The 55866-nt window shown below is 75.2% G+C and carries 53 protein-coding genes and 1 pseudogene (1 of these 54 only partly in view); 35 read left to right on the top strand and 19 right to left on the bottom strand.

Going from position 1 to position 55866, the window contains the following annotated elements; genetic code table 11:
- The 4 genes from ACQP60_RS16065 to ACQP60_RS16050 form a co-directional block, all read left to right on the top strand.
- Positions 1-972, top strand: partial view of an ABC transporter substrate-binding protein gene (locus ACQP60_RS16065; RefSeq protein ID WP_429734621.1) — the 3' portion only. The gene continues 354 nt to the left of window position 1, outside the view; the window shows 972 of its 1326 coding nt (coding positions 355-1326); its start codon lies off the left edge, out of view; its stop codon occupies positions 970-972.
- A 104-nt stretch (positions 973-1076) separates the two neighbouring features.
- A complete protein-coding gene (locus ACQP60_RS16060; protein WP_429734619.1) occupies positions 1077-2027 on the top strand; it encodes a carbohydrate ABC transporter permease in 951 nt (316 codons plus the stop codon).
- Positions 2028-2029: 2 nt separating this feature from the next.
- Complete coding sequence (locus ACQP60_RS16055) at positions 2030-2959, top strand: carbohydrate ABC transporter permease (protein WP_429734617.1); 930 nt, start codon at positions 2030-2032, stop codon at positions 2957-2959.
- 47 nt (positions 2960-3006) lie between these two features.
- Positions 3007-4041 carry a LacI family DNA-binding transcriptional regulator gene (locus ACQP60_RS16050; protein WP_429734615.1) on the top strand — a complete coding sequence of 345 codons (1035 nt, stop codon included), beginning with the start codon at positions 3007-3009 and terminating at the stop codon, positions 4039-4041.
- Here ACQP60_RS16050 and ACQP60_RS16045 read toward each other — a convergent pair.
- The 4 genes from ACQP60_RS16045 to ACQP60_RS16030 all read right to left on the bottom strand — a co-directional run bounded on the left by ACQP60_RS16045 (position 3984) and on the right by ACQP60_RS16030 (position 8475).
- Positions 3984-4910 carry a hypothetical protein gene (locus ACQP60_RS16045; protein WP_429734614.1) on the bottom strand — a complete coding sequence of 309 codons (927 nt, stop codon included), beginning with the start codon at positions 4908-4910 and terminating at the stop codon, positions 3984-3986. The two genes, ACQP60_RS16050 and ACQP60_RS16045, sit on opposite strands and share 58 nt — an antisense overlap.
- On the bottom strand, positions 4907-7339 hold the full coding sequence (locus ACQP60_RS16040) for a hypothetical protein (protein WP_429734612.1): 2433 nt from the start codon (positions 7337-7339) through the stop codon (positions 4907-4909). The genes ACQP60_RS16045 and ACQP60_RS16040 overlap by 4 nt, the downstream gene beginning before the upstream one ends.
- Positions 7336-7659: a hypothetical protein gene (locus ACQP60_RS16035; protein ID WP_429734610.1), complete on the bottom strand. Its 324-nt coding sequence runs from the start codon at positions 7657-7659 to the stop codon at positions 7336-7338. Before ACQP60_RS16035 ends, ACQP60_RS16040 begins: the two co-directional genes overlap by 4 nt.
- A 165-nt stretch (positions 7660-7824) precedes the next feature.
- Positions 7825-8475, bottom strand: coding sequence for a hypothetical protein (locus ACQP60_RS16030; RefSeq protein WP_429734608.1), 651 nt, complete (start codon positions 8473-8475; stop codon positions 7825-7827).
- A gap of 246 nt (positions 8476-8721) precedes the next feature.
- Here ACQP60_RS16030 and ACQP60_RS16025 point away from each other — a divergent pair, with 246 nt between their 5' ends.
- Positions 8722-9600: an alpha/beta fold hydrolase gene (locus tag ACQP60_RS16025; protein WP_429734603.1), complete on the top strand. Its 879-nt coding sequence runs from the start codon at positions 8722-8724 to the stop codon at positions 9598-9600.
- A gap of 11 nt (positions 9601-9611) precedes the next feature.
- On the opposite strand, the gene ACQP60_RS16020 is transcribed toward ACQP60_RS16025, so the two are convergent.
- Together ACQP60_RS16020 and ACQP60_RS16015 are read right to left on the bottom strand one after the other, a co-directional pair.
- Positions 9612-11003: a pyridine nucleotide-disulfide oxidoreductase gene (locus ACQP60_RS16020; protein WP_429734600.1), complete on the bottom strand. Its 1392-nt coding sequence runs from the start codon at positions 11001-11003 to the stop codon at positions 9612-9614.
- A 99-nt stretch (positions 11004-11102) separates the two neighbouring features.
- Positions 11103-11726 (bottom strand): PepSY domain-containing protein, encoded by a 624-nt coding sequence (locus ACQP60_RS16015; RefSeq protein ID WP_429734598.1) that lies wholly within the window; start codon positions 11724-11726, stop codon positions 11103-11105.
- A 107-nt stretch (positions 11727-11833) separates the two neighbouring features.
- Between ACQP60_RS16015 and ACQP60_RS16010 the strand changes: the two genes are divergently transcribed.
- Both ACQP60_RS16010 and ACQP60_RS16005 read left to right on the top strand, forming a co-directional pair.
- Positions 11834-12592, top strand: coding sequence for a MerR family transcriptional regulator (locus ACQP60_RS16010; RefSeq protein ID WP_429734596.1), 759 nt, complete (start codon positions 11834-11836; stop codon positions 12590-12592).
- Positions 12593-12745: 153 nt separating this feature from the next.
- The gene (locus ACQP60_RS16005; protein WP_429734594.1) at positions 12746-13171 is read left to right on the top strand and encodes a hypothetical protein; all 426 of its coding nucleotides are present in this window, start codon (positions 12746-12748) and stop codon (positions 13169-13171) included.
- 39 nt (positions 13172-13210) lie between these two features.
- On the opposite strand, the gene ACQP60_RS16000 is transcribed toward ACQP60_RS16005, so the two are convergent.
- Complete coding sequence (locus tag ACQP60_RS16000; protein ID WP_429734592.1) at positions 13211-14203, bottom strand: hypothetical protein; 993 nt, start codon at positions 14201-14203, stop codon at positions 13211-13213.
- A gap of 94 nt (positions 14204-14297) precedes the next feature.
- Between ACQP60_RS16000 and ACQP60_RS15995 the strand changes: the two genes are divergently transcribed.
- Both ACQP60_RS15995 and ACQP60_RS15990 read left to right on the top strand, forming a co-directional pair.
- On the top strand, positions 14298-14783 hold the full coding sequence (locus tag ACQP60_RS15995) for a heme-degrading domain-containing protein (protein ID WP_429734590.1): 486 nt from the start codon (positions 14298-14300) through the stop codon (positions 14781-14783).
- Between the two features lie 39 nt (positions 14784-14822).
- Positions 14823-16361, top strand: coding sequence for an amidohydrolase (locus ACQP60_RS15990; RefSeq protein WP_429734588.1), 1539 nt, complete (start codon positions 14823-14825; stop codon positions 16359-16361).
- A gap of 39 nt (positions 16362-16400) precedes the next feature.
- Here the strand turns inward: ACQP60_RS15990 and ACQP60_RS15985 are convergent, their stop codons facing one another.
- Positions 16401-18068: a glycerophosphodiester phosphodiesterase gene (locus tag ACQP60_RS15985; RefSeq protein WP_429734586.1), complete on the bottom strand. Its 1668-nt coding sequence runs from the start codon at positions 18066-18068 to the stop codon at positions 16401-16403.
- A gap of 145 nt (positions 18069-18213) precedes the next feature.
- Between ACQP60_RS15985 and ACQP60_RS15980 the strand changes: the two genes are divergently transcribed.
- Positions 18214-18558, top strand: coding sequence for a TraR/DksA family transcriptional regulator (locus ACQP60_RS15980; protein ID WP_429734584.1), 345 nt, complete (start codon positions 18214-18216; stop codon positions 18556-18558).
- A gap of 121 nt (positions 18559-18679) precedes the next feature.
- Positions 18680-19303 carry a nucleoside/nucleotide kinase family protein gene (locus ACQP60_RS15975; protein WP_429734582.1) on the top strand — a complete coding sequence of 208 codons (624 nt, stop codon included), beginning with the start codon at positions 18680-18682 and terminating at the stop codon, positions 19301-19303.
- A 16-nt stretch (positions 19304-19319) separates the two neighbouring features.
- On the opposite strand, the gene ACQP60_RS15970 is transcribed toward ACQP60_RS15975, so the two are convergent.
- A complete protein-coding gene (locus ACQP60_RS15970; protein WP_429734579.1) occupies positions 19320-20060 on the bottom strand; it encodes a VOC family protein in 741 nt (246 codons plus the stop codon).
- Positions 20061-20179: 119 nt separating this feature from the next.
- On the opposite strand from ACQP60_RS15970, the gene ACQP60_RS15965 reads away from it, so the two are divergent.
- Together ACQP60_RS15965 and ACQP60_RS15960 are read left to right on the top strand one after the other, a co-directional pair.
- Positions 20180-21598: a class-II fumarase/aspartase family protein gene (locus tag ACQP60_RS15965; protein WP_429734577.1), complete on the top strand. Its 1419-nt coding sequence runs from the start codon at positions 20180-20182 to the stop codon at positions 21596-21598.
- 51 nt (positions 21599-21649) lie between these two features.
- Positions 21650-21994 carry a hypothetical protein gene (locus tag ACQP60_RS15960; protein ID WP_429734575.1) on the top strand — a complete coding sequence of 115 codons (345 nt, stop codon included), beginning with the start codon at positions 21650-21652 and terminating at the stop codon, positions 21992-21994.
- Here the strand turns inward: ACQP60_RS15960 and ACQP60_RS15955 are convergent.
- Positions 21988-23463, bottom strand: coding sequence for an SDR family oxidoreductase (locus ACQP60_RS15955; protein ID WP_429734573.1), 1476 nt, complete (start codon positions 23461-23463; stop codon positions 21988-21990). The two genes, ACQP60_RS15960 and ACQP60_RS15955, sit on opposite strands and share 7 nt — an antisense overlap.
- 135 nt (positions 23464-23598) lie before the next feature.
- Between ACQP60_RS15955 and ACQP60_RS15950 the strand changes: the two genes are divergently transcribed.
- Together ACQP60_RS15950 and idi are read left to right on the top strand one after the other, a co-directional pair.
- Positions 23599-24405 (top strand): tryptophan-rich sensory protein, encoded by an 807-nt coding sequence (locus ACQP60_RS15950; protein WP_429734571.1) that lies wholly within the window; start codon positions 23599-23601, stop codon positions 24403-24405.
- Positions 24402-24965: an isopentenyl-diphosphate Delta-isomerase gene (gene idi / locus ACQP60_RS15945; protein ID WP_429734569.1), complete on the top strand. Its 564-nt coding sequence runs from the start codon at positions 24402-24404 to the stop codon at positions 24963-24965. The genes ACQP60_RS15950 and idi overlap by 4 nt, the downstream gene beginning before the upstream one ends.
- Before the next feature lie 6 nt (positions 24966-24971).
- On the opposite strand, the gene ACQP60_RS15940 is transcribed toward idi, so the two are convergent.
- Entirely contained in the window at positions 24972-25496 is a 525-nt protein-coding gene (locus tag ACQP60_RS15940; protein WP_429734567.1) for a MarR family winged helix-turn-helix transcriptional regulator, read from the bottom strand.
- 52 nt (positions 25497-25548) lie between these two features.
- Here ACQP60_RS15940 and ACQP60_RS15935 point away from each other — a divergent pair, with 52 nt between their 5' ends.
- Genes ACQP60_RS15935 through ACQP60_RS15910 form a run of 6 tightly spaced genes read left to right on the top strand, consistent with a single transcriptional unit; the run spans position 25549 to position 30838 of the window.
- A complete protein-coding gene (locus tag ACQP60_RS15935) occupies positions 25549-26655 on the top strand; it encodes a polyprenyl synthetase family protein (RefSeq protein WP_429734565.1) in 1107 nt (368 codons plus the stop codon).
- Positions 26652-27572, top strand: coding sequence for a phytoene/squalene synthase family protein (locus ACQP60_RS15930; RefSeq protein WP_429734563.1), 921 nt, complete (start codon positions 26652-26654; stop codon positions 27570-27572). Before ACQP60_RS15935 ends, ACQP60_RS15930 begins: the two co-directional genes overlap by 4 nt.
- On the top strand, positions 27569-29224 hold the full coding sequence (crtI, locus tag ACQP60_RS15925; RefSeq protein WP_429734561.1) for a phytoene desaturase family protein: 1656 nt from the start codon (positions 27569-27571) through the stop codon (positions 29222-29224). The genes ACQP60_RS15930 and crtI overlap by 4 nt, the downstream gene beginning before the upstream one ends.
- Positions 29221-29613 carry a lycopene cyclase domain-containing protein gene (locus ACQP60_RS15920; protein WP_429734559.1) on the top strand — a complete coding sequence of 131 codons (393 nt, stop codon included), beginning with the start codon at positions 29221-29223 and terminating at the stop codon, positions 29611-29613. Before crtI ends, ACQP60_RS15920 begins: the two co-directional genes overlap by 4 nt.
- Positions 29610-29927, top strand: a complete 318-nt coding sequence (locus ACQP60_RS15915; RefSeq protein ID WP_429734557.1) for a lycopene cyclase domain-containing protein — start codon at positions 29610-29612, stop codon at positions 29925-29927. Before ACQP60_RS15920 ends, ACQP60_RS15915 begins: the two co-directional genes overlap by 4 nt.
- Positions 29924-30838 carry a prenyltransferase gene (locus tag ACQP60_RS15910; RefSeq protein WP_429734555.1) on the top strand — a complete coding sequence of 305 codons (915 nt, stop codon included), beginning with the start codon at positions 29924-29926 and terminating at the stop codon, positions 30836-30838. Before ACQP60_RS15915 ends, ACQP60_RS15910 begins: the two co-directional genes overlap by 4 nt.
- A 17-nt stretch (positions 30839-30855) precedes the next feature.
- Here ACQP60_RS15910 and ACQP60_RS15905 read toward each other — a convergent pair whose 3' ends face one another.
- Both ACQP60_RS15905 and ACQP60_RS15900 read right to left on the bottom strand, forming a co-directional pair.
- On the bottom strand, positions 30856-31299 hold the full coding sequence (locus ACQP60_RS15905; RefSeq protein WP_429734553.1) for a pyrimidine dimer DNA glycosylase/endonuclease V: 444 nt from the start codon (positions 31297-31299) through the stop codon (positions 30856-30858).
- Positions 31300-31303: 4 nt separating this feature from the next.
- Positions 31304-32569: an APC family permease gene (locus ACQP60_RS15900; RefSeq protein WP_429734551.1), complete on the bottom strand. Its 1266-nt coding sequence runs from the start codon at positions 32567-32569 to the stop codon at positions 31304-31306.
- 252 nt (positions 32570-32821) lie between these two features.
- Here ACQP60_RS15900 and ACQP60_RS15895 point away from each other — a divergent pair, with 252 nt between their 5' ends.
- The 4 genes from ACQP60_RS15895 (at position 32822) to ACQP60_RS15880 (ending at position 37630) form a co-directional block, all read left to right on the top strand.
- Complete coding sequence (locus ACQP60_RS15895; RefSeq protein ID WP_429734549.1) at positions 32822-33508, top strand: TetR/AcrR family transcriptional regulator; 687 nt, start codon at positions 32822-32824, stop codon at positions 33506-33508.
- A complete protein-coding gene (locus ACQP60_RS15890) occupies positions 33505-34497 on the top strand; it encodes an ABC transporter ATP-binding protein (protein ID WP_429734547.1) in 993 nt (330 codons plus the stop codon). Before ACQP60_RS15895 ends, ACQP60_RS15890 begins: the two co-directional genes overlap by 4 nt.
- Positions 34494-36149: an ABC transporter permease gene (locus tag ACQP60_RS15885; protein WP_429734545.1), complete on the top strand. Its 1656-nt coding sequence runs from the start codon at positions 34494-34496 to the stop codon at positions 36147-36149. Before ACQP60_RS15890 ends, ACQP60_RS15885 begins: the two co-directional genes overlap by 4 nt.
- An 89-nt stretch (positions 36150-36238) precedes the next feature.
- Positions 36239-37630, top strand: coding sequence for an amino acid permease (locus ACQP60_RS15880; protein WP_429734543.1), 1392 nt, complete (start codon positions 36239-36241; stop codon positions 37628-37630).
- Here ACQP60_RS15880 and ACQP60_RS15875 read toward each other — a convergent pair.
- On the bottom strand, positions 37602-38933 hold the full coding sequence (locus ACQP60_RS15875) for an NAD(P)/FAD-dependent oxidoreductase (RefSeq protein ID WP_429734541.1): 1332 nt from the start codon (positions 38931-38933) through the stop codon (positions 37602-37604). The genes ACQP60_RS15880 and ACQP60_RS15875 overlap by 29 nt on opposite strands.
- A gap of 92 nt (positions 38934-39025) precedes the next feature.
- Here ACQP60_RS15875 and ACQP60_RS15870 point away from each other — a divergent pair, with 92 nt between their 5' ends.
- Positions 39026-39688, top strand: a complete 663-nt coding sequence (locus ACQP60_RS15870) for an MOSC domain-containing protein (RefSeq protein WP_429734539.1) — start codon at positions 39026-39028, stop codon at positions 39686-39688.
- Here ACQP60_RS15870 and ACQP60_RS15865 read toward each other — a convergent pair.
- Positions 39642-40865, bottom strand: coding sequence for a hypothetical protein (locus ACQP60_RS15865; RefSeq protein WP_429734537.1), 1224 nt, complete (start codon positions 40863-40865; stop codon positions 39642-39644). The two genes, ACQP60_RS15870 and ACQP60_RS15865, sit on opposite strands and share 47 nt — an antisense overlap.
- A 793-nt stretch (positions 40866-41658) precedes the next feature.
- On the opposite strand from ACQP60_RS15865, the gene ACQP60_RS15860 reads away from it, so the two are divergent.
- Positions 41659-43119 (top strand): HNH endonuclease signature motif containing protein, encoded by a 1461-nt coding sequence (locus ACQP60_RS15860; RefSeq protein ID WP_429734535.1) that lies wholly within the window; start codon positions 41659-41661, stop codon positions 43117-43119.
- Between the two features lie 256 nt (positions 43120-43375).
- Complete coding sequence (locus ACQP60_RS15855) at positions 43376-44569, top strand: metallophosphoesterase family protein (protein ID WP_429734533.1); 1194 nt, start codon at positions 43376-43378, stop codon at positions 44567-44569.
- 22 nt (positions 44570-44591) lie between these two features.
- Here ACQP60_RS15855 and ACQP60_RS15850 read toward each other — a convergent pair whose 3' ends face one another.
- Together ACQP60_RS15850 and ACQP60_RS15845 are read right to left on the bottom strand one after the other, a co-directional pair.
- Positions 44592-45125, bottom strand: coding sequence for a PH domain-containing protein (locus ACQP60_RS15850; protein ID WP_429734531.1), 534 nt, complete (start codon positions 45123-45125; stop codon positions 44592-44594).
- 55 nt (positions 45126-45180) lie between these two features.
- Entirely contained in the window at positions 45181-45819 is a 639-nt protein-coding gene (locus tag ACQP60_RS15845) for a histidine phosphatase family protein (protein ID WP_429734529.1), read from the bottom strand.
- A gap of 156 nt (positions 45820-45975) precedes the next feature.
- On the opposite strand from ACQP60_RS15845, the gene ACQP60_RS15840 reads away from it, so the two are divergent.
- The 4 genes from ACQP60_RS15840 to ACQP60_RS15825 all read left to right on the top strand — a co-directional run bounded on the left by ACQP60_RS15840 (position 45976) and on the right by ACQP60_RS15825 (position 49067).
- Entirely contained in the window at positions 45976-46440 is a 465-nt protein-coding gene (locus tag ACQP60_RS15840) for an NfeD family protein (RefSeq protein ID WP_429734527.1), read from the top strand.
- 40 nt (positions 46441-46480) lie between these two features.
- A complete protein-coding gene (locus ACQP60_RS15835; RefSeq protein ID WP_429734525.1) occupies positions 46481-47971 on the top strand; it encodes a flotillin family protein in 1491 nt (496 codons plus the stop codon).
- Positions 47972-48050: 79 nt separating this feature from the next.
- The gene (locus tag ACQP60_RS15830) at positions 48051-48731 is read left to right on the top strand and encodes a DsbA family oxidoreductase (protein WP_429734523.1); all 681 of its coding nucleotides are present in this window, start codon (positions 48051-48053) and stop codon (positions 48729-48731) included.
- Positions 48732-48887: 156 nt separating this feature from the next.
- Entirely contained in the window at positions 48888-49067 is a 180-nt protein-coding gene (locus ACQP60_RS15825; protein WP_429734521.1) for a hypothetical protein, read from the top strand.
- Positions 49068-49088: 21 nt separating this feature from the next.
- On the opposite strand, the gene ACQP60_RS15820 is transcribed toward ACQP60_RS15825, so the two are convergent.
- Together ACQP60_RS15820 and ACQP60_RS15815 are read right to left on the bottom strand one after the other, a co-directional pair.
- Positions 49089-50045 (bottom strand): DNA-3-methyladenine glycosylase family protein, encoded by a 957-nt coding sequence (locus ACQP60_RS15820; RefSeq protein ID WP_429734519.1) that lies wholly within the window; start codon positions 50043-50045, stop codon positions 49089-49091.
- Between the two features lie 4 nt (positions 50046-50049).
- Positions 50050-50664 (bottom strand): ribonuclease H family protein, encoded by a 615-nt coding sequence (locus ACQP60_RS15815; RefSeq protein WP_429734517.1) that lies wholly within the window; start codon positions 50662-50664, stop codon positions 50050-50052.
- 205 nt (positions 50665-50869) lie between these two features.
- On the opposite strand from ACQP60_RS15815, the gene ACQP60_RS15810 reads away from it, so the two are divergent.
- From ACQP60_RS15810 to ACQP60_RS15800, 3 genes and pseudogenes are all read left to right on the top strand, one after another.
- Complete coding sequence (locus tag ACQP60_RS15810; RefSeq protein ID WP_429734515.1) at positions 50870-52015, top strand: VIT1/CCC1 transporter family protein; 1146 nt, start codon at positions 50870-50872, stop codon at positions 52013-52015.
- Between the two features lie 113 nt (positions 52016-52128).
- Positions 52129-53991: a hypothetical protein gene (locus ACQP60_RS15805; protein WP_429734513.1), complete on the top strand. Its 1863-nt coding sequence runs from the start codon at positions 52129-52131 to the stop codon at positions 53989-53991.
- A 107-nt stretch (positions 53992-54098) separates the two neighbouring features.
- A pseudogene (locus tag ACQP60_RS15800) lies at positions 54099-55866 on the top strand (hypothetical protein); the annotation flags it as partial.

Here is a 55866-nt window from a genome sequence, read left to right as displayed (position 1 = left end):
GGCTCGCTGGGCGACGACGTCGCCGAGCACTTCACCGACGGCGTGTGGGACGCCGTCACCCTCGGGTCGGACGCCGTCTACGCCGTGCCGCAGGACTCCGGGCCGATGCAGTTCTACTACCGCGCCGACGTCTTCGAGAAGCTCGGCATCGACGTCCCCACCACGTGGGACGAGTACGCGGACGCGGCGCGGAAGGTGCACGAGGCCGACCCGAAGGCCTACCTCGGCACGTTCTCCGCCAACGACGCGGGCTGGTTCGCCGGCATGACCCAGCAGGCCGGCGCGTCCTGGTACGGGATCGACGGCGACGCGTGGTCGGTGGACATCGACTCCGACGCCACCACCAAGGTCGCCGAGTACTGGGGCGGCCTCGTGGAGGAGGGTGTCATCGACAACAAGCCGATGTACACCCCCGAGTGGAACGCCGGCCTCAACGACGGCACCCAGGTGGGCTGGCTGTCGGCGATCTGGGCGCCCGGCGTCCTGTCGGGCAACGCCGCCGACACCGCGGGCAAGTGGGAGATGGCGCCCATGCCGCAGTGGGACGCCGCCGCGCCCGCCACCGGCGCGTGGGGCGGCTCGGCCACCGCGGTGACCTCGCAGTCCGAGCACCCGGAGCAGGCCGCCGAGTTCATCACCTGGCTCAACACCGACCCGGAGGCCGTGCAGGCGCTCGTGGACGAGACCGGCATCTACCCGGCCGACGTCCCGGCGAGCACCGAGGCGCTCAGCGACCCGCCGGAGTTCTTCTCCAACCAGCCCGACTTCTACGAGGTCGCGGCGCAGACGGCGCAGACGGTGCAGCCGTTCACCTACGGGCCGAACATCAACGTCGCCTACTCCGCGTACAACGACGAGTTCGCCAAGGCGACCAAGGCCAAGAAGGCCAGCGCGTTCGTCGACGCCGTCGGCGCGATGCAGCAGATCACGCTCGACGACCTGAAGAACCAGGGCTTCAACGTCAGCGAGTGACGACGCCGGCCGCCCGGGCCGGGAGATCCCCCCGGGCGGCCCGACGCCGTCGACCACGTTCGTCGTCGACCACGAAGCGCGCCGATCCGAGAGGGACGCCTGAGATGACCACGACCACCGCCGCGCCGCCGGCCCGCGCGACCGGGCCCAGCACGTCCGGACGGCGCCGGCTCGCCCCGTGGGGCTTCCTCGCGCCCGCGATCGTGCTGTTCGTCCTCTTCCTGGCGCTGCCGATCGCGTACGCGGTCTACCTGTCCTTCCGCACGGAGAAGGTGAGCGGGCTGGGCCTCGGCTCGGGCTCGCGCACCGAGGTGTGGGCCGGGCTGTCCAACTACGCGGCCGCGCTCGGTGACCCGGAGTTCCTCGCGTCCGTGGGGCGTGTCGCGCTGTACGGGCTGATCGTCGTGCCGACGATGCTCGGCCTGGCGCTGCTGTTCGCGCTGCTCCTCGACTCGCGGCGGGCGCGGACGCGCACGTTCTCGCGGACGGCGATCTTCCTGCCCTACGCGGTGCCCGCCGTCATCTCGTCCCTGCTGTGGGGCTTCCTCTACCTGCCCGGCGTCAGCCCGTTCTACGACCTGTTCGAGCGGTTCGGCTGGGACGTGCCGTCGCTGTTCGACGGCGACCTCGTGATGCTCGCCGTCGCGAACATCGCCGTCTGGGGTGGCACCGGGTTCAACATGATCGTCATCTACACCGCGCTCAAGGCGGTGCCGTCGGAGCTGTACGAGGCGGCGGAGCTGGACGGCGCCTCGCAGGTGGCGGTGGCCCTGCGCATCAAGATCCCGATCGTCACGCCGTCGATCATCATGACCGCCGTCTTCTCGATGATCGCGACGCTCCAGGTGTTCGCCGAGCCCACCACGCTGCGCCCGCTGAGCAACGCGATCTCGACCACGTGGACCCCGCTGATGAAGGTGTACCGCGACGCGTTCACGCGCGGCGACCTGTACTCGGCCGCCGCGACGTCGGTGATCATCGCCGCGGCGACGTTCGTGCTCTCGTTCGGCTTCCTGCGCCTCGTGCAGGGCCGCGCTTTCGGCCAGGAGAAGTGACCATGACGACGCTGACCAGCCCGCTGCCCGCCGACGCCCCGGCCGCGCGTTCCTCCGTCCGTCGTCCCACCGGGCAAGGACGCCGTACCTGGCGCGGCGCCGGCGAGCGGCCGTCCGCCGTGGCCACCGCCGTCCTGCTGCTGGGCGCCCTGTACTGCCTGCTGCCCGTGGTGTGGGTGGTCGTGGCCTCGACGAAGTCCGGGGCCGAGCTGTTCTCCAGCTTCACGTTCGCGCCGTCCACCCACCTGGCCGACAACGTGGCCGACCTGTCCGCCTACCGCGACGGGCTGTTCTGGCGGTGGATGCTCAACACGGCCCTCTACGCGGGCGTCGGCGCCGCGGCGTCCACGCTCGTGTCCGCCATGGCCGGGTACGGCCTGGCGAAGTACACGTTCGCCGGCAAGAACGCGGTGTTCAACGTGCTGCTCGCGGGCGTGCTGGTGCCCGCCATCGTGCTCGCGATCCCGCAGTACCTGCTGCTGGCCGAGCTCGACCTCACCAACACGTACTGGTCGGTGCTGCTGCCCAGCATCATCAGCCCGTACGGCATCTACCTGGCGCGCATCTACGCGGCCGCCGCCGTGCCGGACGAGGTGGTCGAGGCTGCCCGCACCGACGGCGCGAGCGAGACCCGGACGTTCTTCCAGGTGGCCGTGCCGATGCTGGTGCCCGGCCTGGTGACGGTGTTCCTCTTCCAGTTCGTCGCGATCTGGAACAACTTCATGCTGCCGTACATCATGCTGGGCGACGACAAGCTGTTCCCGATCACGGTGGGCCTGTCCGGCCTGCTCAACCAGGGCGCCAGCCAGCCCGCCATGTACACGCTCGTGATCACCGGCGCGCTGCTGTCGATCGTGCCGCTCGTCGCGCTGTTCTTCGCGCTCCAGCGATTCTGGCAGGTGGACCTCGCCGCGGGCGCGGTGAAGTCGTGACGCGGCCTCGTGCCGGTCAGGTCGCGCGGGTCCCTAGACTCGCGGGCGTGGAAGGTACGGGTGGGCACGGGGCCGACGACGGCCGGGCGAAGCGGCCCACGATCCGCGACGTCGCGGCGGTCGCAGGGGTCTCGCGGGGCACCGTCTCGCGGGTCATCAACGGCGGGCACTGGGTGTCCCCGGACGCGCGCACCGCGGTCGAGGAGGCCATCCGCACCACCGGCTACCGCGCGAACCCGCATGCGCGCTCCCTGGTGACGGGGCGGGCCAACTCCGTCGCGTTCCTCCTCACGGAGGAGCAGCACCTGCTGTTCGAGGACCCCAACTTCTCCCTGCTGCTGCGGGGTGCCACGCACGCCGCCGCCGAGCGGGAGATGCCGATGGTGCTGCTCGTCGCGGGCACGGCGGAGGAGCGGCGCCGGGTGGCGCAGTACCTGGAGGCCGGGCACGTGGACGGGGTGCTGCTCATCAGCTCCCACCGCGGCAACCCGATGATGGGGGAGCTGCTGCGGCACGAGATCCCCACCGTCGCCTGCGGCGTGCCGCTCGGGTACGAGGGCAAGGTCGGGTACGTCGCCGCCGACGACCGGTCCGGCGGCCGCGCGATGACCCAGCACCTGTGGGACACCGGCCGGCGGCGCATCGCCACCATCACCGGCCCGATGGACACCCCGGGCGGCGTGCTGCGCCTCGAGGGGTACCGCGAGGTGCTGGGCGACGCCTACGACCCCGGGCTGGTGGCGCACGGCGACTACTCCCGCGAGAGCGGGCGCCTCGCCATGGCCGAGCTGCTCGGGAGGCGGCCCGACGTCGATGCCGTGTTCGTGCACTCCGACCTCATGGCCGCCGGCGCCCTCGTCGCCCTGCAGGCCGCGGGCCGCAGCGTGCCCGGCGACGTCGCCGTCGGCGGGTTCGACGACTCCGGCGTCGCCGCGCAGCTGCACCCGCCACTGACCACGATGCGGCAGCCCTACGAGCGCATCAGCGCCGAGATGGTGCGGCTGCTGCTGGAGGTCGTGGACGGTCAGGAGCCCGCCGCGATCACCCTGCCCACCTCCCTCGTGGTGCGCGAGTCGGCCTGAGCGACGTCCCGCGTGACCTCCTGCGAGCCGTCCGTCGCGCCCGGAGCGACGGGCGGGTGGGCCCGGAGTCCCTGGAAGAGCCGCTCCAGCAACAGGGCGGGTTCGAGGTCGTCGGAGGGTGTGACGCCCTCGGGCACGACGACACCGACCAGCGCGAGCGAGCCGTCGACCCGCGTGGCGAGGGTCGTGGTCCGCGACGACGTGCCGTCGGAGGTGCGTTCGTCGACCGTCACGCCGAAGTACCCCGGCCCGCCCGGCTCGAAGGGTTCGCCCAGGTGCGACGTCCACCACGCAGGCTCGGTCGGCGCGCCCACGTATCCGACGGACATGAGCTCGGCGTCGCGCTCCTCGGCCCACCGGCGCGGTGCGGGCAGCTGGTACTCCGCGATCCGCGAAGCGTCCCCCTGCAGGCGCCACGCGTGGCTCGAGCCGTCCCCGGTGTCGAAGCCGGGGCCTCGGGGCGTGACGACCCAGCTGTACACCTCCACGTCGTCGACCCGCACCCCGGAGACGCCGGACGTCTCGTCCGGGAACCAGTAGCTCATGGGCCTGGCGAGGTAGAGATGGAACAGCGGCGCGAGTCCCGTGGCCCGTTCCGGCCCGAGGCGCCACCCGGTCTCGTAGTCCTGGACCATCCAGCGCGGCTCGACGGGGATCGTGGCCGCCCGGCGGCCGGGGAAGTCGACGGGCGTGAAGGTCCACGGGTCGGCTGTCCACGTCCGGGCCCGCTCGAGCTCACGGAACGCCTGGCGCTGTTCCACCGCGTCGAGCGCCCGGGGGACGGCCACCATCGCCAGCAGCAGGAGGGCGATCACCACCCCCGGCGTGACCCGAGGGTTGGCGAAGACGCGCCTCAGGAGGGTGCTCATCGATCTCCTTCCTCCGGCTCGGACATGGGCTTGAACGCCGTACGGAACTCGCCCTCGATGTGGAGGGCGGCGTCGTCGTCGGCGGCGACGTCCGTGCTCTCGGCGCGCCGCATCGCCTCGTCGAGCGGGATGCCGGCGTCGAGGTCGTGAGCGAGGTAGAGGTCGTGGATCGTCGTCACGTATCGGGTGTACGTCTGGTCCCGGACGGTGCCGACCTCGGCCCGGGCGTCGGCGATCGGCCCGCTCGTGTCGAGGAACTCCAGGCCCTTGGTGGTCGCCGTGGCGGCCACAGCCTCCGCGCTGCTGCGGCCGAGGGTGCCGAGCCCGAGCGCGTCGCTCGCCAGCGAGATGACCGCCTCGCGGGTCTCCGCCTCGTCGTAGGCGGCGGCGAGCGTCTCGGCCTGCATCGCCCCGGTGACCGCGCCGACCCCGGTCAGCACCTGCTCCGCGAGGTGGTAGCGAGGTTCGGAGTTGACGTCGTAGGCGCCGGACGTCGCGACCTCGATCATCGACGCCGCATAGCGCTCGGTGGTTCCGAGCCAGGCCTGCGCGGCCTCGGGGGAGCGTGACGTCGCGGCGATGACGTCGCGCAGCGCGAACGCGTCGAGCTCCGGCTGGGGGACGTCGGCGCGCAGACCCGTGCCCGCGGCGAGGCTGTCGTCCGGGTCGATCCCGGGCGCCGGGACGGGTTCTGCGGGGCCGTCCTCGGCATCGCGGGCGAAGGTCTGGGCCAAGGTCGCGTCGCCCACCGACGGCAGGTACGGCTCGTACGCCCGCGCGACGTCGGCGCTCGCGCGGTCGTCCAGCGTGGGGCCGGCCGTCAGACCGGTCGCCAGCGCCGGCGTGGCGTGCGAGACGAGGACGGCGGCCCGCCGCTGGTCGGCACGGTGGTGAGAGGTCGTCCCCTCGTCCACGGCGGCGGCATACGCGCCCGCGACGGCCCTCCCGCCGTCGGGCCAACCCCCGCTCGGGGCCCACCCGAACCAACGCCGGACGCTGCCCGCGACCTGGGTGTCCTGCGCCGGGGCGAGCCGGTCGAGCGCGAGCCGGGGGTGCCGGGCGTACCCCGCCAGCACCGCGACGGCGATCGGGGCGGTGATCGTGGCGTCGACGAGGGCGTCGCCCGTGGGGGCACCCGGGGTGCCGGTGGCCGCGGCGGCCTCGTCGGCGCGGCTCCGCCATCTCGCGTCGAGCGCGTCGCCGGCGGCAGCGTGCGCCACGGCGGGGAGCTCGGCGGGCAGGAGAATCGCGGCGAGCCGCGACCGCTCGCTCAGTCCGAGCGGCCAGTCGCCGATGCCGACGACGACGTCCCGACCGAACTCCCGGAGCTCGGGGTCCGACGCGGTGCGTGCCCAGGCCATGACGCCGTCGCCCAGCGCGGTGCGCAGCCGGGCGGGCAGCGGGCGGGCCGGATCGAGCACCGTCGGGCCGAGGGCCAGGTACACGTCCTGCGTCGTGGCGCCGTCCCAGAAGACCGCCCAGAACGCGGGGTCGTCCGCGTGCGCCGTGAGGATCCGCCGGAGCTCCGCGCGCAGCTCGCGCCGCGCCTCCTCCTCCCCGCCGGACGCGGCCCGGGGCAGGAGCGTGACGACCCGCCGCGCCGCCGCCCCGGACGCCTCCAACGTCCGCGGGTCGGCACCCGCGGTGACGACGGCCCGGACCGCCCGGACGTCGGCGAGCGCCGACAGCGCGGCCGCCGCCCGTCGTGACGCGTCGTCCTTTGTGTCCCGCGCGGCACGCCACCGTGCCGCCGCCGCGGCGACGTCCGCGCGCGCTGCGGCGAGCTCCCGCTCGGCGGTGGCGAGCCGGAGGTGCGCCTGGGTCGGATCGCCGGGCACGGCGCACGCGTCGGACCACCCCGTCGGGCGTCCCGCTGTCGACCGTCCCGACGGCGACCACCCCGCCGACGACCGTGCCGCGCCGGACCAGCCGACCGATGGCTCGCCGGCCATCCCACCGCCGGTCACCCCACCGCCGGCCACTCCACCGCCGGCCACTCCGCCGCCGACTACTCCACCGCCGACCGCGACGATGTTCCACGTGGAACGACGCGCCTCGTCCACCTCGGCGTACCACCGCGTTTCCCGGCGGAGGGCCTCCGCGTGCTCGTCGATCGCCCGCTGCGCCGACGCCTGGGCGTCGTGGAGCACAGCGGCGTGGCGGTGCAAGGTGGAGGCCGCCGCCTCGAGCATGCCGCCGCTGGCCCGGGCGTGGTCGGCCGCGGCGGCGACACGCTCGCGCGCCCGCTCGACGGCCGGGCTGCGCTGGGTGTCGAGCGATGCGCCCACCCGCAGCAACCGGGAGCGCGCGTCCGCGAGCCGTGTCGCGGTGCGCGATGCGGACTCGGCGGCGTCGACCAGCGCGGGCGGGCTGCCGGGGAGCGGGCACAGCTCGCCGCACGGCGCCGCCGTCCGCCCGTCCGGCGTCACGCGTGGTCCGCCGAGCGAAACCCGCCCAGCAGCGCGGCGAGGTCCTGCACCGTCCCGTGCTCCGCGCCCTCGAAGACCTCGGCGGCGCGAGAGAGGCCCGCGCCCAGCGACCCGAGCTCGTCCACGACGGCTTCGTGGCTGGTGCGCCACGCTGCCGCGAGGCCCTGCAGCGCGGCCGACAGGCCGGCGTCGCCGCTCGCGCCGGGCGTCGCCGCCGTCGCCAGCAGACCGCCCGACACCTCGGCGAGCGATGACGTGGCATCCCTCAGCTCGGAGGCCGCCGTGGCGAGGGTCGTGGTGTCGAGGTCGAGCTGGGTCATCCCGTCCCTGTCCTGGTCCGTCGTCGGGTCGTCCGTGCCTGCGCCGGGGCGCGTGGACGACGCTAACGACGACGGGTTCGGGGCGGCCGAGGTTATCCACAGGGTCGGTCCGGGTGGTGAGTCGCCCGCTGCGCCGCCACGGCACGCGGCCGGTCCACCGGACGGTCAGTCCCACCAGACGCGGAACCACGGCTCGTCCGCCCCCGAGGACGCACCGGCGTCCGGCCGACGGCCCCGCCACGGCGCGACCTCGTCCGGGGGCGCGTGCATGTCGTCGACACCCAGCTCGCCGAGGGCGCGCAGGACGTCGGTGCTCCCGTCGCCCGGTCCGCGCCGCGGCCCGACGGGCACGTCCCGGCCCGGCCGGAGCAGCACCCCCGTCACGGTGATCCGCTCGTCGCAGCGCAGCGGCCCGACGACGTACCCCTGGGCGCGGACGCGGTCCGGGTGCCGCACGACCGCCCGCAGCACCGCGCCGAGCGACGGGCCGAGGTTCTGCCGCTGGGTGGCCAGCTCCACCTCGTCGAGCCGCTCCAGCAGGCCCGCGGCGATCCGCTCGTCGAGGGCGACGAACGGGTAGAAGCCCGGCGTCGTCGAGCCGGCGAGCACGGGCTCCAGCAGCACGTCGAGCCCGTCGTCGAGCAGCCAGCCGTGCCGACCCGGGCACCCGCCGTCCCGGCCGCCGTGGTGCGGCCGGTCCGCGGCGAGGGCGCGCTCGCGGGTCCAGGCGGTGCGCAGGTCGACGAGATCGGGCGGGACGAACCGTGCCGGATCGGGCGCCGGCGGTGCGGGCGGGGGTGTCGTCGCGACGGGCATGTCGGGCTCCTCGTGGTCCGGGGCGCCGGGGTGGGCGTCCGTGGCCGAGCCTCCCGGGCGTGGGGCGACATGGACGCGCCGCGGACCTCACCTGTGGACGGGCGAGGCCTGGGGGCAGGCTCCCGGGCCCGGCGCGTCGTGGCGCCGTCGTGCCTGGTCACGACCGATGAGTTCAGGGCTGGCGCGGCGTCATCCCCTCAGCACAGGATGAGAACCAAGAACCCCCCACCGGCCGACGGAGAACCGATGAGCGAGCTCACCACCCACACCCTGGACGTGCCCGGCGCCGTCCTCACCTATGACGTCCGCCTGCCGGACGCACCCGGTGGCCACCCGCCGCTGTTCCTCCTCGGCTCGCCGATGGCGGCGTCCGGCTTCACCCAGCTGCTCAAGCACCTCGACGACCGCGCCGTCGTCACGTACGACCCGCGCGGCACGGAGCGGAGCACGCTCGCGCCCGACGGCGAGGTGTCGGTCGCGCTGCACGCGGACGACTTCCACCGCGTGGTGCGGGCGGCGCGCGCGGAGCTCGGCGACGGGCCGGTCGACGTGTTCGCCTCCAGCGGCGGCGCGGTCAACGTGCTGCCGTGGATCGTGGACCACCCCGACGAGCTGGGCACGGTCGTGGCGCACGAGCCGCCGCTGTGGGCGCTCCTCGAGGACCGCGACGTGCAGCGCCAGGTCACCCGCGACATCGTCGAGACGTACCAGCGCGACGGGTTCGGCCCCGCGATGGCGAAGTTCATCCAGGTCTCCATGCAGGACGCGCCGCTCACCGAGGAGTACCTGGCGCAGCCCGCCCCCGACCCGGCGATGTTCGGCCTGCCCACGGAGGACGACGGCTCCCGCGACGACCTGCTGCTCAACGGGAACATGAAGGCGCTGCCCTGGTTCGAGCCCGACCTCGACGCGCTGCGACGCACCACCGTGCGGCTGGTCCCCGCCGTCGGCGAGCAGGGGCCGGGCACGATGCCGCGCCGCGGGGGAGAGGCGCTGGCCGCGGCGCTGGGCCTCGACGTGGCCGTCTTCCCCGGCGACCACGGCGGCTTCGCGGCCAACGAGTGGTCGCCGGGCAACGACCCGGCGGCGTTCGCGGCGCGGCTGCGGGAGGTGCTCGCCGGCTGACGTCGGAGGACTCAGACCCGGACGCCGGCGTCCCGGCCGATCCGTTCCAGCCCGGCGATACCCGCGGGGGCGTACTCGAGGTACCGCGCGACGGCGGCGCGCACCTCGGGCCGTGCGGTCTCCTCGGGCGGGACCCGGGCGGGGTTGAGCAGCACGGAATGGGCCCAGGCGGCGACGTCGGGATCGGCCATGAACGTCGCGGCGGCCCGCGCGCCGCGACCCTGCATGGCCGCCCAGTCGGCGGGCGTGCTCCAGTAGGGCGTCGGCGGGCACAGGGCGTTCTTCTCGGCGTCGGGCCGGTCGTGGCGGGTGCCCTCCACGTGGCCGACCAGGGCGGCGCAGAACGGTGGGAACCCCGCCCGCACCGACTGGAGCGTGATCCGCTCGCCCCAGATCGGCAGCGCCGGGCGTACGTGCAGGCCGTACGCGGCGCAGTGCACGACGACCGCGCCGTGCGGCACCGCGACCTCGCCACTGTCGAGCACCAGCCGGCCGGGCTCGACGCGGCGCAGGTGCCCGTCGCGGACGACGCGCGTCACCGACCGCAGCAGCTCGAGCTCCCAGCGCCCCAGCGTCGGCGTGCGGGCCATGGTCGGCATCACCGCGGGGTCGATGCGCGTCATGACGCCGGCGTCCTCGAGACGCAGGAACAGGTCGTCGGGAGACGAGGCGTCGCAGGCCGCGGCCATGAGGATCCCCGCCATGCCGAGGAACACCGCCGGGTCCGGCTGCACGGCGGCGCGGTCGAGCATCCACGGGTCCCGCGGCCGCACCCACAGGATCGCGTCCGGGTCCGTGCCCCGCCCGAGCAGCCACACCACGGCGTCGGTCGCCGTCTTCCCCGACCCGACGACGACGAAGGCGGGGGCCTCCCCGACGTCCGGCAGCGCGCCCGCGGGGACGACCGAGGCGCCGTCGTCGACGTCGAACGGTGGCGGGGTCACGGCCGGGATGGACGGCGCGAGGTACCGGGCGTCGACCACCCGCCGTCGGACGCGCGGCTCGACGACGGCCCCCGACGCGAGGTCGACGAGCAGGCCGTCGCGGTACTCGTGCCCGCCGAGCAGCTCCACGCGGCCGGTCGGCAGCAGCCGCTCGGCGAGCACGGCGGCGTAGTACGCGGTGATCTCGGGGCCGGTGGCGCGCTCGTGCATCCCGCGCTCCGGCCCCGCCTCCTGGACGCGCCCGGAGCCGAGGCGGGTGGACGCGACGCCGTAGAACTGGGACGCCTGGTGCAGGCGGACGAACGGGTACGCGTCCAGCCAGTGCCCGCCCGGCGCGGCACGCCGGTCGACGAGCGTCGCGTGCGCGGTCGGGTCGTGGTCGACGAGCGCGTCGACGAACGCCATCCCGGCCGCCCCGGCGCCGACGACCAGGTAGTCGGTGTCGACCGAGCGGGCCATACCTCCAGTGACCCACCGGCGTCAGTAGCCGGTCAACGGGCGCGGGGGGTGATTGAGCGTGCCCCGGGCGACGCCGGGGCGGGCCGTCGGGGCTGCGCGTCAGTCGTCGCCGCGCTCCTGGACGACCTTCCCGTCCTGGGTGCCGACCCGGTAGTCGGTCTCCGCGCCGTCCACCAGCACCGTGACCGACCAGTGGTAGCGGCCGTCGTCCTCGTCGAGCTCGGCGTCCTCGAGGGCGCCGCCGGACTTCGCGACCGTCCGCTCGACGGCCTGGGTGATCGAGACGGTCGCGTCCGGCAGCGCGCGGCGGTCGTCGGCGTCGAGGTCGTCCTCCTGGGTGCGGACCACCTCGGTGCCGTCCGCGCTGACCTCGACCTCGACGCTGATCGTGCCGGTCGCGACGTCGACCTCCCAGGTGTTGTCACGGTCCGGGTCGTCGATGGCGTAGGCGGTGCCGCCGGCCTTCTTCTCGGCGGTGGCGATCGCCAGCAGCCCGGCGGCCGTGCGGTGCTCCGGCGCCATGGGCCCGCTCGGCGAGGTGGTGTCGGTGGCGTCGTCGGTGGCGGTGTCGTCGGCGGCGGTGTCCTCCCCGGACGACGTGGCGGTCTCCTCGGCGGGCGCTCCGCCGTCGCCGGCACCGTCGGCGCAGGCGGTGAGGGCCAGGCCGAGCGTCAGGGCGAGGGCGGCGGGGACGGCGATGCGGCGTGCGGTGCGGTCGCTCATGACGACGATCCTCCGGGCGCTCCGTGGCCCCCGCATGAGGTGCGGATGGGAAGTTCCTCATCTGGCGCCTTGCGGTTGACGCGGCGTCAACCTCTACCGTCGGTGTCATGACCCGTTCCATCCAGGACGTCGCCCGGCTCGCCGGGGTGAGCAGCCGCACGCTGCGGCACTACGACCAGATCGGTCTGCTGCCGCCGTCGGGCACCGGGCCCGGCGGTCTGCGGCACTACGACGACGCGGCGATCCGGCGCCTGCAGCGCATCCTGCTGCTGCGCGACCTGGGGCTGCCGCTGACCGACATCGGCCGGGTGCTCGACGAACAGGCGGACGAGGCCGGCGCGCTGCGCCGCCACCTCGACCAGCTGCGCGCCGAGCAGGACCGGCTGACGCGACGGATCGCCTCGGTGGAACGGACCGTGACCGCGATCGAGAAGGGAGAACAGCTCATGGCCGAGGACATGCTCGACGGCTTCGACCACACGCAGTACGAGGAGGAGGTGACCGAGCGCTGGGGCGCCGACGCGTACGCGAGGAGCGACGCGTGGTGGCGCGGGCTCGGGCCCGAGAAGCAGAAGGAGTTCCAGGCGCGGACGAAGGAGCTCGGCGACGCCTGGGCCGACGCCGCACGCCGCGGCGTCGACCCGACGTCCGACGAGGCGCAGGAGCTCGCCGCCCGGCACGCCGCCTGGCTGGGCGGCATCCCCGGCACGCCGGGGTCCGAGCGCGGGCGGCCGACGAAGGAGTACGTCGTCGGCCTGGCCGAGATGTACGTGGCCGACCCGCGGTTCGCGAAGAACTACGGCGGCACCGAGGGCGCGACGTTCGTGCGCGACGCCCTCGTCGCCTACGCCGAGCGCGAGCTCTGACCCGCCCCGCGAGTTGCCAGAGCGACACGGGGGCCATGCACCCACGTAGCTCTGACAACTCGCAGCGCAGGGGAGTTGTCAGAGCCAGGAAGGCCCATACCCCGACCTGGCTCTGACAACTCGGGGCCCGTGGCGGGGTGGGAGGATGCCCGGGTGAGCGACGACTGGGCGGCGCAGCGCACGGAGGCGGCACGCGTGCAGGAGGAGCGGCTGCGCGCGCGGCAGGACGCCGAGCACACGGAGGCGGAGGCGCTGCTGCGCGACTTCGTCCGGGCCGCGGCGGACGCCGGGCTGGAGCCCGGGCCGCTGGAGGTCAAGGGGTACGGCGGCCGCGGGACGGCGCGCACGTCGCTGCGCGGCTGGTACCTGCGGCACGACCGCACGGCGGCCGTCACGACCGACGGCGCGTTCTACGTCCTCACCGCGCCGCTGACGCTGCTCGACCGGGTGCGCGGCGCGCGCGTCGAGCCGCAGCGGCCGCCGATGATCCTCGGCGCGGGCGGCAAGGACGGCAGCTCGATCGACCTCGTCGACGCGCTCGAGCGCGTGCTGCCCGGCTGGCGCGACGCCGCGACGTAGCGGTCCCTCATCGTCCCGGACGGTGACGGCGAGCGAGCGCTACGTCAGCGCCTCGCCGACGGGCCCGGCGACCTCCGGCAGCGCGAGGTAGCCCGCCCAGGAACCGTCGTCGAGCGGGTACGCCGCGGCGTGGAAGCCCGGCGCCCGGTTCGTCACGCGCAGGGCCTCGATCGACGGCGACCCGTCCGGCAGCGGGAAGACGTCGGGCGTGAGGTCGCGCAGCGCGAGCAGGTCGCGCGGGTCGCGGGGGCTCACCCACCGGCCCACGCGCGCGGGGTACGCCAGCGGCGCGCGGGCACGGAGCGCGTCGCGGATCGCCCGGATGCCGAGCGGTGACCCGGGCGTGAGCAGCAGCGGCACGTCCGGCCCGCCGGACCGACCCGGGAGCCGAGCCGAGAGCCGATCCGAGAGCACCGAGTACGCCACGACGCTGCCGAGCGAGTGCGCGACGACGACCGCGGGCCCGCCGCCCGACGTCGCGTCCGCCAGCGCGTCGGCGAGCCCCGCGTCGATCACCCGCCGGACGGCGTCGTCGTGCAGGTAGGCGTACACGTCGCGGGTGAGCGTGAGCAGCACGGCGGCGCTGACCCACGGCACGTACCGGGCCACGAGCGCCAGCGCGCCGACGACGGCCTCGACCAGCGCGTCGCCGACCGCGCCCTGTGCCTCGACCGGCGGCGGGGCGACCGACGGCGCCTCGTCGTCGGGCCGTCGTCGGGCGGCGGCGAGCACCTCGCGCACGACGTCGAGCACGAACCGCAGCTCGCCGTCCGGCAGCGCGCCCACGAGCCGGGGGAGGGCGGCCGGGTCGGCGGCCAGCGCGTGCACGGTCACCGGGGGCGGGGCGCCGCCGTCGACGAGCCGCTCCAGCGCGTCGCCGTAGTAGACGAACGACGCGTCGTCGTCCGTGGGCCGCAGCGTCGAGCCGGCTGCCGCGAGGCCCGCCCCGAGCGCGCCGAGCCACTGCGCCTCCAGCGCCTCCGGGTCGCGTCCGTCGAGGTCACGGCCGTGGACGAGCACCAGTCGGGTCACGCGGGCACGGTACCGACCCCGGTGCGGCGCGCCGCGCGGACGCGCCGCGGACCGGTTGGCGGGCGCTGGGCGGCGGGCGTGGGACGCTGGCCCCATGGGGAACACGGAGGACGTCGCAGCCCTGGTCGCCGAGGTGGAGCAGCAGGAGCGCGAGCTCGTGCTCACCCGGTTCACCCACGACGACGCGTGGCAGCTCGGCTGCCTGCTGGTCGAGCTCGCCACGGATCGTGGCCTGGCCGTGACGGTCGACGTCCGCAAGGGACCCCAGCAGGTGTTCCACGCGGCGCGCGAGGGCACGACGCCGGACAACGACTCGTGGGTGCAGCGCAAGGTGCGCGTCGTGGAGCGGTTCGGCGCGTCGTCGTACCTCACCGGCCTGCGGGCCCGGGCCAGGGGCGACGACTTCAACGCCAAGCACCAGCTGCCGCTGCAGGAGTACGCCGCGCACGGGGGCGCGTTCCCCGTACGGGTCGAGGGCGTGGGGATCGTGGGCGTCGTCACCGTGTCCGGGCTGGCGCAGGCCGACGACCACGCCCTGGTCGTCGAGGCGCTGCGCGTGCAGGCCGCCGTCGGCGCCTGACCGGCGCGCGTCGCGCCACCCGCCGTCTACGGTGGCCCCGTGCCCGCGCTGCTCCTGACGAACGCCCGCCTCGCCGGCCGGCCCGGCCGGCCCGTCGACCTCCTGCTCGACGGCGGCCGCATCGCCGCGGTGACGCCGACGGGCGCCCCGGCCCCGGTGCCGGTCTCGACCCTCCCGGAGCAGGTCGACGTCGACGGCCGCACCGTGGTGCCCGGCCTGTGGGACGCGCACACGCACCTCACGCAGTGGGCGATGGTGCGCCAGCGCCTCGACGTGTCCGCGGCGACGAGCGCGGCGCACGCCGCCGCCCTGGTGCGCGACCGGCTGGACCTGGCCGCACCGCCCACCGGCGGCACGCCGCTCGTCGGGTACGGGTTCCGGTGGGCCACCTGGCCGGACACCCCCACCGCCGCGGTGCTCGACGCGGCGGTGCGAGACGCCGGCATGGGCGACGTCCCCGTGGTGCTCCTGTCCGGCGACCTGCACAGCGCGTGGGCGTCGACGGCCGGCCTGCGCTTCCTCGGCATCGCGGAGCACCCCACCGGGCTGCTGCGCGAGGAGGAGTGGATGCCCGCCAGCCCGCGCATCGTCACGGTGGACGACGCCGTGGCGGACGCCCTGGTGGTGGACGCGGCCCGCGCGGCCGCCGCGCGGGGCGTCGTCGGCGTCGTCGACTTCGAGGTGGCGGACAACCTCACCGCGTGGCGCCGCCGGGTGGCCGGCGGCTGGGACGGCCTGCGCGTGCGGGCCGGGGTGTGGGAGCAGCACCTGGACGCGGTGCTCGACGCCGGGCTGCGGCACGGCGACCCGCTCGGCGACCCGCAGGGGTCGGACCTGGTCACGCAGGGGCCGCTCAAGGTGATCAGCGACGGGTCGCTCAACACGCTCACGGCGTTCTGCTTCGACGCGTACGAGGGCGTCGTCGGGCCGGACGCGCACGGCATCCTCAACATCGCGACCGACCAGCTCGCGCCCCTCATGGCCCGCGCGCACGCCGCCGGGCTGCGGTGCGCGATCCACGCCATCGGCGACCGCGCCAACGCCCTCGCCCTCGACGCGTTCGAGGCGTCCGGGGCCCGCGGGTCGGTCGAGCACGCGCAGCTGCTGCGCCCCGACGACGTGGCCCGGTTCGCCGCGCTCGGCATCACGGCGAGCGTGCAGCCCGAGCACGCGATGGACGACCGGGACGTCACCGAGCGGCTGTGGCCGGGACGGGACGGCCGGGCGTTCCCGCTGGCCGAGCTGCGGGCGGCGGGCGTGCCGCTGACCCTCGGGTCCGACGCCCCCGTCGCGCCCCTCGACCCGTGGGTGGCGATCGCCTCCGCGGTCACCCGGTCGCGGGACGGGCGCGAGCCCTGGCACCCCGAGCAGCGCATCGACGTGCGCGCCGCGCTCGAGGCGTCCGTCGACGGCCGGCCCCTCGGCCTCGCCGTCGGCGGCCCCGCCGACCTCGCCGTGCTCGACGTCGACCCGCTCGCGCTCCCGGACGACGACCCGGTCGCGCTCGCCGACGCGCTGCGCGGCACCACCGTCGCCGGCACGCTCGTCGCGGGCCGCTGGACGCACCACGCCCTCTGACCCCGACGGGCCAGAGGGCGTGGGCGGTGCGAGGACCGGTCAGCCGCGGAGCTCGGCGACCTCCGCGAGCAGGGCGTCGCGCTGCTCGGGGTCGTCGACGTGCTTCCTCACGACGCGCTCCAGCCGGTCCCAGTCCTCGTGGGCGAGGGCGGAGAACAGCTGCTGCGCCTGCCCGGTGGACAGGTCGAGCGCGGTGAGCCGGGCGAGCAGGCCGGGGCCGGGCTCAGGCTCCGGGCCGGCCTGCTCCTGCGCCGCCTTCCACCCGACGAACGCTCCGGGCCGGTTGGTGATCATGCCCTCGACGCCGAGGTCGGTGAACCGGGTCCAGTCGGCGGCGGAGTCGACGGTCCACACGAAGACGCCGACGCCCGCGGCGTTGAGCTCCTCGACGACGGACGGCCGGGTGGCCAGCGCCGAGCCCGACGGGTTGTAGTACGTGGCGTGCAGGCGCTCCGCGGTGGCGACCGGGTCGGCGTCGAGGGTGCCGCGCAGCAGCCCGAGCGGGATCTGCGGTGCCCGGTCGTACGCGTACTCCAGCGCCTTCTCGTCGAACGACTGCAGCACCACGCGGTCCTCCAGCCCGGCGTCGAGGATCATGTCGACGGTCCGGTTCACCTCCTCCCGCGTCTCGGGGCCCTTGATCTCGAGCAGCAGGTCGGAGCCGCCGGTGCCCATGAGGTCGAGCACCTGCGCGAACGTGGGCACCTTCTCCCCGGTGAACGCCGGGCTGAACCAGGAGCCGGCGTCGAGCGACCCGACGTACGGCGACCGCAGGAACTCGACATCGCCGGTCCCGTCCGTGGTGCGGTCGACGGTCTGGTCGTGCAGGACGACGGGCACGCCGTCGGCGGTCGTGTGCACGTCGATCTCGACGTACTCGGCGCCGGCCTTCATCGCCGCGGCGTACGCGGCGAGCGTGTTCTCCGGGTTCACGGCCGAGTAGCCGCGGTGCGCGGCGGTGACGGGCAGGTCCCCGGGCTCGTTCACCACGGGCTTCGGCTCGATCTCGGTGACGACGACGTCGTCGATGCTCACGCGTGCGCCGTCGGCGGAGAAGCCGAGCACGCCGTCGTCCGTGCGGCCGATGCGACCCTCCAGCACCTCCTGGCCGTCGTAGACCCAGGTGGCGTGGTTGCCCTGCACTTCGATGGCGATCCGCACGTCCTTACCCACGCCGGCGTCGGACGGCGCGGCCGCCGTGGACGGCACGTTCCACGCGTTCCCCGCCGTGCGCTCGGCCAGCTCGAGGCCGTTGCTCGCCGTCGTGGTGGAGCGCATGGCGGCCTGCCACCACGGCACGCCCCCCTCGGGTGCGATGTCGAGGATCGGGGCGAGCCAGCGCGACGCGTTGTTGACGGCCTCGAAGCGCACCGTCGCCTCGAGGCGATAGTTCTCCAGGTGCGGGCCGAACGTGACGCGCCCGATCGTCGCCGGCTCGCCCACGAGCCGGCCGTCCTGGACGGCCCACGCACCCGCCCCGACCTGCCACCCGTCCGGCAGGGCGCCGTCCGTGACGTCGTCGAAGTCCTGGGCGTAGACGACGTCGCCGGGCTCGGCGGCGAGCGGCGCGGCGGTCGCGACGGGCGGCGCGACGACCGTCGCCCCGAACGAGGCGACGGACACCCCCGCGGCGACGGCGAACGCGAGCGTGGCGGGGACGGTGCGCGTCCCCGGTGGGGCGAGCAGGGTGCGGCGTCGTGCGGTCATGGTGGTCCTCCTGGCGGGGTTCCTGGCGGGGTTCCTGGCGGGTCGCCGGGGACGCTAGGAGGGCCGGGTGTCCGGACGGGGGGCGGCCGCGTGGCCCGTCGATGACGGTCAGGAGAACTTCCCGTGCCGGTGCGAGACTGCCGGGATGACCGACCGTGCGGATGCCGAGGGCCGCCTGCGGGCGCGCCTCGCGGAGGTGGAGGAGCGCCTGGCGGCGCAGCGCCGCGCCGTCGACGGCATCGTCGAGTCGGCGCGCGACTCCAACGCCGACGACGAGCACGACCCCGAGGGCGCCACGCTCGCGTGGGAGCGGCAGCAGGCGGCGGCGCTGGCGGCCGAGGCCGAGCGCGAGCGCGACCAGCTCCTCGCCGCGCTCGACCGCGTCGCCGCCGGCACGTACGGCGTCTGCGAGGTGTGCGGCCGGCCCATCCCCGCCGCGCGGCTGGAGGCGCGGCCCGCCGCCACCCGCTGCGTCGAGCACGCGCGCTGAGCGGCGACGGTCGACGCTCGGCGCGGCACTTCCGGCTCACGGTGGCAGTCCGAACTGCCGCGCCGGGCACGAACTGCCGCGCCGAGCATCAGACCATGGCTCGACCTGGCAGCATGACGGCGTGCGCGTGGAGCCCGTGACCCCGGACGGCGTGCTGACGCACGTCGTCGGGCGGGTCCTCGCCCGCGACGACGCCCGGCCGGTGCGGCTGCTGGTGGACGGGCACCCGTCCACCCACCCGGAGGCGCTGGCGGACGCGCTGGTCGAGCCGCTGCGGGCGGCAGGACGGCCGGTCGCCCGCGTGCGCGTCCGGGACTTCCTGCGCGCCCGGTCGCTCCGCCTCGAGCGCGGCCGCCGGGACGCCGACGCGCTGCTGGACGAGTGGATCGACGTCGAGGGCCTCAACCGCGAGGTGCTGCGGTCGGTCGTGACGCGGGGCCGCTGGCTGCCGAGCCTGCGCGACCCGGACACGGGGCGCTCCACCCGCGCGGGGTACGAGGAGGCGCCGCCGGGCACCGTCGTCGTGCTGGACGGGTCGCTCGCGCTGGGCCGGGGGCTCGACGTCGACCTCGCCGTCCACCTGGCGCTGCGACCGGCGACGGAGACGCGGAACACGCCGCTCGACGACGCGTGGACCCTCGCCGCGTACGGGCGGTACCGCCGCGAGGTGCAGCCCGAGCGGCGCGCGGACGTCGTCGTGCGGGTGGACCACCCCGACCGCCCCGCGCTGCTGCTGCCGGGATGATTCCCCGGACCGCCGGTCAGCCCGCGCAGAGGCAGAACGGGTGCCCGGCGGGGTCGGCGAACACGCGGAACGTGTCCTCGCCGCCGGGCAGCCGCCGCGCCCCGACGGCGAGGGCGGCAGCCTCGGCCTCGTCCAGGCTCTGCGGGCCGACCTGCAGGTCGAGGTGCAGCTGCTGCGGGTACGCCGGGTCGGGCCATCGCGGCGCCGAGTAGCCCTCCACCTGCTGGAAGAGCAGGGCCCGGTCCCCGCCGAGCATCGCCATCCCCTCGGCGTCGTAGACGACGGGGTCGCCGAGGATCCCGGACCAGAACGCGGCCGCGGCGGACGCGTCCGGCACGTCGAAGGTGAGGCCCATGATCGTCAGGCCGTCGTTGTCGGGCGCGTGGCACAGGTCGAACGGGTGCCCGGCCGGGTCGGCCAGGGTGGTCCACTCCGGGTTCTCGCGCAGCACGACGGCGCCCAGGCCCACCGCCCGCTCGACGGCGGCCGCGACGTCGGGCACGCGCAGGTCCAGGTGCAGCTGCTGCGGGTGCTCCTGGCCCGGCCACCGCGGCGGCACCAGGGCGGGGGCGGGCTGGAAGGCGAGCGACCAGCCGTCGGGGGTGTTCAGCGTGATCCAGTCCTCGCCGTACCCCTGCTGCTCGACCTCCGCACCCGTGAGCCGCTGCCAGAAGTCGGCCGCGACCTGCGGGTCGGGGACGTCGAAGACCACGGCGTCCAGGGCCGCGACGCGCGGCGTCGTCGTCTCGTCGCTCATGCCGCCCAGACTGCCGCGCTCCACCGACACCCGCACCGCGGGGGCGCGGGAGGCCTGTACAGGCGGGCCGGGCGGGGGCGATCATCGTGCCCACCGCCGTCGGACGCCCTGGGGGCCGCATGATCGTCGCACCGTTCGGACGCTTCACCGAGGGCCGGGTGCCGGACCCGGGGATCGCGCGGCTGTTCACGCGGGAGAACCGCTGGCAGGCGCGGCTCGACGTCGAGGCGGCGCTCGCGCTCGCGGAGGCCGACGCCGGCCTGATCCCGGCGGAGTCGGCCCGCGCCATCGCGCTCACGGCGCGCATCGAGAAGCTCGACGTGAAGCGGGTGCTCGCCGCGACCGCGGAGGCCAGCCACCCGCTGGTGCCGCTCATCGAGGAGTTCGCGCGCGCCGTCGGCTCCAAGCACGGCGGCTGGGTGCACTGGGGCGCGACGACGCAGAACATCACCCAGACCGCGGACGTGCTGGTGCTGCGCGACGCGCACCGCGCGATCCTGCGCCAGCTCGGCCGGGTGCTGCGCTCGGCGGGCCGGCTCGCGAAGTCGTCCGCGGCGCTGCCGATGGCGGGCCGCACGCACAGCCAGCACGCGGTGCCGGTGACGTTCGGCTTCAAGGTGGCGGTGTGGATCGACCAGCTCGCGGCGCACGCCGACCGGTTGGAGCGGCTCGACGAGCGGCTGTTCTGCGTGCTCATGGGCGGCGCGGCGGGCACGTTCGCGTCGTTCGGGGGCTCGGGCCGGGCGGTCGAGGCGGGCGTGGCGCGGCGGCTCGGGCTGCACCCGATGCGGGTGCCGTCGCGGTCGGTCAACGACGGCATCGTGGAGCTCGTGCTGGTGCTGGCCCAGCTCGCGGGCACGATCGGGAAGATCGGCCGGGACGTCTACACGCTCATGCAGCCCGAGTTCGCGGAGGCGTTCGAGCCGGTGCCGGAGGGCACCGTCGGCAGCTCGACCATGCCGCACAAACGCAACCCGCAGCTCGCCCTCGACATGCAGACGATGTCGGCCGAGCTGCGCGCGCTGGCCGGCCCGGCGCTCGAGTCGATGCTGCACGACCAGGAGGCGAACGGCGCCATGACGGCGCTGCTCGAGGACGTCTCGGCGTCGGCGGCGGTACTGGCGGGCGACATGCTCGCGCGCCTCGAGGTGGTGATGGACGGCCTGGAGCTCGATCCGGGCCGGATGCGGGCGAACATCCGCCTGTCCGAGGGCATGATCGGCTCGGAGTCCCTCATGCTCGCGCTCGGGGAGAAGATCGGGCGGCAGCGGGCGCACGACGTCGTGTTCGCCGTCGCGCAGGCGACCGCGTCCGACGGTCGCCCGTTCCTCGAGCTGCTGCACGGCGACCCCGTCGTCAGCGAGGCCTTCGACGACGACGAGCTGCGCGCCCTCCTCGACCCGGCGGGCTACCTCGGCCTCAGCGCCGAGATCGCGCGGGAGCTCGCCGCGTGCGCGGACGAGACCGCCGACCGGCTCGAGGCGCTGCCCGCGCGGATCCCCGTCTCCGTCGGGAGCCAGCGGCCCGGGGAGGGGTGAACCCGCCCCGCGGACGCGCACGGCGGCGACGGCGGTGCCATCGTGGGACCCATGGACTGCGAGCCCCTGGCCGAGCGACGGGCCGGTGCCCGACGGATGAGGGTCGTGGCGACGGCGGCGCTCGCCGTCGTCGCCCTCGCGCTGCTGGGCGCGTGCGCGGCGGGCCCGAACCCGGGCGTCGACACGTCGACGATCAGCGGGGCGGGGCCCTACGGGTTCTGGTGGGGCCTGTGGCAGGGGATGATCCTGCCGGTCACGTTCGTCGTCTCCCTGTTCACCGACTCCGTGTCCGTGTACGAGGTGCACAACACCGGCAACTGGTACGACTTCGGCTTCGTCCTCGGCATCTCGATGGTCTTCGGCGGCCCGCTCGGCGCCCGCCGGGCGCGTCACTGAGCGGCTTCGGCCGCGCGCGCGATGTTGCGCTGCATCCCGCCGAACACGATCCCGTGGAACGGGCTGATCGCCCACCAGTAGAGCTGCCCGGGCAGGCCGCGCGGGGAGAAGATCGCGCGCTGCCGGAACACGGGCCGCGCGCCGGGCCCCTCCTCGACCGCCAGCTCGAGCCACGCCAAGCCCGGGAGCCGCATCTCGGCGCGCAGCCGCAGCAGCCTCCCGGGCACCACCTTCTCCACGCGCCACCAGTCGAGGGCGTCGCCGGGCTCCAGCCGGTGCGGGTGCCGCCGGCCGCGCCGCAGCCCGGGGCCGCCGAAGAGGCGGTCGAGCACGCCCCGGGCCACCCAGCCGAGGCGCCACGAGTACCAGCCGTGCGCGCCGCCGATGCCCTCGATCACCGACCACAGCGCCTCCGGCGTGGTGTCCACGGCGCGCGCCCGGTCGTCGACGAGCAGGCTGCCGCCGGCCCAGTCGGGGTCGTCCGGCAGCGGGTCGGACGGCGCTCCCTGCGTCGACGCCGACGTCCAGCTGGTCCGCACGTCGAGGTCGCGGATCCGGGCGAGCGCCAGGGCGACCGCGTCGTCGAACCCGACGAGCCCCTCGGGCGGGTCGGGGACGTACCGCGCGATGTCGTGCTCGCGCGCGACCACCTCGTGGACGAGCGAGCCCACCAGCGGCCGGGCGATCGCCGGCGGCACCGGGGTGACCAGCCCGACCCACAGGCTCGCGAGCCGCGGCGTCAGCACGGGCACGGCGCGGATCACCCGGGGCCGCAGCCCGGCGACGGCCGCGTAGCGCTGCATCATCCGGCGGTACGTCAGCACGTCGGGGCCGCCGAGGTCGAAACCGCGGCTGACGTCGCCGGGCACCTCCGCCGCCCCGACGAGGTAGCGCAGCACGTCGCGGACGGCGATCGGCTGGATGCGGTTGTCGATCCACCGCGGGGCGACCATCACAGGTAGCCGCTCGGTGAGGTAGCGCATCATCTCGAACGACGCGCTGCCCGAGCCGAGGATCACTGCGGCCCGCAGCACGACGGTGGGGACCTCGCCGTCGAGCAGGATCTCCTCCACCTCCCGGCGGGAGCGGAGGTGCGGCGACAGGTCCGCGGAGTCGGGGTAGAGGCCGCCCAGGTAGACCACGCGGCGCAGCCCGGCCTCCGCGGCGGCCTCCGCGAACCCGCGCGCCGTGCGACGGTCGGTGTCGGCGAAGCCGGAGCCCGCGCCGAGCGCGTGGATGAGGTAGTACGCGACGTCGACCCCGTCCAGCGCGCGACGCAGGTCGCCGCGCTCCTGGGCGTCGCCGGCCACCACGTCGACGTCGTCCGCCCAGGTTCGCGCGGCCAGTCGCTCGGGGTGGCGCGCGAGCACGCGGACCCGGTACCCCGCGGCGAGCAGTTCGGGCACCAGCCGGCCGCCGATGTACCCGGTGGCGCCGGTGACCAGCACCAGCGGCGCGTCGGTCGTCATGCGCGTCCTCCTGGGTCGTCGGCGAGGATCGTCTCGTCAGGTCGCTAGCCAGGCTAGCAATATCCGGTCGCCGATGGCAGGGTGGAGGGTGCCGCGGCCGTGCCTGCGGCGTCGTCCGACGAACGAGGAGGGCCCATGGCCGACACGACGACCGCCCCGCGACCGCAGCAGGTCGCCGTGACCGTCAGCCTGCTGGTGTGCGTGGTGGGGTCGATGATCGGCGTCGGGGTCTTCGGCGGCACCCGGGTGTCGGAGGCCGCGGGCGGCGCGCTCGCCGCCGACGCGACCCTCGTGGCCCCGGCGTCCCCCGCGTTCTCGATCTGGACCGTCATCTACCTCGGCCTCGCGGGGTACACGGTCTTCCAGTGGCTCCCGGCGCACGCGCTCGACGCCAGGCAGCGGCGGCTGCGGCTCCCGGTCGCGGCCACGATGCTGCTCAACGCGGCGTGGATCCTCGCCGTCCAGGCGGGCCTGCTGTGGGGGAGCGTCGTGGTCATCGTCGCCCTCCTGGCGATGCTGTCCCGGACGTTCCTGATCCTGGTCCGGACCCCTGCGAGCGGCGTCGCGGAACGGGTGCTCGTCGACGGCACGCTCGGCCTCTACCTGGGCTGGGTCTGCGTGGCGACCGTCGCGAACGTGGCGGCGGCGCTCGCGGCCGCGGGGTTCGACGGCGGGGCCGTGGCGGCGGACTGGTGGGCCGTCGGGATCCTCGCGGTGGTGGCGGCGATCGGCGTCGCCCTCGCCGTGCGCGGGCGCGGGCGGCTCGCCGTCGCTGCCGCGATCGCCTGGGGCCTGGCGTGGGTGGCCGTCGCGCGCTCCGGGGGCGAGCCGGCCTCCGCCCCGGCCGCGGCCGGCGCGGTGGCGGCGGCCGTTGTCGTGCTCGGGGCGGCGGTGGTGCTCCGGGTGCGGGCCGTGCGCGACGCCGCGAGGGTGGCGGCATGACCGGGGCCGGCACGGGTGACATCGAGGACCACGTGGTCCTCCTCGGTGACGACGGCGCGCCGCGCGGGGTCGCCCCGCGCGCGACGGTGCACACCCGCGACACCCCGCTGCACCTCGGGTTCTCCTGCTACCTGTTCCGCCCGGACGGACGGCTCCTGCTCACGCGGCGCGCGCTGGCCAAGAGGACGTGGCCGGGCGTCTGGACCAACTCGTTCTGCGGGCACCCGCGCCGGGGCGAGTCGTTGGCGCAGGCCGTCCTGCGGCACGGTCGGCACGAGCTCGGGCTGGACGTGGCGACCGACGGCGAGCCCGTGCTGCCGTCGTTCCGCTATCGCGCCGTGGACGCGGGCGGCGTCGTGGAGAACGAGATCTGCCCGGTGCTCGTCGCGACGGTGGACCGCGACCCCGTGCCGAACCCGGACGAGGTCATGGACTGGCGGTGGGTGCGGCCGGACGACGTCGAGGCGCTCGTCGACCTCGCCCCGTGGGCGGTGAGCCCGTGGATGGTCGAGCAGGTGCCCGAGCTGCGCGCCGCGGGCTGGGCCGCGTCGCGCGCGTAGCGGGCGTCAGGCGGTCGCGTCTCCGACGACGGTCCCGGCGGCATGGTCGGACTCCCGCTCGGCCTCGGCGGCCATGGCCAGCAGGAAGTCCCGCACGGCGGGGCGGGAGCGCGCCGGCACGGCCCGCGCGATCTCGAGCATGCGTGCGTGCACCGGCGCGAGCCGCTCGCGCACCTCGGCGTGCGCGGCGTCGGAGGCGACGACGACGACGGAGCGCCGGTCCGACGGGTGCGGGCGGCGCTCGAGGTGTCCCGAGTCGACGAGGCGGTCGAGCAGCTTCGTGGTCGAGGCGGTCGAGATCGACAGGTACTCCGCGAGCCCTCGCGGCGTCGCCGGCTCGCCGCGCCCCTCGCAGGCGATGACGTGCTGGAGCGCGCGGAGGTCGGTGAGGTTCATCTTCATGTCGCGCCCGGCGCGTCGTCGCATGGCCTCGTCCGCGCGGCGGAAGGTCCGCAGCGCCTCGAGGATGCTGCGGGCCTCCGCGTCCGACTCCCCGAACCAGTAGGAGCCTCCCGTGGGTGCCTGGGTCACGCGCTCATCCTAGCCACTGCGCACATGGCTAGTATCTTGCTAGGCTAAATACATGCTTGGCGAGGAGGTGGGTCGCATGGAGCGTTCGTCGTGGACCGGCGACGTGGCGGGCAGGGACCTCGACGACGCCGTCGACCGGCTGCTCGCCGCCGGCGACCGCCCGGAGGACGCGCGGCTGTGGGAGTCCGTGCGCGACACGAGTCGCGGAGGCAAGAGGATCCGACCGCTCCTCCTGCTCGGCACCTACGACGTGCTCGCACCGTCGGCGACGTCGGCACTCCCGGAACCTTCAGCACGGTCGGCACGGCCCGAGCCGCGGGAGGTGGCGCTCGCCGTGGCCGCCGCCCTCGAGCTGCTCCACCACGCGTTCCTCGTGCACGACGACGTCATCGACGAGGCGGACACCCGCCGCGGGCGGCCCACGGTCTCCGGGGCGTACGCGGACCGTGCCCGGGAGGCCGGCGTCGACGACCGGCGGGCAGGGGACTACGGCGCCGCGGCGGGCATCCTGGCCGGCGACCTCGCGCTCGCGGGCGCGGTCCGCGCGGTCGCGCTGTGCGGGGCCGCCCCGGCCACCACCGAGCGGCTCCTCGACATCGTCGACGAGACCCTGCACGTCACCGCCGACGGGGAGCTCGCGGACGTCCGCCTGAGCCTGGGGCCGTGCGCGGACCTCGACGAGACGCTTCGGACGGCCGAGCGGAAGACGGCCGCGTACTCCTTCCAGCTCCCGCTGCGCGCCGGGGCGCTCCTCGCCGGCCGGGACGACCTGGAGCCCGGAGTCCTGCGACTGGGCCGTGCCCTCGGGCTGGCGTTCCAGCTCCGCGACGACCTGGACGGAGTGTTCGGGGACCCGAGGACGACCGGCAAGAGCAACGCCTCCGACCTGCGGGAGGGCAAGTGCACCCCGCTGGTGGCACTCGCCCGTGGCACGTGGGCGTGGGACGGGCTGCGCGCCGTGCTCGGCGACCCCGACGCCGGGGAGCCGGAGCTGCGGCGCGCCCGCGAGCTGCTCGCGGCGTGCGGGGCGCGGGCGGCGGTCGAGACGCTCGTGGCGGACCTCGAGCGCGACGCCCTCGCGCTCGGCCACGACCTCGGCCTGGGCGTGCTGGTGGAGCGCCTCGTCCCGGCCGGGCCGCACGTGACGAGCGCCGCATGAGCGCCGGCACCGTGCCGCGGGGGACCACCGTCACCACCCCCGACACCACCCCTGCCGCCGTCCACGACGCCGTCGTCGACCCGACGTACGACGCCACGGCCGTGCGCAGCGCGGCGGTGGTCGTCCGTGCCTACTCGACGTCGTTCGGCTGGGCGTGCCGGCTGCTGGGCGACGGCGTGCGCGACCACGTGCGCGCCGTCTACGCGTTGGTCCGGGTAGCCGACGAGATCGTCGACGACCCGCGGCCCGGACTCTCCGTCGCCGAGCGCGGCGAGCTGCTCGACGAGCTGGAGCGCGAGGTGGCGCGGGCGCGGGCGCGCGGGCGCAGCAGCAACCTCGTGGTGCACGCGTTCGCGCGCACGGTGCGCCGGTTCGGCATCGGGGACGACCTGGTCGCGCCGTTCTTCGCGTCGATGCGCTCCGACCTCACGGTGACCGCGTACGACGAGGCCGGGTTCGCCGCGTACGTGCACGGCTCCGCCGAGGTGGTCGGCCTCATGTGCTTGCGGGTGTTCGTCGCGGGGGACGACGCGGCGTACGAGCGCCTGGCCCCGGGCGCGGCCCGCCTCGGCGCGGCGTTCCAGAAGGTGAACTTCCTGCGCGACCTGGCCGAGGACGTGGACCTGCGCGGCCGGTCCTACTTCCCGGGGCTCGACGTGGACGCGTTCGACGACGCCGACCGCGACCGGCTGATCGCGGACGTCGACGCCGACCTGGCGGCCGCGCGCGTCGCGATCGGCGACCTGCCGCGCAGCTCGCGCCTCGCCGTGCGGGTGGCGCACGATCTGTTCGCTGAGCTCTCCCGTCGGCTGGCGGCCACGCCGGCCGCCACGATCCGGCGGGAGCGGGTGAGGGTCCCCGGCCCGGTCAAGGCGCGGCTGGTGGCCGGGGCCCTTGCGAGGGAGGCGCTGCGATGAGGGTGGTCGTGGTGGGGGCGGGGATCGCGGGCCTGGCGACCGCGGGGCTGCTCGCGCGCGACGGGCACGACGTCGAGGTGCTCGAACGGCACGACGCGCCGGGCGGGCGCGCGGGCTCCTGGGAGCGCGCCGGCTTCCGCTTCGACACGGGCCCGTCCTGGTACCTCATGCCCGAGGTCTTCGACCACTGGTTCCGGCTCATGGGGACGAGCGCCGAGCGCGAGCTGGACCTCGTCGGGCTCGACCCGGCGTACCGAGTCTTCTTCGAGGGACACGAGGACGCGCTCGACGTCTCGCCCGACCGGGCCGCCAACGTCGCGGCGTTCGAGGAGGTCGAGCCCGGTGCGGGCACGCGCCTGGAGCGGTACCTCGACTCGGCGCACGACACCTACGACCTGGCCCTGCGGCACTTCCTGTACACGACGTTCGCGTCGTGGCGGCCGTTCGCGCACCGGGACGTCGTCTCGCGCCTGCACCGGCTCGGGCCGCTGCTCGGCCGGTCGCTCGGCTCCCGGGTCGCCGCGCGCTTCCGGGACGGACGGCTGCGTCAGGTGCTGGGGTATCCCGCGGTCTTCCTGGGGTCGTCCCCGGACCGGGCGCCGAGCATGTACCACCTCATGAGCGCCCTCGACCTCGACGGCGGCGTGCGATACCCGCAGGGCGGGTTCGCGCGCGTGGTCGACGCGGTCGCCGGGCTCGCGGTGGGCGCGGGCGTCACCCTGCGCACCCGCGCCCGCGCGACCGCGATCACGACCGGGCCGATCACCGGCGCCGTCGGGGCAGGCCCGGGGGCGGTGCGGGCCGGGTCCTCCGTCCCCGGCCGCCGTCCCCGGGCCGCGGTCACCGGGGTGCGCTGGGTGGACGACGGCGGACGGGAGCACCATGCGCCCGCCGACGTCGTCGTCGCGGCGGCGGACCTGCACCACGTGGAGCAGGACCTGCTGCCGCCCGACCTCCGCGACCGGTCGCGGGCGTGGTGGGACCGGCGCGACCCCGGCCCCGGCGGCGTCCTGGTGATGCTCGGCGTGCGCGGGCGGGTGCCGCAGCTCGCCCACCACTCGCTGTTCTTCACCGCGGACTGGCGGGAGAACTTCGGCGCCATCGCCGAGGGCCGTGTGCCCGACCCGGCGTCGCTGTACGTGTGCGCGCCGTCCCGCACCGACCCCACCGTGGCGCCGCCCGGGCACGAGAACCTGTTCCTGCTCGTCCCCGTCCCCGCCGACCCCGGCCTCGGGCGCGGCGGCGAGGACGGCGCGGGCGACGCTGCCGTCGAGGCGGTCGCGGACGCCGCGATCGACCGGGTGGCGGCCTGGGCGGGCGTGCCCGACCTGCGCGAGCGCGTCGTGGTGCGGCGCACCGTAGGCCCCGGGGACTTCGCGGCCGACCTCTCGTCGTGGTCCGGTGGCATGCTCGGCCCGGCGCACACGCTGCGCCAGAGCGCGATGTTCCGGGCGGGCAACCGCTCGCGGCGCGTCGCGGGGCTGCTGCACGCCGGCGGGTCGACCGTCCCCGGCGTCGGGCTGCCGATGTGCCTCATCAGCGCGGAGCTCGCCGTGAAGCGGCTGCGGGGCGACACCACCGCCGACCCGCTGCCCGAGCCGTCGCCCGAGCCGGTCGACGAGAATCGTCCGGCCCTCGCCTCCCGGGAGTGATCGCGCTGCACTGGACCTCCTTCGTCTACCTCGCGCTGCTGCTGGGCGCGCTGGCCTCGATGGCCCTCGTGGACCGGCGCGCGCGCCTCGTCCTCTGGTCCGCGCGCCCCGGGCGCGGCGCCGCCGTCCTCGCCGTCGGCGCCCTGGTGTTCCTCGGGTGGGACCTCGTCGCGATCGCGGCGGGCTTCTACTCCCGCGGCGGCGCGGCCATGACCGGCGTCGAGCTCGCCCCGCACCTGCCGCTCGAGGAGCTGTTCTTCATCCTGTTCCTCTGCTATTTCACGCTGGTGCTGCACGGGCTCCTGCGGCGCGCGGTCGCCCGGCGGAGCTCCGCACGACGTCGCCCCGCCCTGCACGCGGTGCCGGACCCCGCCCAGGAGGCGCGATGACGTACGCCGGGCTCGCGGCCGTCGCCGTCGTCGGGGCGCTCGTCGTCGCGCTGGTCGTGGCGCGCGTGCGCCGCCTCGGCGCCCGGTGGTGGGTGGCGACGGCGCTCGCCGCCGTCGTGCTCGTGGCGCTCACCGTCGTCTTCGACAGCCTGATGATCGCCGCCGACCTGTTCCGGTACGACGACGCCGCGCTGCTCGGCGTGCGGCTGTGGCTCACGCCCGTCGAGGACCTCGCGTGGCCCGTCGTCGCCGCGCTGCTGCTGCCGGCCCTGTGGGCGCTGGCGGGGGACGAGCGCGCGGAGGCCGACGCATGACGGCGCCGGTGGCAGGGGGACAGGCGGTGGGACCGGCGTCCGCGCTGCGCCAGGTGGTCGGCTCGTCGCGCCCGGTGAGCTGGATCAACACCGCGTACCCGTTCGCGGCCGCATACCTGCTGGCGGGCGGAGCCGGCCGGGTCGGCGTCGCCGAGCTGGTCGTCGGCGCGCTGTACTTCCTCGTCCCGTACAACCTGCTGATGTACGGACTGAACGACGTCTGGGACTACGAGTCCGACCTGCGCAACCCGCGCAAGGGCGGGATCGAGGGCGTGGTGCTCTCGCGGCGGTGGCACCGCCTCACGGTGCGCGCCGCCGTCCTGAGCAACGTCCCGTTCCTCGTCTACCTGGTCGTGGTCGGGACGCCGGCGTCCACCGCGGTGCTCGCCGTGAGCGTGATCGCCGTCGTCGCGTACTCCGCGCCGGGGCTGCGGTTCAAGGAACGGCCGGTGCTGGACTCGGCGACGTCGAGCACCCACTTCGTCAGCCCCGCCGCCTTCGGCCTGGCGCTGGCGGGCGGCACCCTCACCGGCACCGTCGTCGCCGTGCTGGGGGCGTTCTTCCTGTGGGGCATGGCGTCGCAGGCCTTCGGCGCGGTGCAGGACGTCGAGGCGGACCGCGCCGCCGGGATCGGCTCGGTGGCCACCTGGCTGGGCGCGGCGCGCACGGTGCGCGGGGCGATGGCGGCCTACGCCGCGGCGGGCGTCGTGCTGCTCCTGGCGGGCTGGCCCGCGGCCCTCGCCGCCGTCCTCGTCGTGCCCTACGTGGTGAGCGTCGCCCCGTTCCGGAACCTGCCCGACGAGCGCTGCGAGGAGGCGCACGCCGGCTGGCGCCGGTTCCTGTGGCTCAACCTCGTCACCGGGTTCCTGGTGACGCTGCTGCTCATCGCGGTCAGCCTGGGCTGGCTCTGAGCGGGCCGGGCCGAGGCTCAGCCCCGCTCCCAGTCCTCGCGCGGCCCGGGGACGACGGTGAAGAGCGGGTGGGTGCGCAGGCGCTCGGCGTCGTCGAGCGCGGGCGCGAGGCCGGGGGTGCGCACGCGCAGCTTGGCCGTCAGGTGCGCCCGCTCGAACTCCAGCTGGCCGTCGGTCACCGGGATCCGCGGCACGGGCGGGCGGCCGTCGCGGGGTGCGTCGAGGATCCGGCCGCGGTCGAAGGAGTACGTGCGCACGGACGCCTCGGCCGCGATCCCCTCGAGGTAGTCCCCGACGGCGGCGAGCGGGTCGGGGGTCGCGCGGAACCGGACGAGCTGCGGGTGCTCCCGGTAGCCCTGGGTGCGCCCGGCGAGCACCGCCTGGGCGAGCAGGGCCTCGCGCCAGCAGGCGGTCAGCCCCTGCCGGTCGAGGTAGTCGGGGGCGAGGGACCAGAGGCGCACCGGATCATCGTGACACGCGCACCCACCGCACGAGCAGCCCGACGGCGAGCACGCCGGCGCCCGTGAGCACCGCGGCCGGCGGCAGCGTCCCGCACAGCACGACGCACCCGGCCAGCCCCACGGCCTGCAGCGCCCGCGGGTAGCGGCGGTGCGCGCCGGTCTGCGTCCACGCGGCGAGGTTCGCCACCGCGTAGTACGCCAGCACCCCGAACGACGAGAACCCGATCGCGCCCCGCAGGTCCACGGTGAGCACCAGCCCGACGACCACGGCCGCGACGGCTACCTCGGCCCGGTGCGGCACGCGGAACCTCGGGTGGACGGCGGCGAGGGGGCGCGGCAGGTCGCCCTCGCGCGCCATCGCGAGCGTCGTCCGGCCCACGCCCGCGACCAGGGCCAGCAACGCCCCGAGCGACGCGGCGGCCGCGCCGACACGCACGACGACGCCGGCCCAGGGCGTCCCCGCGACGGCGGCGGCCAGGGGCGCCGGGGCCGCCGCCGTCCCCGCCAGCCCGAGCGCCGCGAGCAGGGTGACCGCCACGACCGCGTAGACCACGACGGCGCCGCCCAGGGCCCCGACGATGGCACGGGGGATGCTGCGGGCCGGGTCGCGCACCTCCTCGCCGAGCGTCGCGACGCGCGCGTACCCGGCGAACGCGAAGAACAGCAGCCCCGCGGCCTGGAGGACGCCGTAGAGCACCGGGCCGGCGCCGGCGGGGGTCGTCGCGACCAGGGTCGCCATCGGGCCGGGGGTGTCCGCCGGGCCGCCGGCGAGCGCGACGGCGACGGTCACCGCGAGGGCCAGCAGCACCACGACCACGATCCACCGGGCGAGCCGCGCCGTGCGGGTGACGCCGCGGTAGTTGACGGCCGCCAGCGCGACGACGGCGAGCGCCGCCACGGGCCGCTCCCACCCGGGCGGGGCGGCGTAGGCGGCGAAGGTCAGCGCCATCGCCGCGCAGCTCGCCGTCTTGCCGATCACGAATCCCCACCCGGCGAGGAACCCCCACCACGGGCCGAGCCGTTCGCGCCCGTACACGTACGTGCCGCCCGACGCCGGGTACTGCGCCGCGAGCTGCGCGGACGACGTCGCGTTGCCGTACGCGACGACGGCGGCGACCCCGAGGGCGACCAGCAGCGCGGCGCCCGTGCCCGCGGGCAGCACCGCCGCGGCGGCGGGGGAGAACGCGGCGAAGACGCCGGCCCCGATCATCGAGGACAGGCCGATCATCACGGCGTCGGCGGTGCTGAGGCGGCGCGCGAGCTCGGTCACGAGGTCGATCCTGCCGTGCCCGCGTCCCGCGCGTCACGGCGGCCCCTCGGTGCGGGCCGCATCCCGGGTGTCCTCGCACGTCACGACCGCGCCGGGATACCTCCCGCCGCGGCGCCGACATCCTGACGGAATCCCTACGGCCGCGAGGGTTGCGCCTGTGCTGAACACGTGTTTAGTCTCTTGAACGTGCGTTCAGTCGATGTCGCTCCCGAGGAGCCGGCGACGGGTCCGACAGGGGGCCGGGGGCCGGTCGTGCCGGCCCCCGACGAGAGCACGCGCGGCCGGATCCTCGACGCCGCGATGCGGCGCTTCGCCCGGTCCGGCTTCGGGGCGTCGGTGCGGACCATCGCCGCCGACGCCGGGGTGAGCGCGGCGCTCGTCATCCACCACTTCGGGTCCAAGGACAAGCTGCACGCCGCGTGCGACGAGTACGTGCTCGCCTGGATCCGCGACGTCAAGCGCGACTCCATCGGGCGCGCGGCGAGCGGCAACCTGCTGCAGGTGCTCTCCGCCGCGGATCAGTACGCGCCGCTGGTCGGTTACGTGCTGCGCTCGCTGCAGGCGGGCGGCGCGGTGGGCCGCGAGTTCACCGAGCACATGATCGCCGACGCCGAGGTGTACACGGCCGAGGCGGTGCGCGACGGCGTCGTCCGGCCCAGCCGGGACGAGGCGGCGCGGGTGCGCTACCTCGTCTACTCCGCGCTCGGCGCGATGCTGCTGTCCGTCACTCTCGACCCCCCGCAGGACGCCGAAGACGTCACGGCGGCCATGCGCCGCTTCATGGACGAGCTGTACCTGCCGATGCTCGAGCTGTTCACCGAGGGCTTCCTCACCACCCGACGCATGCTCGACGACTACCTCCTGTACGTGCCGGACCCGCCGGGCGGGGCGCAGGCCCCCACCGACGGAACCCCCCATCACGACGAAGAGGAACCATGACCACCACGGCTGCAACCACCACAGGGTCGCGCGCCGCGACCGCGCCCGCGGTCGAGATCCACGACGTGCGCAAGTCCTTCGGCTCCGTCCAGGCCCTCGACGGGCTGGACCTGACCGTCGAGGCCGGCCAGGTGGCCGGCTTCCTCGGCCCCAACGGCGCCGGGAAGTCCACCACCATCCGCGTGCTGCTCGGCCTGCTGCGCTCCGACTCCGGCAGCGCCCGCCTGCTGGGCGGCGACCCCTGGCGCGACGCCGTCGCGCTGCACCGCCGTCTGGCGTACGTGCCCGGCGACGTGTCGCTGTGGCCCAACCTCACCGGCGGCGAGGCCATCGACTACCTCGCGCGCCTGCGCGGCAAGCCCGACAAGAAGCGCAAGGCCGAGCTCCTCGAGCGGTTCGAGCTCGACCCCACCAAGAAGGCCCGCACGTACTCCAAGGGCAACCGGCAGAAGGTCGCGCTCGTCGCCGCGTTCGTCTCCCAGGTCGACCTGCTCGTGCTCGACGAGCCGACGTCGGGCCTCGACCCCCTCATGGAGGCCGTGTTCACCGAGCACGTGCGCGAGGCCAAGGCCGCGGGCACCTCCGTCCTGCTGTCGAGCCACATCCTCAGCGAGGTCGAGAAGGTCTGCGACACCGTGACGATCATCCGGGGCGGCCGGGCCGTGGAGTCCGGCACGCTCGACGACCTGCGCCACCTCACCCGCTCGTCCGTCACCGCCGTCGTCGACGGCGACCCGTCCCCGATCGGCGCCATGGCGGGCGTGCACGACCTCGCCACGACGACGAGCGACGCCGGCATCCGCGTCACGTTCGACGTCGACAACTCCGAGATGGGCCGCGTGCTGCCCGCCGTGTCCGCGCTCGGCGTGCACTCGTTCACCGCGCAGCCGCCGTCGCTCGAGGAGCTGTTCATGCGCCACTACGGCGACGAGCTCGCCGCCGACGGCGTGCCCGCCCAGGGCACCCGGAGCAGGGCGGGTGCGCGATGAGCGCCGTCACCGCGGCCCCGCCGTCGTCGCGGGCTGAACCGGCGCGCGGGGGCACCACGCTGACCGGCACGTGGGGCCAGGTGCGGTTCATCCTGCGCCGCGACCGCGTGCGCCTGCTGGTCTGGAGCCTCGGCATCCCGCTGCTGTACCTCGGCTCGCTCCCGGAGTACACCACCATGCTGGAGGACGCCCAGGGCCGCGCCGTCCGGGCCGCGCTGGTGTCGTCGCCGGCGATGGTCGCGATGACCGGCCCCGGGTACGGCACCGACGACTACTCGGTCGGCCCGGCGCTCGCGAACGAGCTCACCCTCTGGGTGGTGCTCGCCCTCGCCCTCATGAGCATCCTGCAGGTGGTGCGCCACACCCGCGCCGAGGAGGAGTCCAGCCGGTCCGAGCTGGTGCGCGCCGCCGCGGTCGGTCGGCACGCCGCGGTGGTCGCGGCGCTGTTCGTCGTGGTGGTCGTCAACGCCGTGATCGCGGCGCTGTCCGCGGCCGTGCTCGCGGCCAACGACCTCGACGTCACGAACGCGCTCGGGATGACCGTCGGCATCGCCGTCGCCGCGCTGACCTACGGCGCCGTGGCGCTGGTCGCCGCCCAGGTCACGGAGCACTCGCGCGGCGCCACGGGCCTGTCGATGGCGGTGCTCGGCGCGACCTTCACGGTGGGCACCATCGGCAACATGCAGGAGCTGGGCGGCAGCTGGGCGTCCTGGCTTTCGCCCATCGGGTGGGCGCAGCAGATGCGCGCGTTCGTCGACCTGCGGTGGTGGCCGGCGGCGATCGGCGTGGTCGCGATCGTCCTTCTGCTGCTCCTGGCGTCGTCCCTCGCGTCCCGGCGGGACTTCGGGGCGGGGCTCGTGCCGGACCGGCCCGGCCGCGCGGACGCCCTGGACAGCCTCCGTTCGCCCGGCGCGCTCGCCTGGGTGCAGCAGCGGATGTCGCTGCTGTGGACGGCGCTCGGCCTGGGGATCATGTGGCTCGCGATGGGGACCGTCGCGTCCCAGGTTCCCGAGCTGACCAAGACCCTCCAGGACAACCCCGTCTACGCCTCCATCCTGGGCGCGGGCGACCCCGTCGCCGGGTTCCTGCGGATCATCGTGCTCTACGCCGCCCTCGGCGCCGCGGTGTTCGGCATCGTCGGGATGCTGCGCGCCAAGGCGGAGGAGGACGCCGGCCGCGCCGAGTACGTGCTCGCGACGCCGGTCGCGCGGGGCCGCTGGTTCGGCGCCACGCTCGGCATCACCTCGGCCGCGACCGTCGTCGTCCTCGTCGTCGGCGTCGCCGCGGGCGCCGCCGGCGCGGTGTTCACCGGGCTGTCGGACCCGTCCTTCGGCACCATCCTCGGCGCCGGTCTGCTGTACCTGCCGGCCATCGCGGTGTTCGTCGGGTTCGCCGCCGTGGTCTACGCGTGGGTCCCCCGGGCGTCCACGGTCTCGTGGGTGCTGCTCGAGTGGGCGGTCGTCGTCGCCCTGTTCGCGGGCCTGTTCCACATCCCCGAGTGGGCGCAGAAGATCTCGCCGTTCTGGTGGGTGCCCGACTCGCTCAACGGCGACGTCGACTGGGCGCACGTCGGCGGGCTGTGCGCCGTCGCGCTGGTGCTGGTCGTGCTGGCGTTCGTCGGCTTCCGCCGCCGCGACATCGCGACGAAGTAGCGCCCCGCCCCGCGAGTTGTCAGAGCCACGTCGGCCTCGACCCCGGCGTGGTTCTGACAACTCGCGGGGCCGGGTTAGCGTGGTCGGCCGTGAGCACCCCCACGGATCCCGGCACGACGGCGCACGACGCCCAGCTCGCGCACGGCCTGCGCACGCGGCACCTGACGATGATGGGGCTGGGCTCCGCGATCGGGGCGGGCCTGTTCCTCGGCGCGGGCGTCGGCGTCGCGACGGCGGGCCCCGCCGTCCTGGTCAGCTACGCCATCGCGGGCGCGCTCGTCGTCCTCGTGATGCGGATGCTCGCGGAGATGGCGTCGGCGCTGCCCGCGTCGGGCTCGTTCTCCGTCTACGCGGAGGCGGCGCTGGGCCGCTGGGCCGGCTTCCTGCTCGGCTGGCTGTACTGGTTCACGCTGATCATGGTGCTGGGCGTCGAGGTGACGGGCGTGGCCGGCATCGTCAGCGGCTGGTGGCCCGACGTGCCGCAGTGGGTCGTGGCCGCCGTCGTCGTGGTGGTGCTGGGCGGCATCAACCTCGTGGGCGTGCGGCAGTTCGGCGAGTCGGAGTTCTGGTTCGCGGCGATCAAGGTGGCCGCCATCCTGGGCTTCCTGGTGGTGGGCGTCCTCATCGTGGTGGGCGTCATCCCGGTGACCGGCAGCGTGCTGGGCGACTGGGCCGCGCACGGCGGCTTCGCGCCCGCCGGCTGGGCGGGCATCGCGGCGGGCCTGCTCACCGTCGTCTTCGCGTTCGGCGGCATCGAGATCGTCGCGATCGCCGCGGCCGAGGCCCGCGACCCGCGCACCGCCGTCGCCCGTGCCACCCGCACCATCGTGTGGCGGATCCTGCTGTTCTACGTCGGCTCGGTCGCGATCATCGTCGCCCTGATCCCGTGGGACGACGCCGCGGCGCTGGAGTCGCCGTTCGTCTCCGTGCTGCAGCTCGCCGGGTTCGAGGGCGCCGCGCGGCTCATGGAGGTCGTCGTGGTGCTGGCGCTGCTCAGCGCGTTCAACGCGAACGTCTACGGCACGTCGCGGATGCTCTTCTCCCTCGGCCAGCGCGACGACGCGCCGCCCGCCACCACCCGGGTCTCGCGCCGCGAGGTGCCGTGGGTGGCCGTGCTCGTGTCCGTGTTCTTCGGCGTCGTCGCCGTCGGCCTCAACTGGCTGCTGCCCGCGCAGATCCTCACGATCCTGCTCAACGCCGTCGGCTCCGCGCTGTTCGTCGTGTGGCTCCTCATCACGGTCTCGCAGCTGCGCCTGCGCCCGCGCCTGGAGGCCGACGCCGCGCGCGCCGGCGAGCGGATGCGGCTGCGGATGTGGGGCTACCCGTACCTCACGTGGGTCACGCTCGCGGGGCTCGTCGCCCTCGCCGGGCTCATGCTCTCCGACCCGGCGGCGCGCGCCCAGCTCGTCGCCACGGGCGGGCTGGTCGTCGTGATCCTCGCGGTCTACGCCGTCACGCGTCGGGTGCGCGCCGCTCGGTAGCGTCGTCTGCGGCGCTGTCCGGCTTCGTCGGCCGGATCGTGGGCACGTCGCCGACGATCGGGATCGGGCGGCGGTGGAACGGGAAGCCGTACCGGGTCACGAGGCCGGCGAGCGTCGTGACGCGGTTGCGGGGCCCGACGAGCGACATGATGTGCACGAACAGCCACACGAGCCAGGCGAGCCCGCCCGTGAGGCGCAGCATCTTCGACGTCACGGGCAGCGTGATCTCGGCGATCGCGGCGCGGCGGCCGATGACCGCCATCGTGCCCTTGTCGTGGTAGCTCAGCGGCTCGGTGGCGCGTCCCTCCAGCAGCGCGAGGAGGTTGCGGGCCACCTGCTGGCCGCCCTGGATGGCGGGCTGGGCGAGCTGCGGCAGCCAGTCGGGCGTCTCGGCGATGTCCCCGATGGCGAAGACGCCGGGCCGGCCCTCGACCTGCAGGTCCGCGCCGACGGCGATGCGGCCGCCCTTGCGGCGGGGCAGGTCCCAGTCGTCCACCTCGGGGTGCGGGCCGACGCCGGCGGACCAGACCGTGAGGTCCGCGCGGATGCGGGTGCCGTCGGTGAGCACGACCGCGTCCGGCCGCACCTCCGCGACGCCCGCCCCCAGGTGCAGCTTCACGCCCCGGTGCCCCAGCTCCTTCGCCGCGTACTCGCGCAGGCTCGGGTGGAACGACTTGAGCAGCTCGCCACCGCGCTGCACCACCGTGATCTCGAACGCGTCGCCGCGGATCTCGGGGTAGGCGGGCGCGAGCCCGGCGGTGCGCAGCTCGGCGAGCGCGCCCGCGACCTCGACCCCGGTGGCGCCACCGCCCACGACGACGACGCGCAGGCCGTCGTCGGTCTCGGGCGTGAACGCGGAGTTCTCCAGCCGGATGAAGAGCTGGTCGCGGATCTTCAGCGCCTGCGACCGCGAGTACATCCCGAACGCGTTCTCCTTGGCGCCCGGGGTGTCGAAGAAGTTCACGGTGACGCCGTTGGCGAGCACGAGGAAGTCGAACGAGATCGTCTCGTCGTTCGCGAGCCGGATGGTGCGGGCGTCGTGGTCGATGCCGACCAGGTGCTCGTGCAGCACCCGCAGGTTCTTCTGCTTGAGGCGCAGCCCGCGGAGCCAGTAGGTGACGTCACCGGGGTTCAGCCCGCCGGTCGCGACCTGGTACAGCAGCGGCTGGAACGTGTTGTAGACGCGCCGCTCGACGAGCGTGACCCGCACCGGCGCCTTCGCGAGCGCCTTCACCACCGCGAGACCGCCGAACCCTCCGCCGACGACCACGACATGGGGGAGGTTCTCGGTGCGCTCGCTCACGGGGACCACGGTAGGTGACGCGCGCCCCGACGGCCTGCCGCCGGCGGTGTGAGGTGCGGCGCTGACCGATCTCGGCCTGAGAGGATGCTGCCGTGCCCGAGCTCCTCGCCGTCTGCCGCGTGTTCGCCCTCCTGCCCGACGCCGGGACGGTGGGCGTCACCGCCATCGACAAGCGCCCCGTCCAGGGGCGGGTCAAGGCCCGCCCGTACGGGCTGTACGCGGACGTGCAGGCGGACCGCGCCAACCACGGCGGTCTGGACCAGGCGGTCTACGCCTACGCCCAGGAGGACGCCGAGTGGTGGGGCGCGGAGCTGGGCTACGAGGTGACGCCGGGGCTGTTCGGCGAGAACCTGCGCACCCGCGGGCTGGAGGTGAGCCGCGCCATGGTCGGCGAGCGGTGGCGGGTGGGCACGGCCCTGCTCGAGGTGACGCTGCCGCGCACGCCGTGCCAGACGTTCGCCCGCCGCCTCGACTCGCCGCCGCGCTGGGTGCGCCGCTTCACGCAGACGAACCGGACCGGCGCGTACCTGCGGGTCGTCGAGAACGGCGACCTCGCCGCGGGCGACGCCGTCGAGGTGGTGCACCGGCCTGCGCACGGCGTGACGCTCGCGGACTGGTTCGGCGCGTACAACCGGCTCGACGGCGCGCCCGTGCTCGCCGACGTCGCGAAGGCCCTGGTGGTGGCCCACGACGTCGGCGAGCTGCGCCTCAGCGACGAGCTGCGGGAGCGGGCCGAGAAGGCCCTCGGCGGCTGACGACGGGGGCGTCCTCGATGCCGTCGTCGATGCCGTCCTCGACGGTGTCCCCGGCCCCGTACCGGTGACCCGCGTACCCCCAGACGGCGAGGGCGAGCGCGGGCCCCCAGAACCAGGCGGGGAAGTAGAGGGCCCCGGCCCAGCCCATCATGACGATCATGGGGACGGCGGCGCCGCAGAGCATGACGGCGACGATCGCGCCGGGCACGATGGCGGCGGCCGGCGGCACGGGCCGCCCGGCGCGGCGGCCGAACCAGCGCGGCAGGCGCTCGCCCCACGGCAGGATCAGGCCGAGCGTGAGGACGATGCCGAGCCAGGCGCCGCTCGAGAGCGACAGACCCTGGATGCGGACGGCGAGGGTCAGCTCCTCCGCGGGCCCCGCGAACTGCGGCCACGGGGTGAGCCACGTGGCGCGGGCGAGCGCGTAGGGCAGCGGGCCGAGCGCCGCGACGATCGTGAACAGCCGCCGGTGCCGGGTGACCCAGGCGGTGGCGGACTGCAGCGACCCGCGCCGCCAGGCGCGGACGGCGACGAGACCGGTCCAGGCCGCCGCGGTCGCCAGCGGCAGCAGCACGGACGGCAGGGCCCACGGCTCGCGCGCCAGGCCCGTCGTGATCGCGTCCCACCAGTCGGCGAACGACTCGCGGCCGACGACGACGCCGACGACGGCGAGCACCGCGACCGCGGCGATCGGCAGCCGCCACGCGGGGCGGGTGCGGAACACCTGCACGCCCGCCCACACGGCGAGCACCGGGACCGCGAACGACACGAGGTAGCCGGCGGCGGGCAGGGTGCCCGAGCCCTGGGCGAGGAGCCCGAACGCCACGACCTCGAGGACGCCGACGGGGGCGACGAGGCGCGCGGCGGCACCGGCGGTGGGGCGGACGAGCGCGGCGGCGGCGGTCACGACGCCGAGCAGCGCGGCGGCGAGCAGGAACAGCTCGAGCGACGCCGCGGGCACGAGCTCCGCGCCGAGCATGCGGCCGTCGGGGAGGAGGGGGTCGACCTCCGGCCGGACGAGGAACCAGCCGAGCAGGGCCGCCGTCGCGGCGGACGCCGCGAGCGCGGCGCCGGCCAGACGACGGTCCGGCGGCGCCTCGGCGGTGCCGGCGCCGGAGCCGGGTCCCGGGCCGGCGTCGCGCCGAGGGAGGTCTCGGGGGAAGGACGTGCTGGTCATCGTGCTGCCTCCGGTCGGTGGGTGGGTGTGCTCCCACGCTCGCGCCCGCGGCCGGCAGGGGCTTCCCCCGTGCGGGGGATGCGCGTCCCCCGCGCACGGGAACCTGCGTCAGCGCGGCCGGCATCATGGCTGCGGTGTGGCGCGACGTCGTGCCGCTGCTGGACGACGGCCTCGACGTCGTCGGCCGGGACCTGCCGGGCCACGGGCCGTCGCCGGGGGTGGCACCGGGCTCGATGGACGACCTCACCGTGGCCGACCTGGCGGCGACGGTGCTCGCGCACGTCGACCGCTCGCAGGCACTGCCCGAGCGGGTATCCACAAGCCCTTGTGAGGGAGTGTCGTTGACGCTAGAGTCGAACACATGTTCGAAGACGACGGAGCCCGAGCCGCCCCGCCCGCGGCCGCGCGCCCTCGTTCTCGGGCACTTGGCTCCGGCGTGGCCTGTGCCCAGGCCGCGCCGGAGCCGCCCACGTCGCGCGCGCCGCACGTCACGGCGGTGCGCGCGACGGTCCTCGAGCGGGCGCTCGCCAGGCTGCTCTGGGACGGCTCCGGCGGCCGTGTGTCTGGCAGGACCCGCGATGTCCTCGACGGCCGCGTCGCCGACCTGCGCTGGTCGTCCGCTGGTGCCGTGCTGGACGGCAGGGCGGTCGACGGCAGGGCTGTCGGCGTCAGGGTGGCTGACGGTGGTGCACCGGGCGGGAGGGCGGCCGGGGGCGGCGCACCGGGCGGGCTGCGCGACCGTCCTCCGGCGCACCCCGTGCCTGCGTTCCACTCCGCGGGCGGACAGGGGCCCGTGACCGCGCCCGGGCCGGGAGACGGTCGCCCGCTGCTCGCCGTGCTGGACGACACGGAGGCGGGGCCCGACCTCGCGGGCAGGCTGGCAGCGCTTGACGAGGCCGAGCTGGACGACTTCACGATCCTCGAGGTGCTGGCGGCCTGGGAGCGGGTTGCGGCGTGGGCGCAGGCAGGCTCGGCGCGCGTGCTGGCCGAGATGCTGGAACGCACGCGCGGCTCGGCGCGGCACGAGTTCGTCGCCGACGCGGTCGCGGCGCGGCTCGGTCTGACCCGGAACGCGGCCGCGCAGCACGTCACGGTCGCGCACGGGACCGCTCGGCTGCCCGAGGTGGCGGACGCGCTCGCCGCGGGAGTCGTCGACCGGCGCAAGGCCGAGGCGCTGATCGAGGCAGGCCGCCTGCCCGACGACGTCCGCCGCGAGGTGATCGCCGGCCTCCTGCCCGACGTCGAGCACCTCACCGTGCCGCAGATCCACGCGCGGCTCCGGCGTGCCGAGATCGAGGCCGACCCGGAGGGCAGCGAGGAGCGGCGCCGCGCCGCCCGCGCGGAGCGCTTCGTCCGGCTCGAGCCCGTCGACGACGCGATGGCCTACCTCACCGCCTACCTGCCGGCGGACGACGCCGCGCGCGTGTTCGCCGCCGTCGACGACGCCGGTCTCGCGCTGCGCCGTGCACCGGGCGAGTCCCGTCGGCTCGACGAGTGCCGTGCCGACGCCCTCACCGCCCTCGTCACCGGCCGCCTGGCGGCCGGGCAGCAGCCGCCCGATGAGCCCGCCGATCGGTTCGCGACCGGCGAGGCCGGGATCGGGCCCGCTGCGATCGGGCCGACTCCCACCGGGCCGGTCGTCTCCGGTCGGGCGACGGTCCGCGGCACCCCGTCGGCCGTGGGCGGGCCGGTGCCTGCGGCACGCTCGCGCGGCTGCATCCGGGTGACGGTCGCGGCGTCGACCCTGCTCGGCTCGGACGACCTGCCCGCGATCCTGGCGGGCCACGGGCCGATCCCGGCGGACATGGCGCGGGCGCTCGCCTCCGACCCGGACGCCGTCTGGCAGCGCCTGTTCACGGATCCCGGGAGCGGCGTGCTCACCGATGTGTCGTCCCGCTCGTACCGCCCGAGCGCCGCCCTGCGCGCCGCGGTCGTCGCGCGGGACGTCACGTGCACGTTCCCCGGTTGCCGGGTGCCCGCCGCGACATCCGATCTCGACCACGTCGACCCCGACGATCCCGCGTCGGACGACCCGCAGACCCACGGCGACAACCTGCACGCGTTGTGCCGCACCCACCACCGGGCCAAGACTGTCGGCGGGTGGCAGGTCGCTCGCGACCCGGACGACGGGCGCACCACCTGGGTCGCGCCCACCGGGCACCGGTTCGCCCGTGATCCCGTGGTCCAGGACCCGCGGATCGCCGCACGACCCGTCCGCCGACGGCGCGACCAGGAGGGGCCGCCGCCCTTCTGATCGGAGCCGGCCGGTCCTGACGAGCGACGATCGCTGTGGTCGCTGTGGCTTTCGCCGTCGCCGTCGCCGTCGCCGTCGCCGTCGCCGATGCCAGTGTCGATCTCGATCTCGATCTCGATCTCGATCTCGACGTCGGCGGCTGCGCTGTGCGGAAGCGCCCGCTCCTGACCTGGGGCTCTGCTGTTCCCACGCCGTGCACGGGAGGTTCATCGCCCGGTGGGCCCGGAGTTCTCCTGGCGCTCCTACGGTCCGGGTCATGACCGAGAACTCGAACGAGCATGTCGACGACTCCGAGCGGAGCGGGTTGGGCCGCCGCACGTTCATGACCCTCACCGGGCTGGGCGCGGCGGGGACGGCCGTCGCTGCGGCGCCGTCGGCCGCGGCGTCCCCGGGGGCCGGACGAGGCCCCCGGCTGCGCTTCCGCAAGGACGGCACGTACACGATCGTGCAGTTCAACGACACGCAGGACGACGAGAAGATCGACCGTCGCACGCTGGAGCTCATGCGCGCGGTGCTGGACGACGAGCAGCCGGACCTGGTGATCCTCAACGGCGACAACATCACGGGCGGCTGCGACACCCCGCTCGGGATGCGGCAGGCGATGAACAACGTCGCGCAACCGATGGAGGAGCGGCAGATCCCCTGGGCGATCACGTTCGGCAACCACGACGAGGACTCGACGCCGACCAGCGGGGTGGACGAGGCGCAGATGCTCGCGTTCTACCGCTCGTACCGCTACAACGTGAACGGCCCGACGGCGAAGGGCGTCACCGGCCAGGGCAACTCGCACCTGCTGATCGAGGGCAGGAACGGGACGCCGGCGTTCAACGTGTGGCTGCTCGACTCGGGCCGGTACGCCCCGAGCACGATCGACGGCCAGGACCTCACCGGCTACCCGACGTGGGACTGGGTGCGGATGGACCAGGTGGACTGGTACTACCGCACCTCGGTCGAGCTGGAGCGGCGGTACCGCCGCACGATCCCGTCGCTGATGTTCATCCACATCCCGCTGTGGGAGTACCGGTTCATGTGGTTCGGCTCGGTGGACGGCCGCACCGCCGCGGACCACGAGCGGGGCGTCGCGCGCCACCGGATCGTGGGGGAGCGCAACGAGGAGGAGTGCCCGGGCCCGTTCAACTCCGGGCTGTTCTCGGCGGTCCAGCACCGCGGCGACGTCAAGGGCATCTTCTGCGGCCACGACCACGTCAACACGTACTCGGGCAGCTACTACGGCGTGCTGCTGGGCTACGCCGGCAACACCGGGTTCGGCACGTACGGGCTGAGCGGCGCGGAGCGCAACCGCCTCCGGGGTGCGCGTGTCTACCGGCTCGACGAGTCCGCGGACGGCGTGCTCGTGGACACCACGATGCGCTTCGCGTCCGAGTTCGGCATCGACCTCACGGCCGACGACCAGTGGATGGAGCCGCTGCCCCTGCCGCGCGGCAAGTGACGGGCGGCCGGCCCGTCGAGCATCAGCGACGGCGCCCGCGCGACGGCTCGGTCGGCGGCCACTCGCCGTCGTCCGAGCCGTCGTCGGCGTGGTGCAGCAGCTCCTGCAGCTGCACCTGCACGCGCTCGACGCGCGGGACGTCGCGCAGCACCATGCCCGCCTTCTCGGTGGCGTCGGAGACCTGCAGGGTGCCGCAGCCGAGCAGGCGGTCGAGGAGGTCCTTCTCGAGCGCGATGTCGTTGATGCGGTAGAGCGGGATGTCCCGGCCCACGCGCGTGATGATCCCGGAGCGCATGGCGATGCGCTTGGTGGTGACGGTCCACGAGGTCGTGCGCCACTTCAGCCACGGCACGAGCACCCAGACGACGGCGACGACGGCCAGCAGGCCGAGCACGATCCACCGGACGACGTCGTCCATGGGGATGACGAACGTGAACGCCGCGGCGACGAGCAGCACGAGCAGCAGCAGGAACGGCCACACCACGGCCTTCGCGTGCTCGTGCAGGTCCATGACCACGCGCTCGCCGTCGATGAGGTCGTCGTCGTTCAGCGCCATGGCGCACATCGTGCCAGACGGCGGACGGGGCGCGGGGGCGCCGCCCACAGGCCGCTCACACGTGCGGCGGCAGGTTCCAGCCCTCGATGGTGCGCAGGTCGTGGCCGTACCCGAGCTGGCAGATCGCGGCGGTGCCGAGCTCCAGGCGCGCGCCGTAGCGCGGGTCGACGCCGAGCCAGGCGGTCGCGAGCACGCGCAGCAGGTGGCCGTGCGCCACGGCCAGCACGTTGCCGCCGTCCTGCAGAGTCGCGTCCGCGCGCTCCACGAAGCGCCGGGCGCGCGCAGCGACGTCGTCCAGGAGCTCGCCGGGCCGGCCCTCGCCGTGCTCCGGGTCGGGCGGCAGCACGCGCACGCCGTCGTCGAAGATCTGGAACTCGTGGCCGAGGAGGGCGCCGACGTCGGCGCTGGTGCGCCCGTCCACCGGCCCGTAGTCCCACTCGGCGAGGTCCGGGTCGACGACGGCGTCCGGGTGCCCGGCCAACGCGGCCGTGCGGCGGGCACGCTCGAGCGGGGACGTGTAGACGGCGGAGAACTCGATGCCCGCCACGGCCCGCCCCGCGGTGCGGGCCTGCTCCTCGCCGGCGGGCGTGAGCGCGATGTCGGTGCGGCCGGTGTGCTGGCCGCTCACGCTCCACTCCGTCTCGCCGTGGCGCAGGAGCACGAGCTGGGGGTCCTTGCTCGGCACGAGAGGCATGCTCCGAGCATCACGCAGACCCGCGGCGACGGCACGCGCACGGACCGCGGAGGGGCCTGTGGACGGACTGTCCAGGAAGCGCCCAGAGTTCGCTAGGGTGTCGTCGCCGTCACAGGACCGTCACATCTTCATCACCCGCCACCGGGGAGGCCGCGCGTGCTCGTCTTCGTTCTCATCGGCGCCGCAGGGATGGTCCTGCTGCTCGTGTCGCTCCTCGTCGGCGAGCTGGTCGACCTCGGCGACGGCGCGCTCTCGGGCACCTCGCTCGGCGTCGGCGCGGTCGTCTTCGGCGCCGTGGGCACGATCGTCGTCGCGAACGACCTCGCGACGTGGGTCGCGTACGTCGCGTCCGCGGTCGTCGGGCTCCTGGCCGTCGTCCTCGCGCAGGCGCTGGTGCGCCGGCTCGCGTCGAGCGACGACAGCGTCGCCGTCTCGCTCGTCGGCGCGCACGGCACGGCGACGACGGACGTGACGGCCACGTCGGGCGAGGTCTCCCTCGACGTCCCGAGCGAGCTCGAGCGCCGCCTGGCGCGCTCCGACGAGCCCATCGCCGCGGGCAGCCGCGTCGTCGTGCTCGAGCACTCCGGTTCCACCGTCCGCGTCGGCCCGCACGTCGGCTGACCCTCCTCTAGCTGGAAGGAGACGCGCTCCGGCGCGCACCATGTTCGACTCGACCGACAGCAACTTCATCACCACGATCGCGGTGCTCGCGCTCGTGGTGGCGTTCCTCGCGGTAGGCATCTTCGTCGCCCAGCGCATCCGCCGCGTCCCGCCGAACCAGGCGCTCGTCATCGTCGGCCGCGGCGCCGGCAAGAAGGAGTCCGCCGCCCAGAGCCAGCGCGTCGTCATCGGTGGCCGCACGTTCGTCTGGCCGATCCTCCAGCAGGGCTTCGCGATCTCGCTCGAGCAGCGGCAGATCGGCATCACCGTCGAGGGCGTCGACAAGAACCGCATCAAGATCGCGATCAAGGCGTCGATCAACTTCAAGGTGCGGGGCGACGACGAGGGCGTGCGCCGCGCGGCGCAGCGCTTCCTGTCCCAGCAGGAGATGCTCACCGAGATCATCAAGGAGTCCCTCGAGGGCTCGCTGCGCTCCATCGTCGGCGACATGACGATCGAGCAGATCATCTCCGACCGCAAGGGGCTGTCCGACCGGGTCGTCGAGTCGACCAAGACCGACCTGGCCGAGCAGGGCCTCCAGGTCGACCTGCTCAACATCTCCGACATCTCCACCCCGGGGTCCGACTACCTGGCCAACCTCGGTCGCGCCGAGGGCGCCCGCGCGCTGCAGGTCGCGGAGGTCTCCGAGGCGGAGGCCCGTCGGGTGTCCGAGTTCGCCGTCATCGAGGCGGCCGAGCAGATCGCCGAGCGGCAGAAGGCGCTCGACCTCAAGAAGGCCGCCATCAAGGCCGACACCGACCGCGCGAACGCCGAGGCCGAGGCGGCGGGCCAGCTCGCCCGGGCCGAGCAGGACCGCCTCGTCGCCCAGCAGGAGCGCGAGGCGCTGGCCGAGCAGGCCCGCGTGACGCAGGAGCGCCTCGACATCGAGGTCCGCAAGCCGGCCGAGGCCAAGGCGTACGCCGAGGTCCAGGAGGCCACGGCCCGCCGTGACGCGGCGAACGCCGCGACCGAGGCCGACGCGTTCAAGCGCACCACCATCGCCGAGGCGAACAAGACGGCCGCGATCCAGGACGCCGAGGCGTCCGCCGCCGCCGTGCGCCGCGCCGGTGAGGCCGAGCGCGACCGCCAGGTGGCGCTCGCCGCCGGTATCAAGGCCGAGGGTGAGGCACGCGCCGCCGCGATCGAGGCCGAGGGGCGTGCCGAGGCCGTCGCCACGGACGCCAAGGCCGAGGCGCTGAAGAAGTACGGCGAGGCCGCCCTCGTGCAGGAGCTCATCGAGCGCCTGCCGGAGATCGTCCGTGCCGCGGCCGAGCCGATCGGCTCGATCCAGGGCATGACCGTCGTCTCCACCGACGGCGCGTCGTCGGTGACCAAGACGGTGGCGTCCGTGCTCGGCGAGGGCCAGGGCGTCGTCAAGCAGCTGACGGGCGTGGACATCCACCAGCTCATCGCCGGCATCGCGGGCGGGCAGCTGCCGACGTCCGACGGCGAGGCCAAGGCCGCGCCGGCGGGCACCGCGCCGCTCAACTGACCGGCCGTCGGCGGGGTCTGCGACGCACGACACGCCCCGCCGCGGGAATCGTCTCCCGCGGCGGGGCGTTCGTCTGTCCGTGACCACCACTGAGAAGACCCCCCTCAAGGTCGACGTCTGGTCGGACGTCGCGTGCCCCTGGTGCTACATCGGCAAGCGCCGCTTCGAGTCCGCGCTGCAGCGGATGGCGGAGCGCGACGGCGCCGCCCCCGACGTGGAGGTCGAGTACCACTCGTTCGAGCTCTCGCCCGACACCCCCGTCGACTTCGAGGGCACGGCCACCGAGTTCCTCGCCGACCACAAGGGCATCCCGCTGGAGACCGCCCAGCAGATGCAGGACCAGGTGACCGCGCTGGCCGCGGCCGAGGGGCTCACCTACCGGATGGACCAGGTGCGTCACACCAAGACGCTCAAGGCGCACGAGCTGCTGCACCTCGCCAAGGCGTTCGGCAAGCAGGACGAGATGAAGGAGCGCCTGCTGAAGGCGTACTTCACCGAGGGCGAGCACGTGGGCCACGTCGAGGACCTCGCCGACCTCGCCGCCGAGGTGGGCCTGGAGCGCGAGGCCGTCGTCGTCGCGCTGAACGCCGGCACCTACGCCGAGGCCGTCGCGGACGACATCGCCCGCGCCCGCGCCTACGGCATCAACGGCGTCCCGTTCTTCGTGCTCGGCGGCCGGTACGGCGTGTCCGGCGCGCAGGACCCGGACGTCTTCGTCCAGGTGCTCGACCAGGTGCTCGCGGAGGGCGACGCCGCCTGACGACGCCCGGCACGAGGCGCATCTCACACCGCCAGCCCTGGCTGTGAGACGCGGTATCACCGAGAATCGAGGCCAGCCCGCACCGTCGCGGGCGCCGCGGTCTCGGGCCCACCACGCCCGGTCGTACCGCGGCCGTGGTTCCGTTGGAGGAGAAACATGAACGACGCCACCGAGAGCTCGTACCGCTCGATCGCCAACCCGCGCCGCACCACGCTGATGACCGTCAGCGCGGCCGAGGCGGCGGCGCCCCACCACGGCGCGGACGAACGCCCGCTGCAGCTGCTGGGCGACGACGGCGCGGTCTGCGTGGACGGTGTGTGCAGCCTGCCGGAGTGACCGGCTGCCCCGCATGACCGGCTACATGGCGCGGTAGTCCGCGATCGACAGCCGCGGGCCCCGGCGCGGGGCCTGCGGTCTGCGGTCGAGGAACAGCAGCCGCACGACCCGGTGCCGATGAGGCGCGTACGGCGCGAGGAGCCGCAGCATCCCGTCGTCGTCGGCGCGCTCGCCGGTGAGCGCCCAGCCGACCGCGCCGGCGAGGTGGAAGTCGCCCACGGACACGGCGTCCGCGTCGCCGAACGCGCGCTGCGCGACCTCGGCGGAGGTCCACACCCCGACACCGGGCACCTTCTCGAGCCGGGCGCGAGCCTCGTCGGCCGGCATCGTCGCGGCGTCCTCGAGCCGCGCCGCGACCTGCGCGCACCGCACCGCCGTCGCCGCGCGGCGCGGGTCGACCCCCGCCCGGTGCCAGTCCCACGTCGGGACGGCCGCCCAGCCGCGCGCGGACGGCACCACCTTCAGGCCGTCGGGGGCGGGCCCCGGGGCGACCGAGCCGTGTCGCGAGACGAGCCACCGCCACGCGCGGTGCGCCGTCACGACCTGCACCTTCTGCTCGAGCACGGCGGGCACCAGGGCCTCGAGCACCCGGCCGCTGCGGCACATCCGCAGTCCGGGCGTGCGCCGCGCGACGTCGCGCGCCTGCGGCGGCGGGACGAAGCCGGAGGCGTCGTCGTCCTCGCCCAGCAGCTCGGGCACGGCGTCGGCGGCCTCCCGTGAGCCCGGGCCCCAGTGCTGCACGACGGCGGAGCACGCCCCTGTCGCGACGAATCGCTGCGTGACCGGCCCGGTGCGCACCAGCGTGGTGCGCCACACCGCGCCGTCGGGGGTGCGCCGGAACGTCGGGTCGTACGCACCGTGCCGCAGCGGGGCGAGCGTCAGCGCGAGGTCGAGCGGCCGGTCGGAGAGGTGCTCGACTGTGGCGTCGGCCGTCGCCCGCCGCACCGCCACGGGCGGTGCCGCGCTGGTCAGGGGCATCGCGCTAGTCAAAGAGGGTTCCGAGCTCCCAGCCGGTGTCGCTGCGCGCGCCGACGGGCGCGACGTCCCGCAGGGGTTCCGCGTCGCGCGCGGGACGGCCCGCCGGACGGTCCGCGCCGTCGTCGTGCGGGGTGGTGCCCGCGCCGGCGGCCTCCGTGAGCAGCAGCTCGTCGACGCCGCCGCGGCCCGCGGCCCAGTCCTGCGCGGCGAGGCCGGCGAGCTGGTCGGCGCGCTCGTTGAACGGGTTGCCCACGTGGCCGCGCACCCACCGGAACCGGACCGGGCCCTCGCGGCCCGAGATCGCGGCGTCGATGGAGCGGATCAGCTCGAGGTTCTTCACGGGGTCGCCGGACGCCGTGCGCCAGCCCTTCCGCTTCCACCCGTGGATCCACTCGGACGCGCAGCGGATCGCGTACTGCGAGTCGGACTCGATGAGGAGCGGCTCTGCTCCGGGATGCGCCTCGATCGCGCGCAGGAGCGCGGTGAGCTCCGCGACCTGGTTGGTGCCGGACGCGGCGCCGCCCGAGTCGAAGCGGCCGCCCTCGTGGGCGATCCACGCCCAGCCGATCGCGCCGCCGGGATTGCGGAGGCACGAGCCGTCAGTGCTGACAATGATCACGCCGGAGTCTCCCAGTGTCCGAGCCCCTGGTTGCCGCCCCCATTGTGCCCCGAGCCGGTGACACGCGGTGCCGCGTCCACGCCGCCGCCCGACGAACGCGGGACGGGTGGGCTGCGGACGCCCGAAAACTCCGGCGCGCGGCCCCGGAACGGGGCACGGCTCCGCCCGGAACCCATGGGCCGTCCCCAGCGGTGATCATGGCGGCATGCCCGAGAACGACACCGCCGCGCCCGACGGAGCCGAGCGCAAGCGGGCCGACATCCGCAAGTGGCGCCGCTACCTGGCCGACGAGCGGGCCGAGGCCGCCACGTACCGGGACCTCGCCCGCCGACGCACGGGCGAGGAGCGCGCGATCCTGCTCGCGCTCGCCGACGCCGAGAAGCGGCACGAGCAGCACTGGCTCGACCTCCTGGGCGACGACGTCGGGCGGCCGCTGCGCGGCGACCTGCGCACCCGCATGCTCGGCCTCCTCGCCCGCCGCTTCGGCGGGGTCTTCGTGCTCGCGCTCGCGCAGCGCGCCGAGGCCCGCTCGTCGTACGAGGCCGACGAGCACGCGACCGCCACCATGGCCGCGGACGAGCAGATCCACGGGGAGGTCGTCCGCGCGCTGGCCACCCGCGGCCGCAACCGGATGTCCGGCACGTTCCGCGCCGCGGTCTTCGGCGCCAACGACGGCCTGGTTTCCAACCTCGCCCTCGTGCTCGGCATCGGCGCCTCCGGCGTCTCGTCGCAGACCGTCCTCCTCACGGGCATCGCCGGCCTGCTCGCCGGGGCGCTGTCGATGGGCGCCGGCGAGTTCGTGTCGGTGCGCTCCCAGCGCGAGCTGCTCGAGGCCTCCACCCCCGACCCGAAGAGCGCCACCGTGCTGCCGCACCTCGACGTCGACGCCAACGAGCTCGCGCTCGTCTACCGCGCCCGGGGCATGTCGACCGACGAGGCGCAGGGCCGGGCCGACCGCGTGCTGGCCGGCCTCGCCGCGACCGGGACGCTCGCCCCGGAGGTGCTCCACGACGAGCGGGACGGCGAGTCCGTGCCGGCCCCGGTCGTCGAGCAGGACGACGACCTGGAGACGCACGGCACCGCCTGGGGCGCCGCGATCTCGAGCTTCTGCTTCTTCGCGTCCGGCGCGATCATCCCCGTGCTGCCCTACCTGCTGGGGCTCACCGGCTTCCCGGCCATCGCCGTCGCGGCCGCGCTCGTGGGCGTGTCGTTGCTGATCACGGGCGCGATCACTGGGCTCCTGTCCGGGACGTCGCCGTGGACGCGCGCGCTGCGCCAGCTCGCCATCGGGTTCGGTGCCGCGGCCGTCACGTACGCGCTCGGCCTGCTGTTCGGGACGTCGGTGGCCTGACGAGCGGGTGAAATCCTCGCCGCTCTTGTTGCGTGACCGTTGCTCGGGCGTCACAGTGTGAGCTGGGTCATGACCGAGCATCACGTGACCCGCGTGGCATCGAAGGGGGCCGAGTGGCACGCAGCGTGGACCGTGCTCCGGCGGCAGCAGGCCGCCGGCGCTGGCTCGCGCGCGTCGCCGGGACCGCGGTCGGGCTCGCCGGGGCCGCTGCGCTGAGCGTCACGCTCGCCGGGACCGCGTCCGCCGACGACGGCGACCACGAGGGCCCGTTGACGTCCGTCGTCCGGTCGCTCACCGACCACGGCGACCGCGCTCGCGGCGACAGCGAGCCTCGTCAGGAGACGGCGGCGCCAGAACCGGCCCGGAGCACACCCTCCGAGAGCGAGCAGGATCAGGGCGAGCCCGCAGACAGCGAGCCTGCGGCGCAGTCACCGGCCAAGGCCGCCGCTCCTGCGGAGCCCGCTCCCGCAAAGCCCGCGGTCGAGAAGGCTGCGGTCGAGAAGGCTGCGGTCGAGAAGGCTGCGGTCGAGAAGGCTGCGGAGGAGACGCCGGACGCCGAGCCCGACGTCGTCGAGGCTGACCCCGTCGAAGCTGACGCCGTCGAGCCTGACGCAGACGAGCCTGACGCAGACGAGGCCGCGGCTGTCGACGGCGAGCGGTCCGCCGAGCCCCGTCGCGACGTCGTCCGCGACGCGGTCGACGAGGCCGTCGCCCCCGTCCGCGAGAAGGCCGAGCGTCTGCACGAGGCCGTGCACCACGAGGTCGTGGCGCCCGCCGAGGAGACGGCGGAGCGGGAGACCCGCGAGCTGACCGGCGAGGCGGAGCAGGCGGCCGACGAACCGACCGAGGTGCCGGCCCCGGAACCGGGCCAGCCCGAGCGACCCGCCCACGCCGAGGACGCGCCGGCCGAGCTGCCGGACACCTCGCCTGCACCTGCGGAGGCGGCCGACGCTCCGACCGATGCTCCGGCCGACGAGCCCGCGGAGCGGGAGACGATGCTGGAGCCGGTGGCTCGCACCGTCGAGGCGGTGACGACTCCTGTCCGTGCGGTGACCGAACCGGTCGGCGCGCTGGTCGAGGGGATCGTCACCCCGCTGTCGCCGGTGGTGGAGCCGGTGTCCGGCGTGGTCGAGGGAATCACGACGCCGGTGGGCGGGGCGCTCGAGCCGGTGACGGGTGCGGCCGCGGAGACGCTGGCCCCCGTGACGACGACGCTGTCCCCGGTGCTGGAGCCGGTGGGCCGGGCGGTGCACGAGGTGACACGCCCGCTCGCCCCGGTGACGGACGGGCTGGGCGGCGTCGTCGCGCCGGTGGTGTCGACGCTGGACCCGGTGCTCGACCCGGTCGTCGGGCTCGTGACGCCGGTGACGGACTCGCTCGTTCCCGTCGTCGACCCGGTGCTCGGCGCGGCGGCCCCGGTGGTCGACGCGCTCGCGCCCGTGGTCGAGCCGGTCGGCGGGGCGCTGCAGCCCGTGGTGGAGCCCGTCGCGGACGCGCTGGCCCCGGCCGTCGAGCCCGTGCTGGACCCGGTGCTGGACCCCGTCCTCGGCCTACCCCGCCCGGACGACGGCGCCGTGCCTCCGGCGGCGGTGCCTGCCGAGCCGGCGGTCACCGCCGCGCCCGACACCTCCCCGGTGACCGTGCCGGCTGACGGGGCGGCGCGGGTCGTCGTCGCCGGTGCGAGCGCCTCGGTGCCGCTCGCACCGACCGTGCTCGTGCCCGCCGCCGCAGCCGGCGACGAGCTGCGTGCCGCGCCGTCGGACCGCGAGGCCGCGCCCGGCGAGCCGTCGGCGCCCGCCGTGAGCCCCGCGTCGTCGGGCTCGCCCTCGACCACCCGCGTGCCGTCGGGCGGCGACGCCGCCGCCGACCTCGCGGGCCGCACGCATCTCACCGCGCGGGCGTGGATCGCCCCCGCGGGCGACCAGCTCGACCGCCTTCCCGCGGTCGCCTTCGACATCCCCGTCTCTCCTGCCTGACGTGGCCGCGTCGCGCCCTGGTGCGCGACCGCGACCGCGGGCGGCGTCCGCCACCCGCGCACCACGTCAGTCAGGAGCGGATCATGCATACCCATGTCCGACGAGCGTTGAAGGTAGCGCTCGTCGCGGGCGGCCTGGTGGTCGCCGGGGCCGTGACGGCCCAAGCTGCGGACGATGACGTCGTCGACGCCACCGTCGGTGCGGACACCTCGGTCGACCTCCACCTCAGCGAGGTCTCCGAGGAGACGAACGACGCGGAGCTCGACACGCCCGTCGACCTCCCCGAGGTGGACACGGAGACCGTCGAGGCCGTGGTCGACTCCGTCGCCGGTGACGATGGCGCGGTCGACGACGTCGCCGGGCCGGACGAGCAGTCCGACACGACGACCGACGACCTCGTGGACGACGTCGCCGAGGACACGCACGCCGTCGCGGACGACGTGCAGTCCGGCGACGTCCAGGGTGTCGTGGAGGACGTCGCCGGCGAGGACGGCGTCGTCGACGACGCGATCGAGGACCAGCCCACCGAGCCGGCGGACGGCGACGCCGGGAGCGACGGTTCCGGGAGCGAGGGTTCCGGGACGGACGGTGCTGACGGTGGCTCGGCCGGCGACGACCGGGGGAGCGGCGGCGTGCCGCAGCCCGCGGAGCGTGGCGCCGGCGCCGCGGTCGACGAGACCGTGGACCGTGCGTCCGACGAGGTGTCGGACGTCGCGGGAGCCGCCGACGAGGCGCTCGGCACCGGTGCGGACGTCCGGGACACCGTCGACGGAGTCACCGGTGACGGGGGTGCCGTGGACGACGTCCTCGGCGCGGACGAGCCCGAGTCCGGCGTGTCGGACCAGGTTGCCGAGCACGTGGTCGACGACGTCGAGCAGGCTGCGGGACACCTCGCCGCCGGTGACGTCGACGGCGTCGTGGACGACGTCACCGCCGATGGCGGGGCCGTGGACGACGCGCTCGAGGACCAGGGTGTCGACGCGGCGCTCGAGCAGGTCGGCGAGACCACCGACACGGCGACCGGCGCGGTGGACGACGTCCTCGGGACCGGCACCGCGGTGCAGGACACCGTGGGCGGGGTCGCCGACGGCGCCGTCGACGCGGTGGCGGGTGAGGGCGGCGTCGTCGACGACGTCCTCGGTGCCGACGCGCCCGAGGCCGGAGTCACCGATGAGGTCGTGGAGCACGCGCTCGACGACGTCGACAGCACGCTCGACGGCGTCACCGCCGGCGACCTCGACGGCGTCGTGGACTCCGTCGTCGCCGACGACGGCCTCGTCGACGACGCGCTCGAGGGCGACGCGACCGGCGGGATCCCCGCCCTCGGCGACCTCGATGGTCTGGGTGATGTCGGTGATCTGACCGGTGTCGTGGATGGTCTGCCTGGTCTTGGTGGCCCTGAGCTGCCGGGTGTCGGGCTTGGTGACCTGGGCGGCCTGGGGGATCTGGGCGACCTTGGTGCGCTGCCCGACGTCGACGCCACGGTCGAGGGCGTGCTGGCCGGGGTCTCGGACGCGGCGGGTTCGGTGGATGCTGCGCTGGGTACCGAGCCGGTGGTGCAGGGCGCGGTGGACGGGCTGGCCGGTGAGGACGGCGTCGTGGACGACGTCCTGGGTGCCGACGAGCCCGAGGCCGGTGTGACGGACGAGGTCGTGGGGCACGCGCTCGACGACGTCGACGCCACGATCGGTGCGCTCACGGCCGGTGACCTGGACGGCGTGGTCGACTCGGTGGCCACGGACGACGGGTTGCTGGACGACGTGCTCGAGGACAACGCGGCTGACACCATCCTCGGTGACCTCGGTGACCTCGGTGACCTCGGTGACCTCGGTGACCTCGGTGACCTCGGTGACCTCGGTGACCTCGGTGACCTCG

It is taken from the genome of Isoptericola variabilis (genome assembly GCF_050311655.1).
GTDB classification, from domain to species: Bacteria; Actinomycetota; Actinomycetes; order Actinomycetales; family Cellulomonadaceae; genus Isoptericola; species Isoptericola variabilis.
Note: the sequence above shows the minus strand (reverse complement) of the source record. Positions and strands in the feature narration are given on the sequence as shown.

Coding starts and splice junctions, on each gene's coding strand:
- ACQP60_RS15835 (WP_429734525.1), top strand. CDS start 46,481: ATGTTCGACTCGACCGACAGCAACTTCATCACCACGATCGCGGTGCTC.
- ACQP60_RS16060 (WP_429734619.1), top strand. CDS start 1,077: ATGACCACGACCACCGCCGCGCCGCCGGCCCGCGCGACCGGGCCCAGC.
- crtI (WP_429734561.1), top strand. CDS start 27,569: ATGAGGGTGGTCGTGGTGGGGGCGGGGATCGCGGGCCTGGCGACCGCG.
- ACQP60_RS15865 (WP_429734537.1), bottom strand. CDS start 40,865: ATGACCAGCACGTCCTTCCCCCGAGACCTCCCTCGGCGCGACGCCGGC.
- ACQP60_RS16030 (WP_429734608.1), bottom strand. CDS start 8,475: ATGCCCGTCGCGACGACACCCCCGCCCGCACCGCCGGCGCCCGATCCG.
- ACQP60_RS15930 (WP_429734563.1), top strand. CDS start 26,652: ATGAGCGCCGGCACCGTGCCGCGGGGGACCACCGTCACCACCCCCGAC.
- ACQP60_RS15970 (WP_429734579.1), bottom strand. CDS start 20,060: ATGAGCGACGAGACGACGACGCCGCGCGTCGCGGCCCTGGACGCCGTG.
- ACQP60_RS15965 (WP_429734577.1), top strand. CDS start 20,180: ATGATCGTCGCACCGTTCGGACGCTTCACCGAGGGCCGGGTGCCGGAC.
- ACQP60_RS15985 (WP_429734586.1), bottom strand. CDS start 18,068: ATGACCGCACGACGCCGCACCCTGCTCGCCCCACCGGGGACGCGCACC.
- ACQP60_RS15915 (WP_429734557.1), top strand. CDS start 29,610: ATGACGTACGCCGGGCTCGCGGCCGTCGCCGTCGTCGGGGCGCTCGTC.
- ACQP60_RS15855 (WP_429734533.1), top strand. CDS start 43,376: ATGACCGAGAACTCGAACGAGCATGTCGACGACTCCGAGCGGAGCGGG.
- ACQP60_RS15890 (WP_429734547.1), top strand. CDS start 33,505: ATGACCACCACGGCTGCAACCACCACAGGGTCGCGCGCCGCGACCGCG.
- ACQP60_RS16035 (WP_429734610.1), bottom strand. CDS start 7,659: ATGACCCAGCTCGACCTCGACACCACGACCCTCGCCACGGCGGCCTCC.
- ACQP60_RS16010 (WP_429734596.1), top strand. CDS start 11,834: ATGACCCGTTCCATCCAGGACGTCGCCCGGCTCGCCGGGGTGAGCAGC.
- ACQP60_RS15950 (WP_429734571.1), top strand. CDS start 23,599: ATGGCCGACACGACGACCGCCCCGCGACCGCAGCAGGTCGCCGTGACC.
- ACQP60_RS15935 (WP_429734565.1), top strand. CDS start 25,549: ATGCTTGGCGAGGAGGTGGGTCGCATGGAGCGTTCGTCGTGGACCGGC.
- ACQP60_RS16055 (WP_429734617.1), top strand. CDS start 2,030: ATGACGACGCTGACCAGCCCGCTGCCCGCCGACGCCCCGGCCGCGCGT.
- ACQP60_RS15825 (WP_429734521.1), top strand. CDS start 48,888: ATGAACGACGCCACCGAGAGCTCGTACCGCTCGATCGCCAACCCGCGC.
- ACQP60_RS15910 (WP_429734555.1), top strand. CDS start 29,924: ATGACGGCGCCGGTGGCAGGGGGACAGGCGGTGGGACCGGCGTCCGCG.
- ACQP60_RS15960 (WP_429734575.1), top strand. CDS start 21,650: ATGGACTGCGAGCCCCTGGCCGAGCGACGGGCCGGTGCCCGACGGATG.
- ACQP60_RS15820 (WP_429734519.1), bottom strand. CDS start 50,045: ATGCCCCTGACCAGCGCGGCACCGCCCGTGGCGGTGCGGCGGGCGACG.
- idi (WP_429734569.1), top strand. CDS start 24,402: ATGACCGGGGCCGGCACGGGTGACATCGAGGACCACGTGGTCCTCCTC.
- ACQP60_RS15995 (WP_429734590.1), top strand. CDS start 14,298: ATGGGGAACACGGAGGACGTCGCAGCCCTGGTCGCCGAGGTGGAGCAG.
- ACQP60_RS16045 (WP_429734614.1), bottom strand. CDS start 4,910: ATGAGCACCCTCCTGAGGCGCGTCTTCGCCAACCCTCGGGTCACGCCG.
- ACQP60_RS15980 (WP_429734584.1), top strand. CDS start 18,214: ATGACCGACCGTGCGGATGCCGAGGGCCGCCTGCGGGCGCGCCTCGCG.
- ACQP60_RS15850 (WP_429734531.1), bottom strand. CDS start 45,125: ATGGCGCTGAACGACGACGACCTCATCGACGGCGAGCGCGTGGTCATG.
- ACQP60_RS15810 (WP_429734515.1), top strand. CDS start 50,870: ATGCCCGAGAACGACACCGCCGCGCCCGACGGAGCCGAGCGCAAGCGG.
- ACQP60_RS16015 (WP_429734598.1), bottom strand. CDS start 11,726: ATGAGCGACCGCACCGCACGCCGCATCGCCGTCCCCGCCGCCCTCGCC.
- ACQP60_RS15955 (WP_429734573.1), bottom strand. CDS start 23,463: ATGACGACCGACGCGCCGCTGGTGCTGGTCACCGGCGCCACCGGGTAC.
- ACQP60_RS15885 (WP_429734545.1), top strand. CDS start 34,494: ATGAGCGCCGTCACCGCGGCCCCGCCGTCGTCGCGGGCTGAACCGGCG.
- ACQP60_RS16020 (WP_429734600.1), bottom strand. CDS start 11,003: ATGGCCCGCTCGGTCGACACCGACTACCTGGTCGTCGGCGCCGGGGCG.
- ACQP60_RS16025 (WP_429734603.1), top strand. CDS start 8,722: ATGAGCGAGCTCACCACCCACACCCTGGACGTGCCCGGCGCCGTCCTC.
- ACQP60_RS15845 (WP_429734529.1), bottom strand. CDS start 45,819: ATGCCTCTCGTGCCGAGCAAGGACCCCCAGCTCGTGCTCCTGCGCCAC.